This is a genomic window from Streptomyces sp. NPDC104309 (assembly GCF_055584025.1).
The window spans coordinates 1-57,490 of record NZ_JBVJMV010000026.1 but is presented as its reverse complement, the minus strand read 5'-3'; the positions used below and the strand labels follow the sequence as shown (position 1 = coordinate 57,490).

Annotated in this window: 48 protein-coding genes and 7 pseudogenes (1 of these 55 cut by a window edge); 19 read left to right on the top strand and 36 right to left on the bottom strand. The window is 68.7% G+C overall.

Annotation, left to right across the window (positions count from 1 at the left end):
- The 4 genes from ACZ68L_RS30760 to ACZ68L_RS30745 form a co-directional block, all read right to left on the bottom strand.
- Positions 1-1,233 carry the 5' portion of a glycoside hydrolase family 95 protein gene (locus ACZ68L_RS30760; protein ID WP_469583333.1) on the bottom strand. It extends 1,002 nt beyond the left edge of the window, so the window shows 1,233 of its 2,235 coding nt (coding positions 1-1,233); its start codon is at positions 1,231-1,233; its stop codon lies off the left edge, out of view.
- Between the two features lie 318 nt (positions 1,234-1,551).
- Positions 1,552-2,052, bottom strand: coding sequence for a hypothetical protein (locus ACZ68L_RS30755; protein ID WP_018550733.1), 501 nt, complete (start codon positions 2,050-2,052; stop codon positions 1,552-1,554).
- Positions 2,053-2,180: 128 nt separating this feature from the next.
- Positions 2,181-2,582, bottom strand: a complete 402-nt coding sequence (locus ACZ68L_RS30750) for an ACT domain-containing protein (protein WP_469583215.1) — start codon at positions 2,580-2,582, stop codon at positions 2,181-2,183.
- Between the two features lie 10 nt (positions 2,583-2,592).
- Positions 2,593-3,192: a CGNR zinc finger domain-containing protein gene (locus ACZ68L_RS30745; protein ID WP_469583331.1), complete on the bottom strand. Its 600-nt coding sequence runs from the start codon at positions 3,190-3,192 to the stop codon at positions 2,593-2,595.
- A 54-nt stretch (positions 3,193-3,246) separates the two neighbouring features.
- Between ACZ68L_RS30745 and ACZ68L_RS30740 the strand changes: the two genes are divergently transcribed.
- Positions 3,247-3,900 (top strand): pyridoxine/pyridoxamine 5'-phosphate oxidase, encoded by a 654-nt coding sequence (locus ACZ68L_RS30740; protein ID WP_469583211.1) that lies wholly within the window; start codon positions 3,247-3,249, stop codon positions 3,898-3,900.
- 60 nt (positions 3,901-3,960) lie between these two features.
- Here ACZ68L_RS30740 and ACZ68L_RS30735 read toward each other — a convergent pair.
- The 4 genes and pseudogenes from ACZ68L_RS30735 to ACZ68L_RS30720 form a co-directional block, all read right to left on the bottom strand.
- Positions 3,961-4,101, bottom strand: a pseudogene (locus tag ACZ68L_RS30735) (DUF397 domain-containing protein); the annotation flags it as partial.
- A 74-nt stretch (positions 4,102-4,175) separates the two neighbouring features.
- On the bottom strand, positions 4,176-4,736 hold the full coding sequence (locus tag ACZ68L_RS30730; RefSeq protein WP_469583207.1) for a hypothetical protein: 561 nt from the start codon (positions 4,734-4,736) through the stop codon (positions 4,176-4,178).
- Positions 4,737-4,738: 2 nt separating this feature from the next.
- Positions 4,739-6,538, bottom strand: a complete 1,800-nt coding sequence (locus ACZ68L_RS30725) for a DEAD/DEAH box helicase (RefSeq protein ID WP_469583204.1) — start codon at positions 6,536-6,538, stop codon at positions 4,739-4,741.
- 4 nt (positions 6,539-6,542) lie between these two features.
- On the bottom strand, positions 6,543-8,174 hold the full coding sequence (locus tag ACZ68L_RS30720; protein WP_469583201.1) for an MFS transporter: 1,632 nt from the start codon (positions 8,172-8,174) through the stop codon (positions 6,543-6,545).
- Positions 8,175-8,973: 799 nt separating this feature from the next.
- On the opposite strand from ACZ68L_RS30720, the gene ACZ68L_RS30715 reads away from it, so the two are divergent.
- Positions 8,974-9,408, top strand: coding sequence for a hypothetical protein (locus ACZ68L_RS30715; RefSeq protein ID WP_469583198.1), 435 nt, complete (start codon positions 8,974-8,976; stop codon positions 9,406-9,408).
- Positions 9,405-10,004, top strand: coding sequence for an ISAs1 family transposase (locus ACZ68L_RS30710; RefSeq protein ID WP_469583197.1), 600 nt, complete (start codon positions 9,405-9,407; stop codon positions 10,002-10,004). The genes ACZ68L_RS30715 and ACZ68L_RS30710 overlap by 4 nt, the downstream gene beginning before the upstream one ends.
- Before the next feature lie 121 nt (positions 10,005-10,125).
- On the opposite strand, the gene ACZ68L_RS30705 is transcribed toward ACZ68L_RS30710, so the two are convergent.
- Genes ACZ68L_RS30705 through ACZ68L_RS30690 form a run of 4 tightly spaced genes read right to left on the bottom strand, consistent with a single transcriptional unit; the run spans position 10,126 to position 14,095 of the window.
- Positions 10,126-11,292: a thiolase domain-containing protein gene (locus ACZ68L_RS30705; RefSeq protein WP_469583195.1), complete on the bottom strand. Its 1,167-nt coding sequence runs from the start codon at positions 11,290-11,292 to the stop codon at positions 10,126-10,128.
- Positions 11,285-12,337 (bottom strand): thiolase domain-containing protein, encoded by a 1,053-nt coding sequence (locus tag ACZ68L_RS30700; RefSeq protein ID WP_469583192.1) that lies wholly within the window; start codon positions 12,335-12,337, stop codon positions 11,285-11,287. Before ACZ68L_RS30700 ends, ACZ68L_RS30705 begins: the two co-directional genes overlap by 8 nt.
- Complete coding sequence (locus ACZ68L_RS30695; protein ID WP_469583189.1) at positions 12,338-13,279, bottom strand: Zn-ribbon domain-containing OB-fold protein; 942 nt, start codon at positions 13,277-13,279, stop codon at positions 12,338-12,340.
- 15 nt (positions 13,280-13,294) lie between these two features.
- Complete coding sequence (locus ACZ68L_RS30690) at positions 13,295-14,095, bottom strand: crotonase/enoyl-CoA hydratase family protein (RefSeq protein WP_469583186.1); 801 nt, start codon at positions 14,093-14,095, stop codon at positions 13,295-13,297.
- A gap of 166 nt (positions 14,096-14,261) precedes the next feature.
- Between ACZ68L_RS30690 and ACZ68L_RS30685 the strand changes: the two genes are divergently transcribed.
- The 3 genes from ACZ68L_RS30685 to ACZ68L_RS30675 all read left to right on the top strand — a co-directional run bounded on the left by ACZ68L_RS30685 (position 14,262) and on the right by ACZ68L_RS30675 (position 18,489).
- Complete coding sequence (locus ACZ68L_RS30685; protein ID WP_469583183.1) at positions 14,262-15,890, top strand: acyl-CoA synthetase; 1,629 nt, start codon at positions 14,262-14,264, stop codon at positions 15,888-15,890.
- 407 nt (positions 15,891-16,297) lie between these two features.
- Positions 16,298-17,365: a right-handed parallel beta-helix repeat-containing protein gene (locus tag ACZ68L_RS30680; protein ID WP_469583181.1), complete on the top strand. Its 1,068-nt coding sequence runs from the start codon at positions 16,298-16,300 to the stop codon at positions 17,363-17,365.
- Positions 17,366-17,400: 35 nt separating this feature from the next.
- The gene (locus tag ACZ68L_RS30675) at positions 17,401-18,489 is read left to right on the top strand and encodes a methyltransferase (RefSeq protein WP_469583179.1); all 1,089 of its coding nucleotides are present in this window, start codon (positions 17,401-17,403) and stop codon (positions 18,487-18,489) included.
- 89 nt (positions 18,490-18,578) lie between these two features.
- Here ACZ68L_RS30675 and ACZ68L_RS30670 read toward each other — a convergent pair whose 3' ends face one another.
- From ACZ68L_RS30670 to ACZ68L_RS30640, 7 genes are all read right to left on the bottom strand, one after another.
- The gene (locus tag ACZ68L_RS30670) at positions 18,579-18,911 is read right to left on the bottom strand and encodes a TcmI family type II polyketide cyclase (RefSeq protein ID WP_469583176.1); all 333 of its coding nucleotides are present in this window, start codon (positions 18,909-18,911) and stop codon (positions 18,579-18,581) included.
- 76 nt (positions 18,912-18,987) lie between these two features.
- Positions 18,988-19,467: an SRPBCC family protein gene (locus ACZ68L_RS30665; protein ID WP_469583173.1), complete on the bottom strand. Its 480-nt coding sequence runs from the start codon at positions 19,465-19,467 to the stop codon at positions 18,988-18,990.
- A 1-nt stretch (position 19,468) separates the two neighbouring features.
- Positions 19,469-19,726 (bottom strand): acyl carrier protein, encoded by a 258-nt coding sequence (locus ACZ68L_RS30660; RefSeq protein ID WP_361451372.1) that lies wholly within the window; start codon positions 19,724-19,726, stop codon positions 19,469-19,471.
- Between the two features lie 15 nt (positions 19,727-19,741).
- The gene (locus ACZ68L_RS30655; RefSeq protein WP_469583170.1) at positions 19,742-20,992 is read right to left on the bottom strand and encodes a ketosynthase chain-length factor; all 1,251 of its coding nucleotides are present in this window, start codon (positions 20,990-20,992) and stop codon (positions 19,742-19,744) included.
- The gene (locus ACZ68L_RS30650) at positions 20,989-22,257 is read right to left on the bottom strand and encodes a beta-ketoacyl-[acyl-carrier-protein] synthase family protein (protein ID WP_361451378.1); all 1,269 of its coding nucleotides are present in this window, start codon (positions 22,255-22,257) and stop codon (positions 20,989-20,991) included. Before ACZ68L_RS30650 ends, ACZ68L_RS30655 begins: the two co-directional genes overlap by 4 nt.
- Positions 22,254-22,688, bottom strand: a complete 435-nt coding sequence (locus ACZ68L_RS30645; RefSeq protein WP_351085870.1) for a cupin domain-containing protein — start codon at positions 22,686-22,688, stop codon at positions 22,254-22,256. The genes ACZ68L_RS30650 and ACZ68L_RS30645 overlap by 4 nt, the downstream gene beginning before the upstream one ends.
- A 74-nt stretch (positions 22,689-22,762) precedes the next feature.
- The gene (locus tag ACZ68L_RS30640) at positions 22,763-23,884 is read right to left on the bottom strand and encodes a SchA/CurD-like domain-containing protein (protein ID WP_469583166.1); all 1,122 of its coding nucleotides are present in this window, start codon (positions 23,882-23,884) and stop codon (positions 22,763-22,765) included.
- Positions 23,885-24,153: 269 nt separating this feature from the next.
- On the opposite strand from ACZ68L_RS30640, the gene ACZ68L_RS30635 reads away from it, so the two are divergent.
- Both ACZ68L_RS30635 and paaK read left to right on the top strand, forming a co-directional pair.
- Entirely contained in the window at positions 24,154-25,782 is a 1,629-nt protein-coding gene (locus ACZ68L_RS30635) for an FAD-dependent oxidoreductase (RefSeq protein WP_469583328.1), read from the top strand.
- A gap of 255 nt (positions 25,783-26,037) precedes the next feature.
- On the top strand, positions 26,038-27,327 hold the full coding sequence (gene paaK, locus ACZ68L_RS30630) for a phenylacetate--CoA ligase PaaK (protein ID WP_469583161.1): 1,290 nt from the start codon (positions 26,038-26,040) through the stop codon (positions 27,325-27,327).
- 314 nt (positions 27,328-27,641) lie between these two features.
- Here paaK and ACZ68L_RS30625 read toward each other — a convergent pair whose 3' ends face one another.
- On the bottom strand, positions 27,642-29,141 hold the full coding sequence (locus ACZ68L_RS30625) for an acyl-CoA synthetase (RefSeq protein WP_469583158.1): 1,500 nt from the start codon (positions 29,139-29,141) through the stop codon (positions 27,642-27,644).
- Between the two features lie 150 nt (positions 29,142-29,291).
- On the opposite strand from ACZ68L_RS30625, the pseudogene ACZ68L_RS30620 reads away from it, so the two are divergent.
- Both ACZ68L_RS30620 and ACZ68L_RS30615 read left to right on the top strand, forming a co-directional pair.
- Positions 29,292-30,821 (top strand): annotated as a pseudogene (locus ACZ68L_RS30620) (penicillin acylase family protein); the annotation flags it as partial.
- A gap of 17 nt (positions 30,822-30,838) precedes the next feature.
- Complete coding sequence (locus ACZ68L_RS30615) at positions 30,839-31,285, top strand: helix-turn-helix domain-containing protein (RefSeq protein ID WP_469583155.1); 447 nt, start codon at positions 30,839-30,841, stop codon at positions 31,283-31,285.
- Here the strand turns inward: ACZ68L_RS30615 and ACZ68L_RS30610 are convergent, their stop codons facing one another.
- Positions 31,286-31,429, bottom strand: a complete 144-nt coding sequence (locus ACZ68L_RS30610; protein ID WP_469583152.1) for a hypothetical protein — start codon at positions 31,427-31,429, stop codon at positions 31,286-31,288.
- 110 nt (positions 31,430-31,539) lie between these two features.
- Here ACZ68L_RS30610 and ACZ68L_RS30605 point away from each other — a divergent pair.
- Positions 31,540-32,744 (top strand): IS3 family transposase gene (locus tag ACZ68L_RS30605; protein ID WP_469583149.1). Its coding sequence is split into 2 segments (ribosomal slippage): positions 31,540-31,780 and positions 31,780-32,744, totalling 1,206 coding nucleotides; the frame shifts between segments, so codons are not numbered across the junction.
- A 6-nt stretch (positions 32,745-32,750) separates the two neighbouring features.
- Positions 32,751-33,194, top strand: coding sequence for a hypothetical protein (locus tag ACZ68L_RS30600; protein WP_469583146.1), 444 nt, complete (start codon positions 32,751-32,753; stop codon positions 33,192-33,194).
- A gap of 68 nt (positions 33,195-33,262) precedes the next feature.
- Here the strand turns inward: ACZ68L_RS30600 and ACZ68L_RS30595 are convergent, their stop codons facing one another.
- Both ACZ68L_RS30595 and ACZ68L_RS30590 read right to left on the bottom strand, forming a co-directional pair.
- Positions 33,263-33,412, bottom strand: a complete 150-nt coding sequence (locus ACZ68L_RS30595) for a hypothetical protein (protein ID WP_469583145.1) — start codon at positions 33,410-33,412, stop codon at positions 33,263-33,265.
- Between the two features lie 478 nt (positions 33,413-33,890).
- A complete protein-coding gene (locus tag ACZ68L_RS30590) occupies positions 33,891-34,718 on the bottom strand; it encodes a class I SAM-dependent methyltransferase (RefSeq protein ID WP_469583142.1) in 828 nt (275 codons plus the stop codon).
- Between the two features lie 73 nt (positions 34,719-34,791).
- Here ACZ68L_RS30590 and ACZ68L_RS30585 point away from each other — a divergent pair, with 73 nt between their 5' ends.
- Positions 34,792-35,394, top strand: coding sequence for a TetR/AcrR family transcriptional regulator (locus ACZ68L_RS30585; RefSeq protein ID WP_469583140.1), 603 nt, complete (start codon positions 34,792-34,794; stop codon positions 35,392-35,394).
- 132 nt (positions 35,395-35,526) lie between these two features.
- Positions 35,527-36,129, top strand: a complete 603-nt coding sequence (locus ACZ68L_RS30580; protein WP_469583139.1) for a recombinase family protein — start codon at positions 35,527-35,529, stop codon at positions 36,127-36,129.
- 203 nt (positions 36,130-36,332) lie between these two features.
- On the opposite strand, the gene ACZ68L_RS30575 is transcribed toward ACZ68L_RS30580, so the two are convergent.
- Positions 36,333-37,043, bottom strand: coding sequence for a response regulator (locus ACZ68L_RS30575; protein ID WP_469583136.1), 711 nt, complete (start codon positions 37,041-37,043; stop codon positions 36,333-36,335).
- On the bottom strand, positions 37,040-37,879 hold the full coding sequence (locus ACZ68L_RS30570) for a sensor histidine kinase (RefSeq protein ID WP_469583130.1): 840 nt from the start codon (positions 37,877-37,879) through the stop codon (positions 37,040-37,042). Before ACZ68L_RS30570 ends, ACZ68L_RS30575 begins: the two co-directional genes overlap by 4 nt.
- Positions 37,880-38,017: 138 nt before the next feature.
- Between ACZ68L_RS30570 and ACZ68L_RS30565 the strand changes: the two genes are divergently transcribed.
- Both ACZ68L_RS30565 and ACZ68L_RS30560 read left to right on the top strand, forming a co-directional pair.
- Complete coding sequence (locus tag ACZ68L_RS30565; RefSeq protein ID WP_469583127.1) at positions 38,018-38,728, top strand: ABC transporter ATP-binding protein; 711 nt, start codon at positions 38,018-38,020, stop codon at positions 38,726-38,728.
- On the top strand, positions 38,725-41,034 hold the full coding sequence (locus ACZ68L_RS30560) for an FtsX-like permease family protein (RefSeq protein WP_469583124.1): 2,310 nt from the start codon (positions 38,725-38,727) through the stop codon (positions 41,032-41,034). Before ACZ68L_RS30565 ends, ACZ68L_RS30560 begins: the two co-directional genes overlap by 4 nt.
- Before the next feature lie 88 nt (positions 41,035-41,122).
- Here ACZ68L_RS30560 and ACZ68L_RS30555 read toward each other — a convergent pair.
- Together ACZ68L_RS30555 and ACZ68L_RS30550 are read right to left on the bottom strand one after the other, a co-directional pair.
- Positions 41,123-44,144: pseudogene (locus ACZ68L_RS30555) on the bottom strand (Tn3 family transposase).
- A 781-nt stretch (positions 44,145-44,925) separates the two neighbouring features.
- Positions 44,926-45,759: a PIG-L family deacetylase gene (locus ACZ68L_RS30550; RefSeq protein WP_469583121.1), complete on the bottom strand. Its 834-nt coding sequence runs from the start codon at positions 45,757-45,759 to the stop codon at positions 44,926-44,928.
- A gap of 162 nt (positions 45,760-45,921) precedes the next feature.
- On the opposite strand from ACZ68L_RS30550, the gene ACZ68L_RS30545 reads away from it, so the two are divergent.
- Positions 45,922-46,497, top strand: coding sequence for a hypothetical protein (locus tag ACZ68L_RS30545; RefSeq protein ID WP_469583118.1), 576 nt, complete (start codon positions 45,922-45,924; stop codon positions 46,495-46,497).
- A 19-nt stretch (positions 46,498-46,516) separates the two neighbouring features.
- On the opposite strand, the pseudogene ACZ68L_RS30540 reads toward ACZ68L_RS30545, so the two are convergent.
- From ACZ68L_RS30540 to ACZ68L_RS30530, 3 genes and pseudogenes are all read right to left on the bottom strand, one after another.
- Positions 46,517-46,928 (bottom strand): annotated as a pseudogene (locus ACZ68L_RS30540) (transposase); the annotation flags it as partial.
- A gap of 189 nt (positions 46,929-47,117) precedes the next feature.
- Complete coding sequence (locus ACZ68L_RS30535) at positions 47,118-47,933, bottom strand: MFS transporter (protein ID WP_469583325.1); 816 nt, start codon at positions 47,931-47,933, stop codon at positions 47,118-47,120.
- 70 nt (positions 47,934-48,003) lie between these two features.
- A protein-coding gene (locus tag ACZ68L_RS30530; RefSeq protein ID WP_469583115.1) for an IS3 family transposase occupies positions 48,004-49,172 on the bottom strand; the annotation gives its coding sequence in 2 pieces (ribosomal slippage) (positions 48,004-48,920 and positions 48,920-49,172; 1,170 coding nt in all).
- Between the two features lie 223 nt (positions 49,173-49,395).
- Between ACZ68L_RS30530 and ACZ68L_RS30525 the strand changes: the two genes are divergently transcribed.
- On the top strand, positions 49,396-49,941 hold the full coding sequence (locus ACZ68L_RS30525; RefSeq protein ID WP_469583114.1) for a hypothetical protein: 546 nt from the start codon (positions 49,396-49,398) through the stop codon (positions 49,939-49,941).
- A gap of 616 nt (positions 49,942-50,557) precedes the next feature.
- Here ACZ68L_RS30525 and ACZ68L_RS30520 read toward each other — a convergent pair.
- From ACZ68L_RS30520 to ACZ68L_RS30505, 4 genes and pseudogenes are all read right to left on the bottom strand, one after another.
- Positions 50,558-51,211, bottom strand: a complete 654-nt coding sequence (locus ACZ68L_RS30520) for a Mu transposase domain-containing protein (protein WP_469583111.1) — start codon at positions 51,209-51,211, stop codon at positions 50,558-50,560.
- Positions 51,212-51,452: 241 nt separating this feature from the next.
- Positions 51,453-52,436, bottom strand: a complete 984-nt coding sequence (locus ACZ68L_RS30515; protein WP_469583109.1) for a group II intron maturase-specific domain-containing protein — start codon at positions 52,434-52,436, stop codon at positions 51,453-51,455.
- Positions 52,433-53,557 carry a group II intron reverse transcriptase/maturase gene (ltrA, locus tag ACZ68L_RS30510; protein WP_469583107.1) on the bottom strand — a complete coding sequence of 375 codons (1,125 nt, stop codon included), beginning with the start codon at positions 53,555-53,557 and terminating at the stop codon, positions 52,433-52,435. The genes ACZ68L_RS30515 and ltrA overlap by 4 nt, the downstream gene beginning before the upstream one ends.
- 767 nt (positions 53,558-54,324) lie before the next feature.
- A pseudogene (locus tag ACZ68L_RS30505) lies at positions 54,325-54,963 on the bottom strand (reverse transcriptase domain-containing protein); the annotation flags it as partial.
- Between the two features lie 42 nt (positions 54,964-55,005).
- Here ACZ68L_RS30505 and ACZ68L_RS30500 point away from each other — a divergent pair.
- A pseudogene (locus ACZ68L_RS30500) lies at positions 55,006-55,700 on the top strand (IS3 family transposase); the annotation flags it as partial.
- Positions 55,701-56,582: 882 nt separating this feature from the next.
- On the opposite strand, the gene ACZ68L_RS30495 reads toward ACZ68L_RS30500, so the two are convergent.
- Complete coding sequence (locus tag ACZ68L_RS30495; RefSeq protein WP_469583105.1) at positions 56,583-57,158, bottom strand: phosphoribosyltransferase family protein; 576 nt, start codon at positions 57,156-57,158, stop codon at positions 56,583-56,585.
- A 47-nt stretch (positions 57,159-57,205) separates the two neighbouring features.
- A pseudogene (locus ACZ68L_RS30490) lies at positions 57,206-57,490 on the bottom strand (hypothetical protein); the annotation flags it as partial.

Here is a 57,490-nt window from a genome sequence, read left to right as displayed (position 1 = left end):
GTGCACGACCCAGCCGGCCGTCCCGAACATCTCCTTCGCCGTCTTCCGGCCCGGGGCGCGCATCGCCTCGATGTAGCGGTCGTACGGCGCCGTGGTCTCGGCGAGGTTGGTGACCTCGGCGAGCCAGTAGTTCATCTGCAGATTGATGTTGCTGTGGTAGTCGGCGGACCACGGCGGGGTGGTGGAGTTGTTCCAGACGCCCTGGAGGTTGGCGGGCAGCGAGCCTGCCCGCGAGGAGGCGATCAGCAGATAGCGGCCGTACTGGAAGAAGAGCGCCTCCAGGGCCCGGTCGGCGGGGCTCGTGCCGTCCGTGTACCGGGCGAGCAGTTGATCGGTGGGCAGGTCTGGCAGTTCCTGGCCGATGTCGAGGGTGACCCGGTCGAAGAGGGCGCGATGGTCGCGCACATGGGCGTCGCGGACCTTTTCGTACGAGGTCCGGACGGCGGAGTCCACCGCGGCGGCGACCGCCCGGTGCGGGTCGTCGCCGCGGTAGGCCGGGTAGCGGTCGGCGTAGTCGGTGGCGGCGGCGAGGACGAACCAGGCGCTGTCGGCTCCGGTGACGGTGAGGGTGCCGTCCGCGCCGGCGGTGACGGTGCCGCCGCTGGTCCGGACCCGGATCTGAGCCTCGAAGCGCAGGCCGTTGTCCTTCAGCGCACCACGTACGGTGAGCCGATCCTTGTCGGCGATAGCGGTGTAGTCACTGCGGGGCGAGCTGTATCGCAGGGTGAACGACACCTGTCCCGGACGGTCTGCGGCGAGGCGCCCCGTGATGACCCGGCCCGGATGGGAGACGAAGAACTCCCTTGTGTGTAGGGCCCCTTGGTGGGTGTAGGTGACGGCGGCAAGGGCGTTTCGCAGATCGAGAGTACGCCGGTAGGAGGTGTCGGGGGCGGCCGGGGCGTTGCGCAGATCCAGCCACAGGTCACCGAAGACCTGGTAGGCGCCGTAGCCGCGGCGTGCCTGGCCGAGCTCGGCGGCGACGGCGTCCGGGTCGAGAGCGCCCTGACTGTCGAGCCGCTGCTGGACGCCGGTGAGGGCGTCGGGTCTGGGGGTGGTCCAGTTCCCGAAGTCGTAGCCCTCGGCGGAACCGGGGCCGCCGGTCCACAGCGTCTTCTCGTTGAAGGTGAGCCGCTCGGATGCGAGCGTCCCGTACACGCTCGCGCCGAGAGCGCCACCGCCGATCGGCAGGGACTCACGCTCCCAGCCGGCGGCGGGGGCGTGGTACCGGAGTATCGGTTCCACCGATGTCCTTGGGTGGGCGGCGCTCTTCGCTCCCTTCGATTCATCGGAGGTACTGGCAGCCACTGCCGTGCCGGAGGCAGTAGGGATACCGAGCGCCAGAGCGCCGGTTGCGCCTATCACTGTCTTCACCGTGGTGCGTCGCGTCATCCCGGATGTCATGCCGCCGACGGTAAAGGTCCGACGATTGCTCCGGCAAGGCACATGACAAAGCGGCCTCATGGACAGAGGCCGCGAACACTTGGACAGATGGACGGGGCGAGTGTTCCGCAGCCGCCCGTCGAGTACGGGCGGCCAAGGCGCAGGGCGGAATCAGCCCTGCTGGAACAGCTCGGCCGGCAGGGGCTTCAGCAGGGTGTACAGATCGTCGGTGATCGGCCGGTCCCAGCTGGCGATGGTGACGAGCACCCCGTCGCTGCGGTCGAACTGGACGCAGGAGATCCGGCTCTCGGAGAGCTTGACGCGGCGCACGATCAGCAGGTTGTCGCCCTGCATCACGGGCATGTCCTCGGTACCGGTGACCTCGACCGGTTCGTCGTTCTCCAGCGCGAGAAGAAGCTGGGCGACCTCGAACGGAACCTGGCCCTCCTCGGTCTCGCGGGCGGGCGAGCCCTCCGGGAGATTGCCGATGATCATCGCGGGGCCGCGGCCACCGAACAGGTCGTACCGCAGAAAGACACCCTGACAGCTCCCGTCGGGGGCGGGCAGCAGGCCGGCGCCGAGATTTCCGGGCCAGTCCCCCGGGTCCATGGCCAGGACGTCGAAGTCGGGGCCCGCGGGTGTGGCGGCGCTACGGCGGCGGAGGAAGGACATGCAGACATGTTACGTGTCCGGGCTCACGTTGCGGAGCCGGGTCCGAGCAGACCTGGGCGCGGCCGGGTCCGCGGCCCGGCGTGCCGCGGCCCGGCGGAACCGGCTGCGCAGACTCCGCGTCCCCGCCGTCAGCCGGACTCTGCGGCCAGCGCCTCCAGGACCTCGACGGCCTCGGTGGCCCGGTCGTACGGAACGAACAGGTGATCGTGATGGAAGCCGGCCACCACATTGCAGCTCAGCCCCACGTCGGTGAGCGCCAGGGACACGGCGGCGGTGAGCCCCACCGCGTCCAGCGCCGAGTGGACACGGAGCGTGATCCAACCTGCCACGTAGTCGTGACGCAGACCTGCCGAGACGGCCTGTTCCTCGGACAGCACCAGGGTGAGCCCTTCGGGCTCGGCGACCGTGACAACCGGGTCGACGCCCTCGGGCACCGTGTCGCGGGGCGTGGTGGTGAAGACATAGCGGCCGGGGTTCAGCTCCGGCCGCATGCCGCTCAGCAGGGTTCGAAGATCGCGCTCGCCTGTCACGCCCACCACGCTACGTGGCGCGGTGGCGCTCATGATGGCGTGCGACCCGGGCGCGGTTGCCGCAGGACGGCTTGCACCACTCCTGGCGGGGGTGCTCCTTGATGAAGTAGCGCACGCACCGTGGGGCGTGGCAGGCGCGCAGCGCCGCGCGGTCCGGTCCGGCGAGGAATCCGATGGCCGCGCGGGCGAGGGCGGCGGGCAGAGCGTTCCGTTCCGCGATTGCGTCGGTCGGGTGGTCACGGGCGACGGGATCGCGGTCCGGCGCCCAGTCCAGACGCGGCACGGTCGGGACCGCGCCGGCGGCGGCATTGAGCCGGCGCAGCGCCTCGTCGAAGGAAAGGAGCCTCGCGGCGTCGGCAGGGCTCGGCTCGCCGGGGCGGACGGCGTACGCGAAGAGCGCCCGGACGGCGGCGCGCAGCGCCCGTACGGCTTCCAGGGCTGCCTCGTCGGCCGCCCATCCGTCGCCGACCGCCACGTCATCGAGCCGGGCGCACCGCTCGCGCACCCACCGGCTCAGCCCAGCCGGACTGTCGAGGTCGTCGGTCACGCCGCCCCGGCCGTCGTGGCGGATGGTGAGGGCCAGGTCGAGCGCGAGTCGGGGATCGGACATGGTGCTAATGGTAACTTCCACTCCAACCATTAGTTCTCGAAGAGGGAGAGTGGCGTGACCGAGCTGCGTCAGTTGCTGCGCGACATCGAGGTGTTCCGGGGCGAGCTCCCCGGATTCGACCCGCGGACCGCGCCGGAGACCCCTGCCGAGCTCTTCATCGAATGGCTGCTCCATGCCCTGGAGGCCGAGGTGCGGGAGCCGCACGCCATGGTCCTGTCGACGGCGGGTGCGGACGGGAATCCGACCGCCCGCACTCTGATCCTCAAGAACGTCACCGCGCACGGCTGGCAGTTCGCCTCGGACACGGGCGGCCGGAAGGGCGGCGATCTCACTCAACGCCCTTTCGTCGCGCTCACCTTCTACTGGTCTTCCCTGGCCCGGCAGATCCGGGTGCGCGGGCCCGTGGTCGCCGAGAGCGCCGAGCAGAGCGCGGCGGACTTCCTCGCCCGGGGCGCCGCGGCCCGGGCGGAGTCGTTGCTCGGACGGCAGAGCACCCCTCTCACCGACCTCGCGGAGCGCGACGCCGCGGTGCGCGAGTCGCTGGCGCGCCTGGAGCGGGAGCCGGATCTCGTACCGCCGGGCTGGACGCTGTACACGGTGCGTCCACGGAGTGTGGAGTTCCGGCAGGGCGACAAGCAGCGCAGGCACACACGCCTCAACTACCGTGCCGACGGGGATGGTTGGCTGCGCGAGCTGCTGTGGCCCTGAGGCGCGCCGGGCGTCCGGCGCTCGGGTGAGGTCGCATTCGTCGTCGCGGGCGTTCACCACGAAGGCGCGCCATTCGGCCGGGGTGAAGATCAGTGATGGGCTGCCGGGTTTGCCGGCGTTGCGCATCGCGATGAATCCCTCGACGAAGGCGATCTGGACATCCGCGAGCGGGGCCGTCGCGGCCGGAGGATGCGGGGGCATCAGCGGGCTCAGCGGGTGGTGAGGGTGCGTGCCCGCCGGGCGGGCACGCACCGCTCCCCCTCAGGCCGGCCGGGTCAATCGGCCGCCGTGAAGTAGGCGGCCGGATCAAGGGAGTTGAGTGCGATCCAGCGCTGTGCCGTCGCTTCGGCGGGCGCCTGGCCGCCGCCCGCCGAAGCGCGGAAGAAGCCCTGCACGTCAAGAGCGATGCGGGGATCGTCGTCGATGCGCCGCGCCATGTCGTAGTAGACGGACAGCTCATGGATGCACCGCAGGGTGGCGGTCGGGCAGGAGCAGTCGACGCTGTCGAGGGCCGGCGCGGGCGGATGGCCCGCGTCGGCGATCGCGCGGTACAGGTCGTCGGTGAGCAGGGGCTGGATGCCGCTCAGCTGACGGGAGATCTCGGCCGTCGCCCCCGGGGACATCGGCGCGACCTCGATCGTGACCACCGAGGTGCCGCGACCTCGGTGCACGACGGCACGCACGGTCCGGTCGTCGAACGTGATCTGGACCTTCCCGTCGCGTGCCGTGCGGCGTGCGCTCGGCAGCTGGGGATCAGGACGGGTCTGGCGCAACGACTCGGCGAACCGGACCCAGTCCTTGCCCCACTTCGTGTAACCGTAGTCGTGGTCGGCCATGGTCAGTTGACTCGCTTCCGGCGCAGGACCTCGATGAGACGGTCGTCGTCCAGTCGGGTCAGCTCGGCGACGCTGGACGTGTCGGCGATGTCCGACAGCGCGGACTTACGGTTGTGCATGGCCGCGATGTGCTCCTCGACAGTGGTACCGGTGGTCAGGGTGGTGACGGTGACCGTGCGGGTCTGACCGATCCGGTGGACCCGGTCGGACGCCTGGGCCTCCACGGCCGGGTTCCACCACCGGTCGAAGTGGATGACGTCGGCCGCGCGCGTGAGCGTGAGCCCGGTGCCCCCTGCTTTCAGGCTGAGGACGAGCACCTTCGGGCCGTCGTCGGACTGGAACCGGCGGACGATGTCGGCCCGCTGCTCCTGGTTCAGGCCACCGTGGAAGAACGGCGTACTCACCCCGAACTGTTCGGCGAAGTGCCGGACCAGCAGCTCACCGGTCTGCCGGTACTGGGTGAAGACGAGGGTCGGAGAGTCGTTCTCCAAGTTGTCGGCCACGATGTCGGCGCACAGGTCGAGCTTGCCCGACCTGCCCGACAGCTCACCGAGGTCGTCCGTGATCAGGCCCGGATGGTTGCAGACCTGCTTGAGCGACGTCAGGACCGCGAGCACCTTGGTCTGCCGCTGGGCGCCGCTGCCAAAGCCGTCGTCGATGACCTGGTCCAGCAGCCGGTCGTACAGCTGCTCCTGCTCCTCGCTGAGGTCGCAGATGAGATCGGCGTGGATCTTGGGTGGGAGTGACCCTGCGACCTGGGACTTCTTCCGCATCAGCACGACCGGCTCAATGGCCCCGCGCAACCGGGCGGAAGCGGCCGGGGAGCCGTCCGCGATCGGCCGCACGAAGCGACGGCGGAACTGCGTCCGGTTCGCGAACAGGTGCGGTGCGACCAGATTGAGCAGGGCCCACAGCTCGTCGAGGTGATTCTCGACGGGCGTTCCGGTCAGGGCGATCCGCGCGTCGGCCGCGATGGTGCGCGCGGCCTTCGACACCTGCGTACGGGGGTTCTTCAGGACCTGCGCCTCGTCGAAGACCGCGGTGCTCCACTGGATCCCCGCCAGGGCCGGGGTGTGCGTGCGCAGCGTGGGATAGCCGGTGAGCACCACCGTGCCGCTGTCCACCTCGGGCAGCGGCCCACCGCGCCAGATCGTGGTCCGCAGTCCGGGTGCGAACCGCGCGATCTCGTGCGCCCAGTTCCCCACCAACGACGTGGGGCAGACCACCAGTTGCGGCGCCTTCTCGGCGCGTCCGGCGACACAACCGATGGTCTGCAAGGTCTTGCCGAGTCCCATTTCGTCGGCCAGCACCGCGCCGCCGTGCGTCTCGATGGTCTCGCGCAGCCAGCTCACCCCGCGCACCTGGTAAGGCCGCAGCTTGGCGGTGAGCGCCGTGCGCATCTCGGCCCCCACCGAGGTGGTGCGGCGGAAGGCGCCGCCCGCGTGCTCTGCCGTCGTCACGGCGACACCTGTGGCGTCGGGGACCGCGTGCGCGGCGATCGGCAGAGCCGACTCGTCGCCCGCGATCCACGACCGCCAGACCTTCACCGACCGGCCGGGCGAGTCGAGGGGCACGGCCACGAGCCGGTCCGGCTCGATCAGCACGCAGTCGACGTCGGACACCTTGAGCCTGCCGAGGTCCGGCGTCGGCACGACCAGGGGAACGGTCTCGACGTCGCCGACCGGCGGGGCCGCCCCCACGGCGCCGTCGGCCCAGGTCCACAGGGCGAATATGTGCCGGTCGGGCAGGTAAGTGGCCTGACTGTCCGACCGCGCCTCGGGGAGTTTCTGCCTGGTTCCCATGGCGTCAGCGGGTGCCCACGTCGTCGCCCTCGCGGACGGGCCGGGCATCGGCCCCGGCCCGGGGGGCCGCCTCGTCCGTGGTCGGGCCGTCTTCCTGCGCGGGCTCCGGCTCGCCCCCGGCAGCCGCGGGCTTGCGGACCGCGCGCAGGGCCATCAGTAGTACAGCCGCGCCGAAGAGCGCGATGAGCATGATCCAGATTGCACCGACGTGCATGGCGTGGACGAACGCGTCATCGGCGGCGTACCCGAGCGCGGGCAAGTGGGACGTGGTGGCGACGTGCCGGGCCTGTTCGGCGGAGACCCGCGCCTGGTCCCGCACCGGTCCGGGGACACCGTGCAGCGAGGGTTCGATCGCGCGCCGGTACACGATCGACATGATCGTGCCGCCGACGGCGATCCCGATCACGCTGCCGGTCTGGCGCACGGTGTTGGTGACGGCCGATCCGGCGCCGGCGCGTTCCAACGGCAGGGTGCTGATCAGCGCCGCGGTCACCGGGCCGAGCACCATGCCGATGGACAGGCCCTGGACCAGCAGCAGGACCTCGATCCAGACGAGGGGAGTGCTCAGCCCGAAGAGCCCGTACGCGCCCATGGTCAGCGCCGCGACGGTGAGGGCCGGCACGGCGACGAGCCGCAGCGACCAGCGATGCACCAGGCGCGCGCCCACGGGTGCCCCCAGGGTCGCGCCGAGCGCGGTCGGGAGGCTGGCCAGGCCCGCCTCGATCGGCGAGTAGCCGCGGGCGCCCTGCAGGTAGAACGCGTTGTAGAAGGTGACGGCGGAAATGGCGAACAGAAGCAGTCCGAGGGCTACGTTGCCGCCACCGAACGCGCGCTGGGCGAGAAGCCGGGGGTCGAAGCTCGGCATCTTGCTGCGCAGTTCGACGCGGACGAACACGGCCAGCAGGATCAGTCCGACGACGATCGGCGCCCAGACGTCCGTACGGCCCCAGGCCGCTACCTGCCCCGTGCGGATCAGTCCGTAGGCGAGCGCCGCGAGGCCGCTGATCGACAGCAGCATTCCGGCCGGGTCCAGCGGTCGCACGACGGGGCTGCGGAAGTTCGGGACCAGCAGGGCGATGCCGATCAGCGCGAGGACCACGACCGGGACGTTGACCAGGAAGACCGAGCCCCACCAGAAGTGGTCGAGCAGCACGCCGGCGAGCACCGGGCCCACGGCCATGCCGACACCGGCGGAGGTCGAGGAGATGGCGATCGCGGTCGACCGCGCCGGGCCGGTGAATGTCCACATGAGGATGGCCAGGTTGCCGGGCATGATCAGCGCGCTGCCGACGCCCATCGCGGCCCGCGCGGCGACCAGCTGCCCCGCGTCGCCCGCGAACGCCGCCCACACCGAGGACGCGGCGAAGACCACCAGGCCTGTTGCGAGCACGGTCCGGTGACCGAAGCGGTCGCCCAGTGCGCCCGCGGTGAACATCAAGGTGGCGAAGGCCAGCGTGTACGAGCCGGTGGCCCACTGCAGCTCGGCCGGGCTGGCGTTCAGCCCACGGACCGGGTCCGCGAGGGTCTCCAGGGTGGTACTCAGGACGGTGTTGTCCAGCCAGATCAGCAGTGAACACACCATGAGAACGGCAAGAATCAACTGCTGCCTGGACTTCGGCAACGTGGATGTAGTCATGAATACCTTCGGATGCGGTCTGGAAAACCTGACGAACGGACCGTAAGCAACCATCAGGCGGGTGTCAATTCCCTGGCGACCGATAACAGTCGGCGATTTTCCGGCGTACCCGAGGGCATGCCGCCCAGCGTTCTGTCAATTCTTGAAGATGTGACCGGGCCGGCGATTTAGTACGCTCCCGGGGGCATGCCGCCAAGTGCTCTGTCAATTTCTGAACTTGATGTTTGACCTCGCGGGAATTCCGTGCCCCACCTCGCGTTCTGCCTCTGTCCCGCCCCGTGCTCCGTTCCGGGCACGGGGGCGGGCGCCCCCGCCGGTGCGCCTGCTCCCGGAGCCCGTCCTGGTGGGTGTCCTGGGGCCATCGGGAGCGGCAGAGTACCCAGACGGCTACCCCGTGCGGGCGGCCCTTTCGGACTGCCGATTAAGCGGGCCGAACGTCCTTCCCTGCATATCTTCCGAATGGGAGGATCGGAATTCACCCGGGTCAGTGGAACGGAAGTCGGCGGGGTTTCCATGGAGAGGCAGGGGATGACTCTACAGGGCTAATGATGGAGCGAAAGCGACAGTTAGGTCTCGGACATTCTCTCGGTGTGCTCATTGGATTCGGACCGTCCGGTTCTTCGCTGGCGCGGTCAGGTGATATCAGGTGCCGAACTGAACCGTTCCGTCCTCGGGATATTTCATACGCTGCGTGACAACGGCGTATGGAAAGGGGATGTCGTAGCCGTTCTGGTCGCCCCCCAACAGCAGGGAGATTTCAAAGTCGTGGTGCTCTCATGAGTGTGCAGGTCACGGCGGTGTGACAATGCCGGTCGGGTGCGCGACCGAACGCATAGTGGCGAGTGGGGCGAGGAGCCTCGCAGCGATCAAGAAGTGGGCGGCCGACGCCCCGCAGGATGTTCTGGCCCGCCTCGGTGCCCGCACCGCAACCGCTCTGGCCGTACGGGTGGCGCCCAGCGGTACGACGATCCGCCGGATCATCAAGGACACCTGTCCCGGCGGCCTGGCCGACCTCCTGGGTCACGACCCGGCCGACATCGACACCCTCGCCCTCGCCCTCGACGGCAAGAGCGCCCGCGGCACGCGCCACGACACCACCCCGGCCGCCCACCTGCCGGCCGCGACGACCGGCACCGGCATGACCGTCACCCAGCTGAGAGTCCCGGCCAAGACGAACGAAATCACGTGCTTCGCCGCCCTGCTGACCCCTATGAACTGCGAGGAGTCACCGTGACCGGCGACGCTTTGCATACCCGGCGCGGCCATGCCCGCTTCCTCGCCGAGACCAAGAAGGCCCAGTACGCCTTCACCGTGAAGCGCAACCAGAAGAACCTCTACGAACAGCTGCGAACCCTGCCCTGGGGCGAGGCGACGGCGAAGTTCTACGACCGCACCACCGGCCACGGCCGCAAGGAGACTCGTGTCGTGCAGGCCCTGACCGTCACCGACCTCGGTGTCGATTTCCCCCACGCCGCCCAGGTCGCCAGAGACCTACGCCACCGCACCGATACCAAGACCGGCCAGCAGAGCCGCGAAACCGTGTACGTCATCACCATCACCGACCTGACCAGCCGCCAGGCAACCCCGGAACGCATCGCAAAAATCCTGAGAGCGCACTGGGCGACCGAAAACCGGCTCCACCTCGTCAGAGACACGGCCTTCCGCGAAGACGCCTCAAAGATCCGCACCGGACACAGCCCGGAGAACATGGCCACTCAGCGCAGCTTCGCCATCAACCGACTCCGCACCGCCGGGCACACCAACATCGCCGCAGGACTCCGCACCACTGCCCTCCGCCCTCCGCCCTCCGCCCCTACGAACGCCCCCTGACCATCCTCGGACTCAACTGACCCGCAACGATCCGAGATCACGCGACTTTGCAATCGCCCTGCCGCCGACGGCCCGGGACAGGCCGCCGGGGAGGCTTCCTCCGGTCCGGGACGGCCTGCGGTCAGCGGGTGGGGGGCTCGGCTCCGACCAGCCACATGGAGAAGAACTGCGCCCCGCCGCCGTAAGCGTGGCCGAGCGCCTTCCGTGCCCACGCCACCTGGTGCTCACCCGCCTGCCCCCGTACCTGCAACGCGGCCTCCGCGAAGCGGATCATGCCGGAGGCGCCGATGGGATTGGTGGACAGCACCCCGCCCGACGGGTTCACCGGGAGGTCTCCGTCGAGCGCGGTGGCGCCGGACTCGGTGAGCTTCCAGCCCTCCCCCTCGGCGGCGAAGCCGAGGTTCTCCAGCCACATCGGCTCGTACCAGGAGAACGGCACGTACATCTCGACGGCGTCGATCTCCCGTCGCGGGTCGCTGATCCCGGCCTGCCGGTACACGTCGGCGGCGCAGTCCTTGCCCGCCTGCGGCGAGACGAAGTCCTTGCCGGCGAAGAGCGTCGGTTCGCTGCGCATCGCGCCGCCGTGCACCCAGGCGGGCGGATGCGGCGAACGGTCCGCTCCGGCACGGTCGGTGAGGATCATCGCGCAGGCCCCGTCGGAGGACGGGCAGGTCTCCGAGTAGCGGATCGGATCCCAGAGCATCGGTGCGGACCGGATCTTCTCCAGGGTGATGTCCGGGTCGTGGATGTGCGCGTACGGATTCTTCAGCGCGTTGCGGCGGTCCTTGTAGGCGACGAGAGAACCGACCGTGTCGGGCGCCCCGGTGCGGCGCATGTACGCCCGGACGTGCGGGGCGAAGAAGCCGCCCGCTCCCGCCAGCAGCGGCTGCTGGAAGGGGATCGGCAGCGAGAGGCCCCACATGGCATTGGACTCGGACTGTTTCTCGAAGGCGAGTGTGAGGACCGTGCGGTGCACCCGTGCGGAGACCAGGTTGGCGGCGACCAGTGCGGTGGAGCCACCGACCGAGCCCGCGGTGTGCACCCGCAGCATCGGCTTGCCGACCGCGCCGAGCGCGTCGGCGAGATACAGCTCCGGCATCATCAGGCCCTCGAAGAAGTCCGGGGCTTTGCCGATGACGACGGCGTCGATGTCCGCCCAGGTCAGTCCGGCGTCCTGAAGCGCGCGGACGGCGGCCTCGCGGACGAGTCCGGCGATGGAGACGTCCCGGCGGGCCGAGACGTGCTTCGTCTGGCCGATGCCGACGACGGCCACGGGCTCCTTAGGCATGAGCGCTCTCCCCTTCGAGTACGGCGACCAGGTTCTGTTGCAGACAGGGCCCGGAGGTGGCGTGGGCGAGCGCCCGGTCGGACTCGCCGCGGTGGATGCGGGCCGCTGCCTCGCCGAGGCGGATCAGCCCGGCGGCCATGACGGGGTTGGCGGCGAGCGCGCCGCCGGACGGGTTCACGGTGACGCTGTCGTCCAGTCGGAGCGCCTTGCGCAGCACCACTTCCTGGGAGGTGAAGGGCGCGTGCAGTTCGGCGGTGTCCACGGGCCGTTCGAACACCCCGGCCCGCTCGGCGGCGAGCCGGGTGGAGGGTGATTCGGTCAGTGCGCGGACCCCGAGGCTGTGGGCCTCGATGCGGTGGTCGATGCCGCGGATCCAGGCGGGGCGGGGACACAGGGCCCGTGCGGTGTCACCGGCGGCGAGGACGACGGCTGCCGCGCCGTCGCCGACCGGTGGGCAGTCACCGGTCCGCAGCGGCTGTACGACGTACGCGCCGGCCGGGACCGGGCCTGCCATCTGGGCGTGCGGGTTGTCCGCGGCGGCGGCGCGGCTCCGGGTGGCGATCGCCGCGAGGGCGGCCTCGTCGGTGTCGCCCGCGTCGATCAGCGCCTGCGCCTGGAGCGCGGCGAGGGCGACGGAGTCCGGCCAGAGCGGGCCGACGTAGTACGGGTCGAGCTGACGGGTGAGGACATCGCGCACCTCACCGGGCGAGGACTTGCCGTAGGAGTACACGAGCGCGGTGTCGGCCTCGCCCGTCCGGATCTTCACCCAGGCCTCGTAGAGCGCCCACGCGCCGTCCATCTCCACATGGGACTCGGAGATCGGCGGGTAGGCGCCGACGCCGTCGAGCGCCATGGTGAAGGAGAAGGCGCGCCCCGCGAGATAGTCGCTCGACCCCGAGCAGGTGAAACCGATGTCGCTCGCCCTGAGACCGGTCGTGTCCAGGACCTGGTGGAGGACGGGCATCAGCATCTCGACTTCGGAGAGTTCGTCGGTGCGCCTGAGATGGTCCGTCTGCGCGAAGGCGACGATCGCTACGTCTCGCATCTACAGCAGCTCCTTGTACGCGTCGTAGTCGGCGTCCGGCTCTCCGGTCGGCCGGTAGTGCTCGGGGTGACGACCGCCCTCGGTCCAGACGGGTTCGACCCGCAGGCCCATGCGCACCTGGTCGTACGGGATGCCGCCGATCCGTGCGTGCAGTGCGAGGTCGGCCCCGTCGAGGGCGATGTGCGCGTAGACGTAGGGGACTTCGATGTCGAGGTTCCTGGCTTTGATGTTGACGATGCAGTACGTGGTCACGGTGCCGCGCGGGCCGACCTCGACCTGTTCCGTGGTGGCGACGCCACAGGTGGGGCAGGCGCCGCGGGGCGGCACGTACACCTTGGCGCAGGACGGGCAGCGCTCGCCGACGATGCGCCGCTCGGAGAGCGCGCTGATGTAGGCGCCCTGGGCGCGGCCCGGCGTGTAGCGGTAGTCGAGACGGGCCGGGGTGACGATGCCGTGGACGGGGTCGCTGAACTCGTCGCCGCGCGGCGCGGGTTGGCCGGCCTCCCCGTCGTACGGCTCGAAGCAGGCGATGTCCGTGATGGCACCGGTCCGCTCGGGCGCCCAGCGGATCCGCACCCGCATGCCGGTACGGACGGCTTCGGGGCCGGGCGCGGCCAAGGCGTGCAGCAGGGCGGTGTCGGCCCCGTCGAGCCGGACGAGGACCCAGGCGAAGGGGGTGTCGAGGGGCTGGCCGCGGCGCGGGGCGGGGTTCCAGGCCCAGGTGGTGACGGTGCCGGTGTCGGCGACGTCGGTCAGCTCGCGGATCTCCTCAGCGGTGACGGGGTCGTACTCGACCGGTGGGACGAGGACCTTTCCCGCGCTGGTCCGGACGCCGAGGACGGTGCGTTCGCGCAGCCCGGTGAGGAAGGCGCTCTGGACGGGACCGAGGGATCGGGTGAAGGGGAATTCGAGCACCAGCGGTGCGCTGAGGATCTCGGGCACGGTTGCCTCCTTGGCTCAGGCGCGCCGGTAGACGGGCGGGCGCTTCTCGGCGAAGGCGCGGGCGCCTTCCTTGGCGTCGGCGGTGGCGAAGACCGGCCACCCGCGCTTCAGTTCGGCGGCGAGGCCCTCGGCCTCGGTCATCTCCGCGGTCTCGTACACGGATGCCTTGACGGCTTCGACGGCGAGCGGGCCGCAGCCATTGATCCGCTCGGCGACTTCGAGGGCCTGCTCCAATGCGGTGCCGTCGGGGACGACCCGTCCGATCAGCCCGATGCCGGCCGCCTCCTCGGCGCTGTACGGACGTCCGGTGAGGAGCATTTCGAGGGCGTGGGTCCGGGGGATCTGGCGCGGCAGCCGTACCGTCGACCCCCCGATGGGGAAGAGGCCGCGCCTGACCTCGAAGAGCCCGAAGGTGGCGCTCGCCCCGGCGATACGGATGTCGGTGCCCTGCAGGATCTCGGTGCCGCCCGCCACGCAGTGGCCCTCGACGGCGGCGATGACCGGCTTGCGCGGTCGGTGGTGGCGCAGCATCGCCTTCCAGTGCAGATCGGGGTCGGCGGTCATCCGGTCGCGGTACTGCTCGCCCTCCATCCCCTTGCCCGCCAGGGCTTTGAGGTCCATGCCCGCGCAGAAGCAGCCGCCCGCGCCGGTGAGGACGACCGAGCGGACGTTGTCGTCCTCGTCGGCCGCCAGCCAGCCGTCGTACAGCCCGACCAGCATCGGCAGCGAGAGGGCGTTCTTCGCCTCCGGCCTGTTCAAGGTGAGCACCAGCGTGGCGCCCTCGCGCCGCACGGTGAGGTGTTCCGTACCACCCATTGTCTGCCTCCCGTCTCAAGACCTAGAACAGGTTGCAGTAGGCGGGGGTCCAGTTCAATAGTTTGCTGACAGTCAGTCAGATTTCTTCGGTGGCCCCCTTCCCACTTGCGCCTCCCGGCGCTGTAATGACCGCCGAGCCAGTCAGCATCCGGGGTCAGGAGGAACGGTGGAGTACAACCTTGCCGACCTGTTCGAGTCGGTCGTCGACGCGGTCCCGGAACGCGAGGCGCTCGTCCACCTCGACCATCCCGGGACGGGTGCGGAGCGCAGGCTGACGTACGCGGAGCTGGACGCGGCCGCCAATCGCCTCGCCCACCATCTGATCGAGGCGGGCATCACCCCGGGCGAGCATCTGGGGCTGCACCTCTACAACGGAGTCGAGTACCTCCAGACAGTGCTGGCCTGCCTCAAGGCCCGCATCGTTCCGGTCAACGTCAACTACCGCTACGTGGAAGAGGAGTTGGTCTATCTCTACCGTGACGCGGATCTGGCGGCACTGGTCTTCGATGCCGAGTTCGACGCGCGGGTCTCGGCCGCCGCACCCAAGGCCCCGACCCTTCGTCACCTGGTCCGGGTGGGGGCTCCGGTGGCGGGCGTCCGCGGTCCGGACGCGGTGGCGTTCACCGACGCCGAGGCGTCGGGGAGCCCGGAGCGCGGCTTCCCGCCGCGCTCGGCGGACGACCAGTTCATCATCTACACCGGGGGCACCACCGGAATGCCCAAGGGTGTGATGTGGCGCCAGGAGGACCTCTTCTTCTCCGGCCTCGGCGGCGGCGCGCCGACCGGTGAGCCGGTGAAGTCCCCGCCGGAACTGGCCGAGCGGGTGGCCGCGGGCGGTGACGGGATCACCTTCTTCCCCACTCCCCCGCTGATGCACGGCACCTCGACGCTCACCGCGTTCATCGGATTCAACTTCGGGCAACGGGTCGTGATCCACCGCAAGTTCGTTCCGGAAGAGGTGCTCCGCACGATCGAGAAGGAGAAGGTCACCAGCGTGTCCCTGGTGGGCGACGCGATGCTGCGGCCGCTGATCGACGCACTGAAGGGCCCACTGAAAGGCACCGACTGTTCGTCGATGTTCTCCATCTCCAGCTCGGGTGCGATCATGTCGGACTCGGTGCGTGCCGAGTTCCAGGCCTTGGTGCCGACGGTGATGCTGCTGAACAACTTCGGCTCGTCGGAGTCCGGGTTCAACGGCACGGCGACGGCCGACTCGGGCCCGGAGAACGGGTTCCGGCTCCAGGTCAACTCCCGTACGGCTGTGGTCGATCCGGTGACGTACGAGCCGGTCGCCCCGGGCGAGCAGGGGAGGATCGCCCAGCGCGGCCATGTGCCGCTCGGGTACTACAACGACCCGCGCAAGACCGCGGAGACGTTCTTCCGCCGGGGCGACGAGCGCTGGGTCCTGCTCGGCGACATGGCGACCGTCGACGCGGAGGGCATCGTCACGGTCCTCGGCCGGGGCTCGCAGTGCATCAACACCGGGGGCGAGAAGGTGTATCCCGAGGAGGTCGAGCAGGCACTGAAGGCCCATCCGGATGTGTACGACGCGCTCGTCGCCGGCGTGCCCGACGAGCGGTGGGGGAACCACGTCGCGGCGGTGGTGCAGCTGAAGGAGGGGGCGGACGAGCCTTCGCTCGACGATGTCCAGGCGCACTGCAGGACCCGTCTGGCCGGCTACAAGATCCCTCGCAGGCTGGTGATCGCCCGGCAGATCCAACGCTCCCCGAGCGGCAAGGCCGACTACCGGTGGGCCCGCTCGGTCGTGGCGCCCCGGCGCGGGGACGAGGGCTGAGGACCGGGCCCCGGGGCCGAGAGCCGGGGCCCGGTCGACGACCGAGGCGGAAACGGGGGGCCCGGACGGCGGCCGAGGACCGGGGCCGGGGGTCACGAGCGGGAACGGGCCGGGGGGCACGAGCGGGAACGGGCCGGGGGCGGAGCCTGGACCTGGGGCCGGGTCAGCGGCGAGTCAGTGGCCGGCTCGGTGGCGGGCGGGACACCCGAACGGCGGTCGGCGCGGTTCACCCGCGGGCCGACCGCCCGGCTCCGGCCTGATCACCCGACTGCGCCGTCGTACGTCCGGGCCGACCAGGGGGCACCGGACGCCGGGCACCGAGCCCGGCGTAAGCCATTCGGGCACGTACTGTCTCCAACCGCTCACCCTATGTGGCAACAGGGCGAAATCGCCCATAACTTCGGTTCATGAGGAAACGACACATCAAGAGCCTCGTCCCGGTCGTGGTCGCCTCGGCCGCGGGACTCGGCGCGGCCATTCCGTCCGCCTCAGCCGCCAACCCCCACGTGGTGCGGCCCGGCCAGTCGATCCAGAAGGCGGTGGACGCCGCGCAGCCGGGTGACACCGTCGTCGTCCTGCCCGGCACGTACCGGGAGAGCGTCCTGGTCACCAAGCCGGGCCTCACCCTGCGCGGCTCCGGCGACCGCACCGTCATCCGGCCCGCCGCGAAGAGCGCGCCGTCCGCGGACGCGTGCGTGAAGACCGGCAGCGGCATCTGCGTCCTGGGCCGATCGGGCCGGACCGTCGACGGCGTGACCATCGATTCGCTCACCGTCTCCGGATTCAAGAAGAACGGCGTCTGGGCCTCCCGGACGGACAAGCTGTCCGTCCGGCGGGTGACCTCCGAACACAATGGTGTCTGGGGCATCGCCCAGGAGCGCTCCACCCGCGGCGTGTTCACGGGCAACACCGCCCGCGCCAACGGCGACGCGGGCATCTTCGTCGCGAACACCGTCGACGAGGAGGGTGGTGCCACCGACACGCGCGGCACCGAACTCCAGGACAACACGCTCACGGACAACCGCATCGGCTTCACCGCCAGGCGCGTCAGGAACCTGTCGGTCCACGACAACACCTTCACCGGCAACTGCACCGGTGTGTTCGTCGTGGGCGACGAGGGCAGGCCGCAGGCCGGAGCCATGACGATCCGGGCGAACCAGATCACCGGCAACAACAAGTTCTGCGCCGCCACCAAACGGCTGCCCGCCCTGCAGGGTTCCGGTGTCGTGCTCACCGGAGCGGCGGACACCCAGGTCCGTTCGAACACCATCAGCGGCAACGTGGGCGCCACGCCGCTCTCCGGCGGCGTCGTGCTGTTCAAGAGCTTCGTGGGCACGAAGAACACCGGCAACACCGTCAGCGGCAACGTCGCGCTCGGCAACAAGCCGTCCGACCTGGCCAACGGGGACACCGGCAAGGGCAACACCTTCGTCGCCAACGTCTGCACGAAGTCCACGCCGGCCGGGATGTGCTGACCGGCGCACCACCGTACGAGGAGAAGCGAACCAGCATGACCACTGTGAGTCCCACCCCCGCACCCACCCCCGCCTCGACCGCCGTCCACGCCGCCGTCCCGCACCCCGTCACACCCCCTCAGCCGGCCATGCAACTGCGCGAGATCGTCTTCGGGGCGGCGCGCGCCGCCGCCGTGCGCGCCGCGGCCCGGCTGGGCGTCGCCGACGCGCTGGGCGAGACGCCCGCGTCCGCACAGGAACTCGCAGCACTGGCGAAGACCGAGCCGGCGCCGCTGCGCAGGCTGCTCCGCGCCCTGTCCTGCTACGGGATCTTCACCGAGACCCCGGACGGGTACTTCGCCCACACCGAGATGTCCCGTCTGCTGCGCGAGGACGACCCGAACAGCCTGCGCTACATCTCGCTGTGGTGCACCGAGCCCTGGACCTGGGAGGTCTGGCCGCACCTCGACGACGCGGTGCGCACCGGCAGGAGCGTCTTCTCGGACGTGCACGGCAAGGGGTTCTTCGACTACCTCCATCAGGACGCCCACGAGTCGGCCCAGGTCTTCAACCGGGCCATGACCACCTCCAGCATGCAGTCCGCGCTGGATGTCGCCGAACTCCTCGACCTCACCGGGGTGTCCACGGTCGCCGACATCGGCGGCGGCCAGGGGCACGTACTGGCGAGCCTGCTGGAGAAGCACCCGTCGCTGCACGGCACCCTGATGGACCTGCCGGGTGTGGTGGCGCGTGCCGATGCCCGGCTGCGGGACGAGGGGCCGCTCGTCGGCCGGACTCGTATCGTGGCCGGGGACTGCCGCGAGGCCATCCCGGTCGCGGCCGATCTCTACATCATCAAGAACATCCTGGAGTGGGACGACGACAGCACCCGCAGGACACTGCGCAATGTCGTCGCCGCGGCCCGCCCGGGAGCCAGGGTCGTCGTCATCGAGAACCTCGTCGACGACACCCCCTCGATGCGGTTCACCACCGCGATGGACCTGTTGCTGCTCCTCAATGTCGGCGGAGCGAAGCACACCAGGGAGAGCCTGGTCGGCAGGATCTCGGATGCCGGCCTGCTGATCGGCAGGGTCGTTCCGGTCAACCCCTACCTCCACGCCTTCGAATGCGTGGTCCCCGGCTGATTCCCCCGCCCGGGTCGTCCCTCCCCGGGAACGACGGAAATCGCCCCGGGTCCGGCCTCACGGCCGGACCCGGGGCGATTTCCGTCGCCTCAGGCGGTGGAACCGCGTTCCCAGTGGTAGAACTCCTGGGCCATGGCGTCCTTGGGCCCGCGCCAGGTCTGCGGATCGTACGCGCTGACATAGGCGGTGAGCTTCTCGCTGATGTCCTTGAACGCCGGATGCCCGGTCACCTTGGCGATCTCGGGGCCCGGCGGGCGCTCCGATTCGATCAGGTGCAGATAGACGTCGCCGAACTGGAAGAGCTTGCGCCTGGTGACACCGACGAGGTGCGGAAGTTCACTGCTGTCGGACTCGGCGAACAGATCGGCGATGTCCGGCGCGGAACCCGGCACCATCCGGGCGACGATCAGAGCGTGGTGCATCGTGGGATGCCTTTCTGGTTGCGGCCCGGCACCCGGCCGATCTGCCGGGTGCCGGGCCGTGGGGCCGGACGGCGGGTCAGCTGGCCGAGACCGAGGCGGTACGGCGCTCCCGGGCGCGCTGTTCGATCTTGTCCCGGATGAGTTCCATCTGGACCTTGGAGTTGCGGTTGATGTTGTCGGTCATCCACGCGTCGTCGACGGGTGCGTCGGGCCGCATCGCGAAGTCCTGCGCCCAGCGCATCTTCGTACCGCCGGGTACCTCCGAGTACTCCCACCGGATGTCCATGTGCTGGAACGGGCCCGGCTCGACACGGCGGGCCCGGACCGTGCGGCCGGCCCGGTCGACGGTCCGCTCGGAGACCCAGCTCCAGACCTTGTCGTTCTCGTCGGGGTGCATCGTCAGACGGAACTGCGTCCTGTCGCCGTCCCGTTCGATCACCTCGACCGAGGCGTACTCGCTGAACAGCCGCGGCCAGTTCTCAAGATCGTTCGTCACGTCCCAGACGAGGTCCAGGGGGGCGGCGATGGTGATCTCGTTCTCGGTGTGTCCGGACACGTCAGGCTCCTTGCATGAGGGTGTTGTTGACGAGGTCGAGAAATTCCTGCGGGGTCTTGCAGCGGTCGGCGTCGGTCGGCAACGCCCGGCCGTGCCGGTTCTCCAGCACGCCCACGATGCCGAGGAGACCCAGCGAGTCGAGGCCGAACTCGTCGAAGGCGGACCCGGGGCGCTTCTCCATGTCGCGCGGGTCCACGGTGAGTCCGGCGCCCTTCTTCATCAGGACGGCCAGTTCCGCGTAGGTAAGTCGTTCGGTCATGAGGACTTCTCCTTCTTACGATTGGGTGTCGGTGGAGCGCCGCAGCACCATGGCCGCGTTCGAGCCCATGAGCCCGCGGCTGAGCACCAGCGCCGTCCGGAGCTCGGCGGGGCGCGCACTGCCGGTGACGACGTCGAGGTCATGGCATACCTCGAACACGTTCGGCGTGGGCGGTATCAGCGCGTTCTCCATGGAGAGCACGGCGGCGGCCGCGTCCAGCACCGGCGCCCCGCAGTACGCGCGCCCGATGCCGGTCTTGGGCGCCGTCACCGGTACCCGCCGGCCGTGCGCGCCGAGCGCGTCGGCGATCGCGAGTGCCTCGGCGCGGTCGGCCGCCGGTACACCGAGGGCGTCCGCGAAGACGACGTCGATCTCGTCCGGCGCGCAGTCGGCCTCCCGCAGGGCACCGATGATCGCCTGGGCGAGCCCCTCCCGGGACTCCTCCCACCGGGACGCACCGGTGAACGTGGCGGCGTGCCCGGCGAGTTCGGCCCGGACCCGTGCGCCGCGCCGACGTGCCGACTGCTCCTCCTCGACGACCAGCATGGCGCCGCCCTCGGCGGGGACGAAACCACAGGCGTCCGAGGTGAACGGCCGGTACGCGCGGGCGGGGTCGTCGCTGCGGCTCAGGTCCTCGTACCCGAGCTGACAGACGACCGAGTAGGGCGCCAGCGGTGCCTCGGCGGCGCCGACCACCACGGCTTCGGTGCCCCGGCGGATCGACCGGGCGGCATGCGCCAGCGCGTCCAGACCGCCGGCCTCGTCGCTGGCCACGACCGCGCACGGCCCCTTGAAGCCGCCGCGGATCGAGATCTGGCCGGTGCTGGCGGCATAGAACCAGGCGATGGACTGGTACGGGCCCACATAGGTGGAACCCTGCCCCCACAGCCGCTGGAGTTCACGCTGGCCGAACTCGCCGCCGCCGGACCCGGCCGCGGTCACCACGCCGACGTCGTACGGAGCGTTCTCGTAGTCGGCACGGCCCAGCCGGGCGTCGTCCAGGGCGATGTCCGCGGCGGACATCGCGAAGTGCGTGAACCGGTCGGTCTGGACGACGAACCGCTCCTCGATCAGCTCGACCGCCTCGAAGCCGCGCACCTCGCCCGCGACCCGCAGCGGCAGATGTTCGCACCCCTCGCGGGTGACCCGGTCGAGGGCGCTGAAGCCTTCGTGCGTCCTCTTCCAGAAGGCCTCGGTGTTGGTGCCGTTGGGAGCGACGACACCGATGCCGGTGACGACGGTGCGCCGGGCTTTTCGGGTTCTCATGGTGTCCTCCCACCTGTTCGTGTCAGGGCCACCGCGGACTGGAAGCCACCGAAGCCGCTGCCGACCGACAGGACGCTGCGCAGCTTCAGGGGGCGCGCGGTGCGCGGCACGTAGTCGAGGTCGCACTCCGGGTCCGGGCTCTCGTAGTTCGCCGTCGGCGGCACTGTCTGGTGGACCAGCGCGAGTACGCAGGCGGCGATCTCTATGGCCCCGATCGCCCCCAGCGAGTGGCCGACCATCGACTTGATCGAACTCATCGGTACGTCATGGGCGTGCGCGCCCAGCGCCCTCTTCACGGCGGCCGTCTCGTGCCGGTCGTTCTGCTTGGTGCCCGAGCCGTGCGCGTTGACGTAGTCGATCTGCGAGCCGTCCATCCGGGCGTGGTCGAGGGCCCGGTTGATCGCCTCGGCCATCTCCAGTCCTTCGGGGGTCAGCCCGGTCATGTGGTAGGCGTTGCCGAAGGTGGCGTAACCCGAGATCTCGCAGTACACGGTCGCGCCACGGGCGCGGGCGTGCTCCAGTTCCTCCAGGACGAGCACCGCTCCGCCCTCGCCCATGACGAAGCCGTCGCGGCGGGCGTCGAACGGCCGGGAGGCGTGCTCCGGGTCGTCGTTGTTCGCCGAGGTGGCCTTGATCGCGTCGAAGCAGGCCACCGTGATCGGGGTGATCGGTGAGTCGGACGCCCCGGCGACGCAGACGTCGACGCGGCCTTCCTCGATGGAGTGGAAGGCGTAGCCGATCGCGTCGAGACCGGAGGTGCAGCCCGTGGAGACGGTCTGCACCGGACCGTGCGCGCCGACCTGTTCGGCCACCGCCGAGGCGAGGGAGCTGGGTGAGAAGGCCCGTTCCAGATGCGGGCCGGCCGGCCGGTGGTCGACGTCCCATCGGGCACCGCGGCCGCTGACGGCGACGTAGTCGTGCTCCAGCCGGGTGGTGCCGCCGACCGCGGTGCCCAGCGACACCCCCATCCGCCAGGGGTCCACCTTCTCCGGGTCGAGGCCCGCGTCACCGAGGGCCTCCCTGGCGGCCACCATCGCGAACTGGACGTACCGGTCCGACCTGGCGATCTGGTCCGCGTCCAGCCCGTGCGCCGCCGGGTCGAAGTCGCACTCGGCGGCGATGCGGGAGCGGAAGCCGGCCGGGTCGAAGAGCGTGATGCCCCTGGTCGCGGTGCGCCCGTTCGCGAGGAGGTCCCAGAAGGCCGGTACGCCGATACCGCCGGGGGCCACGACGCCCACGCCGGTGACCCCCACGCGGCGCGTCATGAGGCGGCCTCCGTTCGTTCCGGCGGCGCGACGCGCTCGGCGGACTCCGTGTGCTCCGTGTCGACGTGGCCGAGTTCGGGGCGCGGGGCGAGCGGGCCGAGGTGGAAGACCATGCGTGCCTCGACGTCGCCGACGTTCCGGAATCGGTGGCGTACATGGGGAGGGATCAGCAGGCCCTGGTCGGGCCGCATCCGGTGCGGTTCACCGTCGAGATCCACCTCCAGGAGACCGTTCACGACGTACACGAACTCCTCGGAGTACGGGTGGTAGTGCTCGCCGATGCGGTCACCGGGCTGGACGATGGCCAGCCCCATGAAGCCGCTGGTGGCTCCCACCGCTGTCGGCGTGAGCATGGCGCGAAGGTCGCCCCCGCGCCTGCGGTTGGGCTGCGTCTCACTGAGGTCCACGATGCGTGGCCGGTGCGTGGTCATGACTGCTTTCCTCCTGGCACATTGCGCGTTGTATTGACGGGTTGAGCGAGAACCCCCCAGGGCGGATGCGCGGTTCAGGACTCCATGGCGCACCGATCGGTGATCAGGGTCATCTCGGACTGCGCGAGGAAGTGCGAGATCCCCTGGTCGTTCGTGGGCACGGCGTTCGCATCGCCGTCGAGGAGACGTCCGAGTCTGGCCACCTTGCCGGGGCCGTCGATGCCGGCCGCCTGAGCGGGCTGCGCGTCGATCGGTTCGGCCGCTTCGAGGAGGCGGACGACAACGTCGTCGCGCTGGAAGATGGTGCTGCTGTCGATGATGCTCGCCGGGTCGTCGGCCGCTTCCTCGTCGTGGCCTGCGAGGAGCCGGGCGAGTGCCATGCCGCAGCCCTCCTTGGCCTGGTAGAAGAGCGCGTGACGGCGGACGTCCTCGGCCTTGTGTCGGCCCGCGGTCACGTGGTGGACCGTCGGCAGGGCCGCTCGGGTGAAGAACATCCTGGCGGAGTCCGGGTCGCTGAGGTCCCGGTCCTGCTCCAGATACGGATTGATGGCCTCTTCGACGGCCCTGACCTCGGGCTGCCGGGCGACGTGGCGGAGGGCCGCGAGAAGGTCGCCCTCCACCTCGACCGCCCGCACGACGCGGTTTCCATGCATGAAGAGCGAGGTGCGGCGCAAACGGGTGTCTTCGTCGACACGTGCGTTCGGGGAGTCGTAGTCGGCCAGGATCTTCGCCACGATGTCCTCGGTGCCGGGCTTGACGGTGAAGGTGAGCGCATGGCGTACCACTCCGTCGCCCAGTCGGGGTGACGCCTGCAGCCCGCCCTTGACCGCCTCCGGTGCCAGCTCGAACGCCTTCCCGGTCTCCCGCAGGACGCTGAAGCGCAGCGAACGGGTGTCACGCACGCAACTGTGCAACGGCTGAACCGTCGCGACGTGCTCCTCGCTGTTCACCCAGGCGAGAAACGGGGGTGCACTCTCCCATTCGCTGGTGATCAGCCATTGGGAGGGGTTCTCGATGGACTGGCACAGCTGGTCGCTGACGTGCCCGGGGACGGATGCCACCTGGTTGCGCAGGTGTTCATACGCCTCCAGGAACTGCTTCTGGGCGCCGTCGTACAGGTCCAGCAGCAGTACGACCCGCAGCCTGGAACCGTCGAAGGCGGACTGGGAGATCCGTTCCGAGAGGGTGGTGGTCATCTTTCGGTCTCCTTCGAGACGGTGTCGTGGACAGGCCGGATGCCGTGCCGTCAACCGTCGGTTGGCGAGTGGGTGCGGAGCGGGGACTCTCCCGGCGGATGCGAGCGGCCCGCCCCCGCTTACCGCGCGCATCGTCTCCGTGACCGATCGTGAAACGCTGGTCCGGGTGGCGCGAGATTTATGAACCGTTCAGGTGAGCGACCGTCCGAACCGCTCCGAACAAGGGCATGGAACAAAGCATCCGAACGGTGTCCGAGCTGGAGCAACTGATGAACGAGAACGTCGACATCCGCGTGCCGGTCCTCATCGTGGGCGGCTCCCTGGTGGGCCTGTCCGCCTCACTCTTCCTCGGCCGGCTCGGTATCGAGCACCTGCTGGTCGAGAAGCACCGGTCCACCTCGACGCATCCTCGCGGACGCGGCAACAACGTGCGCACGATGGAGTTGTTCCGTACGGCGGGCGCCGAGCCGGGCATCCGGGAGGCCGCCTCGGTCCTCGCCGACAACCACGGCATTCTGCAAGCCGGTTCGCTCACCGGGGACGATCAGGAGTGGCTGTTCAAAGAGATCGACCCGGGGGGCGGACTGGCCCGTTTCAGCCCGTCCGGCTGGTGCCTGTGCAGCCAGAACGATCTGGAACCCGTGCTGGTGAGGCTTGCCCGCGAACAGCGCGGTGACCTGCGTTTCTCCACCGAGATGCAGAGTTTCGACCAGGACGGTTCGGGGGTGGACGCGGCGCTGAAGAACCGGGAGACCGGAGAGCACATCAGCGTGCGTGCGGACTACCTCGTCGCGGCCGACGGGCCGCGCAGCCCCATTCGGGAGCAGCTGCGCATCGACCGGACGGGGCCCGGCGATCTGTTCCACAACGTGAGCATCACCTTCCGCTCCCGGCAGCTCGCCGATGTGCTGGGTGACCGGCGCTTCATCGTCTGCTATCTGACCAACCCCGCTGCGGACGGTGCCCTGTTGCCGGTGGACAACAAGAAGGAGTGGGTCTTCCACGCGCCGTGGCAGCCCCAACTGGGCGAGACCCTGGAGGACTTCACGGACGAACGGTGCGCCGAGCACATCCGCACGGCGGTCGGCGCACCGGACATCGACGTCGAGATCACCGGAAGGGCGCCGTGGCACGCTGCGGAGCGGGTCGCGCAACGGTACGCGTCCGGCAGGGTCTTCCTCGCCGGGGACTCGGCCCACGAGATGTCACCCACCGGGGCGTTCGGCTCCAACACCGGCATTCAGGACGCCCACAACCTGGCCTGGAAGCTCGCCGCCGTCCTGAAGGGCGAGGCGGGTCCGGGGCTGCTGGACACCTATGAGACGGAGCGGCTGCCGGTGGCGCGGGCGACGAGCGCACGGGCCTCGGCCCGCTCCAGCGAGCACAGCCACCCGGGATACGCCGCGGCGCCGGGTGTGGGCGGCGGAAGGCAGGGCGGCATGCTCACCGTGGCCCTGGGCTACCGCTATGTCCGCGGCGCCGTGCTCGGAGCCGACCCGGAACAGCCGGTGGTGCCGCAGGGAATGCAGCTGAACGGCGAACCCGGCAGCCGCGCACCGCATCTGTGGGTCCGTCAGGCCGGTGAGCGCAAGTCCACTCTCGATCTGTACGAACAGACCCTCGTGCTGCTCACCGACGGCGCGGACGTGGTGTGGCGAGGGGCCGCGGCACGGGTCGCCGACCGGCTGTCGGTGCGGCTCCGGACGTACGGCATCGGCTCGGGCGCCGATCTGGAGCCGGAGAACGGGGCCGACTGGGCGGAACTCCACGGCACGACATCCGAAGGTGCCGTCCTGGTGCGTCCCGACGGCTTCGTGGCCTGGCGGTCGCCGGGCGCGGTGGCCGACGCCGAGGCCACACTCCAGGAGGTCCTGACCTCGCTGCTGCACCGCCCCTGACCCCCCGGCCATGCGAGTCGGCTCGTCCCGGGCGATCCGGCCGGCAGACCCGTCGGCACGGGGGTGGATCCCCGTCGTGCCACCCCGTGAGAACGCGGGCGCGGTCGTGTTCGGCACGGCCGATCAGGACCGCTGGTCGCCGCTTGATCACATGGGGCACGTCATCCCTCTTGCCATCGGGCGGAACATCCTGAATTACTGCTTCCGAACGATCGACCGAATGATCGGTCGCCTGCTCGGAAGAGGGAGATCCGGATGACGGCTCTGCTGGACGACGCGGAACGAATGAGCCGGGACGAGCTGGAGGCGCTCCAGCTGGAGCGGTTGCGGTCGACCCTGCGCCATGCGTACGAGAACGTCGCCCACTACCGGGCCGCGTTCGACCGGGCCGGGGTGCGTCCGGACGACTGCCGTACCCTCGCCGACCTGGCCCGTTTCCCCTTCACGACCAAGGCGGACCTGCGGGACAACTACCCCTTCGGCATGTTCGCCGTCCCCGAGGAGCGCGTCCGGCGGATCCATGCGTCCAGCGGGACGACGGGCCGTCCCACCGTCGTCGGGTACACCCAGCGTGATCTCGACACCTGGGCGGACGTGGTCGCCCGCTCGATCCGGGCCGCCGGCGGCCGTCCGGGGCAGAAGGTCCATGTGGCGTACGGGTACGGCCTGTTCACCGGCGGCCTCGGCGCCCATTACGGAGCGGAACGGCTCGGCTGCACGGTCATCCCCGCCTCCGGCGGCATGACGGCCCGCCAGGTCCAGCTGATCCAGGACTTCCGGCCCGAGATCATCATGGTGACGCCGTCCTACATGCTGACGCTCCTCGACGAGTTCGAGCGGCAGGGTGTCGATCCTCGTACGACCTCCCTGAAGGTCGGGATCTTCGGCGCCGAGCCGTGGACGGAGGAGATGCGGCGCGAGATCGAGGAGCGGTTCGCGATCGACGCGGTCGACATCTACGGTCTGTCAGAGGTGATGGGACCCGGGGTGGCCCAGGAGTGCGTGGAGACCAAGGACGGGCTGCACATCTGGGAGGACCACTTCTACCCGGAGGTCGTCGACCCGTTCACCGGCGAGGTGCTGCCCGAGGGCGAGGAGGGCGAGCTGGTCTTCACCTCGCTCACCAAGGAGGCCATGCCGGTGATCCGTTACCGCACGAGGGACCTGACCCGGCTGCTGCCGGGCACGGCCCGGGTGTTCCGGCGGATGGAGAAGGTCACCGGACGCAGCGACGACCTGGTGATCCTGCGCGGGGTGAACCTCTTCCCCACCCAGATCGAGGAGATCGTGCTGCGCACACCGGGCGTGGCACCGCACTTCCAGCTGCGGCTGACCCGGGAGGGCCGCCTCGACGCGCTGACGGTACGGGCCGAGGCCCGCGCGGGGGCCACGCCCGAGCAGCGGACGGCCGCCGCGGAGTCGATCACGGCGGCGGTCAAGGACGGGATCGGGGTGTCGGTCGGTGTCGAGATCGTCGATCCCGGGACGCTGGAGAGGTCGGTGGGCAAGTTCAAGCGGATCGTGGACGAGCGCGGCCGGAACTAGGCCCTGTCCTGCCGGTCTTCGCGGGCCCGGGGCGTCTGGTACGGCACCTCGCCGCGTTGTCGGTGTCGGTGTCGGTGTCGCCCAAGTACGTCCAGTACGAGGACGATCCTCCGCCTTGCGATGCACCGCACCAGACGCCCCGGGCTGATCCACGAAGGTCGACAGGACAGGACCCAGGCCCTTCGTCCGGGAGGGGCGGTTCGCTCCGATCGTGTGCTGGCCGAGCGTCGGGGCGGCGGGCCACCGGGGTCTGTGTGCGCGGGAGCGCGGGGGTTCCTGGGCCCCCACGCCCGGCAGGACAGCCGTCGATTCCTCTATGCGAAGCGGTCACGCAGTTCCCGCTTGAGGATCTTGCCGCTCGCGTTGCGCGGCAGTTCGTCCACGAAGAGGACCCTTTTCGGGGCCTTGAAGTGGGCGAGCCGCTCGCGGGCGTGGTCGATGAGTTCGCCCTCCGTCACTTCCCCGCACAGGACGACGACGGCGGTGACGGCCTCGATCCAGCGGTCGTCGGGCAGCCCGACGACGGCGGCCTCGGCGACGGCGGGGTGGGTGTAGAGGGCGTCTTCGACCTGCCGGGAGGCGACCAGGACACCACCGGAGTTGATGACGTCCTTCACCCGGTCGACCACGGTGAAGAAGCCCTCCGTGTCGCGCACGGCGAGGTCGCCCGAGTGGAACCAGCCGTCACGGAAGGCCTCCGCGGTCTCCTCGGGCTTGTCCCAGTAGCCCTCGCACAACTGGGGCGAGCGGTAGACCACTTCACCGGCCGTGCCGTCGGGGACCTCTTTGCCGTCCTCGTCGACGACCCTGGCCTCGACGAAGAGGACGGGCCGGCCGCAGGAATCCATCCGGCCCTCGTGCTCCTCCGGTCCGAGGACGGTGGCGAGCGGGCCGATCTCGCTCTGCCCGAAGCAGTTGTAGAAGCCGAGCGCGGGCAGCCGTTCGCGGAGCCGTTCCAGTACGGGCACCGGCATGATCGACGCCCCGTAGTAGGCCTTGCGCAGACCGCCGAGTTCCCGCGTGGTGAAGCCTGGGTGCTGGGAGATGCCGATCCAGACGGTCGGCGGGGCGAAGACACTGTCGGCCTGCCCCGTCTCGACGAGGTCGAAGATCCGGTCCACATCGGGCGCGTCGAGGATGATGTTTGGCGCCCCCACCGCCAGATAGGGCAGCAGGAAGACATGCATCTGCGCGGAGTGGTAGAGCGGCAGTGAGTGCACCGGCCGGTCGGTGGCGCGCAGATCGAGCGCCGTGATGGCGCTGACGTACTCGTGGACGAGTGCGCCGTGGGTCATCATCGCGCCCTTGGGGAGTGCGGTGGTGCCCGAGGTGTAGAGCAGTTGGACAAGGTCTCCCGCGGCCGGCGCGCGTTCCGGGGTGAAGGGGCGCGGGGCGACGATGGCGTCGAGGAGGGAGTCCGGTGCGTCGCGCAGTGGGCATACGGAGAATGCGCCCGGAATCCGGTCGGCGAGGTCCGGGTCGGTGAGGACGAGGGCACTGCCGGACTGTTCGAGGATGTATATGAGGTCGTCGCCGGTCAGGTTCTGGTTGACCGGCACATGGACCAGTCCCGCGCGGGCACAGGCGAGGTAACCGATCAGATACGCGTCGGAGTTGTGCGCGTAGGAGGCGACCCGGTCGCCGGGGCGCAACCCGTGCTCGCCGGTGAGGACCGCCGCCGCGGTGCTGACGGCCGTGTCCAGCTCCGCGTACGTCCAGGACCTCTTCGCGTACCGCAGGGCGGTGCGCCCGGGGGTGCGGCGGGCGCTGCGGGCCACGACGCCGTCGACTGTGCTGCTCCGTACACCTGTCATGGCGTGATCCTGTGCGGCCTGAACCCGGCGGTCAAGGGGTCGGATGCCGGCCGGCATGTTGACAGGGGTGCGGGCGTGCTGGCTGAGTGACGCGTGGTGACTCGAACCCTCGGGCAACCGCCTTTCTCATGCGCACAGTTGGGAGGACCGTTGCACCTCCGTAACCGTCTCAGACTTCTTGCGATATCCGGACTCGCGCTGTTCACCGTGTCGGCTTCGCTGCCGCCCGCCCCGGCCGACGGCTCGCGCACGCACGCTCCGTCGGGCGGAGGGCTGTCCGCCGTCATCCGGTACACCGAGTACGGCATCCCGCACATCGTGGCGAAGGACTACGCGAACCTGGGCTTCGGCACTGGCTGGGCCCAGGCGGCGGACCAGGTGTGCACGCTCGCCGACGGCTTCGTGACCCTGCGCGGTGAGCGGTCCCGGTACTTCGGTCCGCAAGCGGCACCGGACGGTTCGCTCTCGTCCGCGACGAAGAACCTCTCCAGCGATCTCTACTTCCGCGGGGTCCGTGGAAGTCACACCGTGGAGAAGCTCCTGGCTCTGCCCGCACCGGCGGGGCAGAGCCACGACGTCAAGGAGCTGGAGCGTGGCTGGGCGGCCGGATACAACGCGTGGCTGGCGCAGAACCGGATCACCGATCCGGCCTGCCGGGGCGCCGACTGGGTGCGGCCGGTGACGACGCTGGATGTCGCGGTGCGTGGCTTCGCGCTCTCCGTGCTCGGCGGTCAGGGTCGCGGCATCGACGGCATCACGGCCGCGGAGCCGCCCACGGGGGCATCGGGTGCGTCCGGCGTTCCGTCGCCGGGCGACGCGGCGGACGCGGCACGGCGGCTGCTGTCGACGCAGAACGCGGACATGGGATCCAACGCGGTCGCCTTCCGCGGCAGTACGACGGCGAACGGGCGCGGTCTGCTGCTCGGCAATCCGCACTACCCGTGGCAGGGCGGTCGGCGGTTCTGGCAGTCGCAGCAGACGATTCCGGGCGAGCTGAACGTGGCGGGCGGCTCGCTGCTCGGCTCGCCGACGGTGTCGATCGGCCACAACGCGAACAGCGCGTGGAGCCACACCGTGGCCACCGGCGTCACGCTCAACCTCCATCAGCTCACCCTCGATCCGGCGGATCCGACCGCGTATCTGGTGGACGGCAGGCCCGAGCGCATGACGAAGCGCACGGTGTCGGTGGCGGTCAAGGAGGGCGCTTTCGTGACCCGCGTCCAGTGGTGGACCCGGTACGGTCCCGTCGTCACCTCACTCGGTGCCGGGCTGCCGCTGCCGTGGACGGCGACGACCGCGTACGCGCTCAACGACCCCAACGCCTCGAATCTGCGCTCCTGGGACACCGCTCTCGGATTCAGCAGGGCGCGCGGCACCGCGGACATCCAGGCCGCGCTGCGCCGCACCCAGGGGCTGCCGTGGGTGAACACCATCGCCGCCGATTCGTCCGGGCATTCCTTCTTCTCGCAGTCACAGGTGCTGCCCAGGATCACGGACGAACTCGCGGCACGGTGCTCGACCCCGCTGGGCAGGGCGACCTATCCGTCCTCCGGGCTTGCCGTGCTCGACGGTTCGAGGAGCGACTGCGCGCCGGGATCGGACCCCGACGCGGTGCAGCCGGGCATCTTCGGGCCGGACCGGATGCCCACCGTCAAGAACGCCCCGTACGTGGAGAACTCCAAGACCATGATCAAGGCATGATTGAGCTGCGTCGTGAGCTGGGCGAACGCATCGGCGACCTGCGCGCAGCTGCCCACCACACCCAGGAGACCCTCTGCGTGGCCACCGGCATAAGCCGAAGCCACCTCCAGCACATCGAGACTGGCAAGACCGCCCCGCGCTACGGCGACCTACTCAGGACCGCCGCGGTCCTGAACCAGAAGATCTCCGTGCTCGTCGACCTCCCGAACAAAGGCGCATTCGTTCGACGGCCCCGCAGCAGGCAAGCAGTAGACGGGCCAGCCACCATGGACGCTTCGACGCGCACACGATCGTGTTGCGTTGGCGCCCACAGGGCGCGAGCACCTGCCGGTCGCGCGCCGTGCGCCGGAAGGCTCCGGGGCGGAAAGCACCCCGAAGCCCTTACGACTCGGGGAGCGATTGAGGTCGGGGCGTCGCGGCCCGGCGTTTCGGCCCTGGCGTGATCAGCAGGCCGTCGGGCGGGCCAGCACCAGTTCGGTGCTGGTCTCGCGGCGGGTGGCTCGGCGGGCCGAGCGGTCGGAGACCAGACCGGCGATCGCGGCCTGGGTCCCGGCAAAGTTCTCGCGGCTGCCAGTGTAGCGCTGCATTGGCCGCCACTGCTTGTACTCGGCATTGGCGTGTTCCACGCTGAGGTGACCCCGGTGGTGTGGACACACCTGACAATGGATCTTGTTGATCCTGGAAGGTGTAGATCTACGTGGCACGGCCCTCGAAGTACAGTGCGGAATTCCGGTCCGACGCGATCGCGTTGTGGCGGGCTTCGGCCGGCAGGCGGACGTTCAAGGACGTCGCGGCTGATCTGAACGTCAACCCCGGGACGCTGCGGACCTGGGTGCGTGATGCCGACGGTCGTCCAGTCGCCCCCGGCGCGTCGCAGGACACCGAGGCCGAGTTGGCCCGGCTGCGGGCGGAGAACGCGCGGCTGGCCAAGGCGGAGAAGGAATGGCAGCTGGAGCGAGAGATCCTGCGTCGGGCAGCGGCCTATTTCGCCCGGGAGATGAAGTGAAGACCTCCGCTTGGGACTTCGTCTCCACCCATGCCGAGATGTTCGGCATCAAGCGGATATGCCGGGTGCTGGAGGTCTCCCGCTCGGGCTACTACCGGTGGATTGCCGGCGCCGAGGCGCGGGCGGGGCGGCAGCTCGAGGAGGACGCCCTGGTCGAGGAGATCCGCGAAATCCATGCCGAACACCGCGGGAACTACGGCGCGCTTCGAGTCCATGCCGAACTGCGCGGCTTCGGCCACACGGTCAACCGCAAGCGCGTGGCCAGGCTGATGCGCAAGCACGGCATCGTCGGCCGTCACTTGCGGAAGAAGAAGCGCACCACGATCCCGGACCGTCTCGCGCCGCCGGTGGCGGACCTGGTCCAGCGGGACTTCACCGCCAGCACGCTGGACGAGAAGTGGTGCGGCGACATCACATACGTGCAGGTCGGAGCCGCGTGGCTCTACCTCGCTTGCGTCATCGATATCCGGTCGCGCCGAGTGCTCGGCTGGTCGATGGCCCCGCACATGCGGGCCGAGCTCGTCATCGATGCACTCCAGGCCGCGGTCGCGACCCGCGGCGGCGACATCACCGGAGTGATCTTCCACGCGGATCGCGGATCGCAATACACCTCGGCCGCGTTCGCCCAGGTCTGCGACCTGCACGGCATCCGCAGAAGCATGGGCAGGGTCGGCTCCAGCTACGACAACGCCCTGGCCGAGAGTTTCTGGCAGGGACTGAAGCGAGAAACGATGCACAGGAGAGAGTTCATGACGATGTCTCAGGCGCGGCTCGAGATATTCCGGTGGCTCACCTACTACAACGCCCGACGCCGACACAGCGCGCTCTCCTACCTCTCCCCGATGGAGTTCGAACAGCACCACCACAGGACAGCTAAACTCTCACTCGCAGCATGAACCCCTGTGTCCACACTCCGGGGGTCACCTCACAAGGCCTTCTATGCCCATGATGCCCACGAGCCTCACCAGTTCAACCGCATCGACGGTCAGGTGCGGGACGACGTCGAGAAGTCCTTGACGTGGGGGTCGGCCACCATGGGTGAGGTGTTCTCTGTGGTGCTGCTGCCGGAGTTACGCGTCGTCAACACGCGGCTTTTCCCCCACCAGATCATGAGGAAGATCGAAAACAAAGTCGAGTACTACGACCTCCTGCGCAGCGCTGGCAGGATCCCCGACGGGAAACCGGTGCAGGAAGTCTCCTCTAGGCTTGCCCTGCTCGGTCCGGTGCCCCATGGGGTGATCGACGCGGGAACTGAGGACGGAGTCCACGTCACTGTCCCGTACGTGATCCTCGGCCCGGTACCTGTCGAGACGTTCGAGAACATGCCCCCGCCCCGACAGGCGTAACGTCGCTTCTTCTGAAGAGGCCCCGCCAGCCTCAGGCTTCAGTGTCGTACGCTCGCGTTCGGCATGTCTCATGAGACATGCCGAACGCGAAGAACACTTCTCGCCCAACAGCGCCACCGCCAAAGTGGATACCTGGATTCTCGAAGGCCCGGCGGCGACGACCACCGCTCCCCCAGTTCCGCGACCGCGGCCAGGGCGGTCTCCTCGTCGCCGGCCACCACTTCTCTGAACTAACGACCTCGGGGGCAATTGAGGTCGGGGCAGGTTGGCCTGGGGGTTCGGCTGATGGATGAGTCAGCAGGTGGTGGTGCGGACGGGCACGAGGGCGGTGCTGGTCTTGCACTGACTGGGGCGCCTGGCGGAGCGGTCGGAGAACGGCACTTTTCGCCTCGACATGGACAAGCGGCTCGAGCTGTTGCCCGTGGCCATGCCCGGACCCCGCCGAACGGCCGACACCCCGTCACGGTCGTTGCGCTCAACACCGTGAGGCGGCCTCGGCACGCCTATGACCGTCTGCGCGCACTGCGCCGAAGAAGCACCCAACTCCATCGGCACCCTCGTCGTCACCGGAAAGCTGCCCGTCGGCGACTCCTGGCCGAGATGGCCACCCGTGCCGCTGGCCGCCACTCTGCCTGCGCCCGACCGAGCATCGAACGGGCGCAGATTCCTAGATCGGCAGCGACTTGGCGGACGGACTCAGGGGGTGCCGACGCGCACGGCGGTCGCGGCCAGGGTCGTGTAGTTCATCGTGAAGCGCCCGCCCAAGGAGTCGATGGCGTCCCCCACCGCGTCCAGTATTTCGGCCAGCTGATCGGGACGGAGTTGGGTGAGGCCGCCGGTGGTGGGTAGCAGGTCCAGCCATTGGTCGCGCGTGTAGGACTGCTCCCAGTCGAATCGCCACTGTTCGGGATCGTTGAACTGTTCGGTCCCCCGGATCTTGTCGGCGAACTTCGCGTATCCCGCCTGGTAGAGGTCAAGCGGACGTCGGGCCGGTTGACTGCTAAGCGGGGAGTCGGGCGCCACCCGCCGGAAGGCAGCGGCAAACGGTTCGGCCACCTCGACAGGCGGCTCGTACACGTGCCCGAAGATCGCCAGCCGTCCCCCTGGACGCAACACACGTGACGCATTCACGGTGCCGGCGACAGGATCCACCCAGTGCCACGACTGGGCGGCGATGACCGTGTCAAACGTCCGGCCAGCTGGCTGCCAGGCTTCGAAGGCCGCCACCTCGACCTCCAGGCCACGGGCTCGCGCGAAGTCGGCCATCCGCACATCGGGCTCGACGCCGAGCACGGCGCACCCGGCGGCTTGGAACTGTCGGGCTGCGATGCCGGTGCCGCAGCCGATGTCGAGCACGTCAGGCCCGGGGCTCCCTGCGACGATCCGCGCCACCAGCGCATCGGGGTAGGCAGGCCGGGCTTGGTCGTAGCGTTGGGCATCCACGCCGAACGACTCGGCCGTCCGCCGGGCCTTATGCGGCTTTGCTGGGGATGGTTCTGGTTGTTCTCGCGGTAAGGTGGGCATGCGCCCACCTTAGTGGGCGCATGCCCACTAAGCAACGGATGCCATCGGGCTGACCGCACGAGAGGATCTGCGAGTGCCAACTGGGGTGCACCTCCGCGACGCGCGGCAGCAACTGTTCGACGCTGCCGAACGCGTGCTTCTGCGGGACGGGCCGAACGGGCTGACCAGCCGGGCCGTCACCGACGAGGCAGGCTGCGCCAAAGGCGTCCTGCATCGGCACTTCACCGACTTCGACGCGTTCCTCGCCGACCTCGTGCTCGACCGGGCCGCGCAGCTTGAGACACAGGCGGGGGTGCTGCGCGAGTCCGCCGGAACTGGCACGGTGGCCGACAACCTCACCACCGCACTGACCACCCTGTTCGGACCGATTCCGGTGGCAATCATCCCGCTCATCACCTTCCGGGACGAGCTGCGCACACGGCTGCGGCAAGCCAGGCCAGGAGGGGGCATCGCGATCCTGGCCCAGGCCACGACTGCGATCTCCGCTTATCTGGCCGACGAGCGTGAACTTGGCCGCATCGCGGTCGACGCCGATATCGACTCACTCGCCCTCTCCCTGGTCGGCGGTGGGCACCTGCTGTTCGCAGAGCGCGACGCCGGCCCGCCTACCACGTCAGTCGTCAACAAGTTCGTGACAGCGGTCGTCGCCGACGCCGTGCAACGACGACCAACCTAGAGAACCCTCACTGTCGGCAAACGATCGTCTGCCGACACTTCCGCCTGCGATCGTGAACCCACAGGTGGGCACTGTCGGCAACTCGCGTCGGAAATCAACGTCGAAGAACGGTCCTTCGGGTAGTTTCCGACAATGCTCATCGGCTACTGCCGCACCTCGACGGCCGACCAGAACCCCGATCATCAGATCGACGCACTTCTCCGCCACGGCGTGGACCGCGACAACATCCATGTCGACGTCGCCAGCGGCGCGAAGGCGTCCCGCCCGAAACTCGACCTCGTCATGCAGTTGCTGCGCGAGGGCGACACCTTGAAGGTCACCCGGCTCGACCGGCTCTCCCGCTCCGTGCTGCACCTGGTGACGCTCGGTGCCCAGCTGCGCGAGCGCGGCATCGGACTGCACGTCATCGAGCAGGGCATCGACACTGCTACCATGGAAGGGAGGGCGATATTCGGAATGCTGTCGGTACTTGCTGAGCTCCAGCGCGAGCTGATCGTGGCGAACACGAACGACGGGCTCGCCTCAGCGCGAGCCCGCGGCCGAGTCGGCGGGCGCCGACCGCGGCTCACGGCGGACCAGGCCGCGCTCGCCCAACGGCTCTACGACGAGCGGGAGAAGACCGTCCAGCAGATCGCCGACATGTTCGGCGTGCCGAGGTCGACGGTGTACGGGCACCTCAACAAGGCCAAGGCCGTCCCCCGCCAGCCGAAGAAGACCAAGGTCACGAAGCTCTGACCGCTACTTTGCACCGTGGGTCAGGGATAGGAGACCAGGGCCAGGTCAGCGCGCCGTCGCTCGCCGAGCCTCGGCGGTGGGAACGCACCTCGCCGACAACATCTAGTCTCTCCTCAGGTCAGGACGCCGCCCGATGGCAAGATCGAATGAGACGGGACAAGACCAAACTGCACACTCTGGATGATTCATACTTGACCTCCAGATTATGGGCTATCGGCAGCGGATTCGCCCGGCGAGACGAGTCCTGTCTCGTAGGCGAGAACGACGGCCTGGGCCCGGTCGCGCAGGGTCAGTTTGCCGAAGATCCGGGCCACGTGGGTCTTCACAGTCGCCTCACTGAGCGTCAGCTCCTGCGCCAGTTCGGAATTGGAAAGACCCCGGCCCATGAGCGTCAGCACCTCGCGCTCGCGCGGCGTCAGTGCGGCCAGGTCTCGGTGGACGGCCGGGGTTGCGAGACCCGAACCGGTTCTGGGAGCGCTGGGGGCGAAGCGCTCCACCAGGCGGCGGGTGATCGAGGGTGCGAGCAGGGCGTCACCGGTGTCGACCAGGCGTACGGCGGCGGCCAGATGCGCGGGGGTGACGTCCTTGAGCAGGAATCCGCTGGCTCCGGCGGCGAGAGCGGCGTAGACGTAGTGGTCGAGGTCGAAGGTGGTCAGCATGATCACCCGGCAGTCCGGGGCCTGCGCGAGTATGCGGCGGGCGGCTTCCAGGCCGTCCATGGCGGGCATCCGGATGTCCATCAGTACGACGTCGGGCCGCAGCCTCCGCACGGTGGCCACGGCCTCGGCTCCGTCGCCGGCTTCGCCCACCACGTCGATGCCGCGGGCGGTCAGGATCAGGCGGAAGCCGGTGCGGACCAGCTCCTGGTCGTCGGCGATCACGACGCGAGGGGCGGATTCGGTGTGCGTCGTCATGGCCGGTCCAGCGGGATCCGGGCGCGGACGCGGTAGCCGCCGCCGAGGCGGCGGCGGGCGTCAAGGTCGCCGCCGTAGAGGGCGACCCGCTCCCGCAGGCCGAGCAGCCCGCGTCCCGTTCCGTCCGCCTGGCCCGGGACCGGCTCTCTCCGCGCGGGCCGGCTGTCCGACAGGATGCTCGGTCCGCTGTTCAGCACCTCGACTCGCAGGTAGTGGTCCGCGTATCGCACCGTCACCTCAGCTTTCGCCCCGTGCCCGTGTTTAAGGGCATTGGTCAGGGCCTCCTGGACGATCCGGTAGGCGGTGACATCGATCCCGGTCGGCAGCGGACGCGGCTCACCCGAGATCCGCATCTCCACGGGCAGGCCGGCAAAGGCGATCCGGTCGATCAGCGGGCTGAGTCGGCTCAAGCTCGGCTGCGGTGACAGGTCCACACCGTAGGGCTCGTCCTCGCCGTTCTGCGCGGGTGCAAGCAGGCCGAGCAAGTGCCGCAGCTCGGTCATCGTGTTCCGCCCGGCGGTCTCGACGGCGCTCAAGGCCGCCGCGGCCTCGTCCGGCATCGTGGCCAGCACCTCGCGGGCAGCCCCGGCCTGGACCACCATGAGGCTCACGTTGTGGCTGACGATGTCGTGGAGCTCGGTGGCGATCCTGGCCCGCTCGGCGTCAACCGCGATCCGCGTCGCGCTCTCACGCTCCCGCTCCAGCAGCCAGCCGCGCTCCTCGATGGCCGCCTGGTACAGCCGCCGCACCCGGACCACCGCCACGCACAGACACCCGACGGCGCCAACTGCCGCCGCCAGGGCGATGACCAGCCAGATCGTCCCAGATCCCCACACCGGATCATCTTCGCAGCTGCACGACACGCCCCACATCAACCCCCGGATGCAGCTCCATACATCCCTGGGATGACCTGCCCGGACGGATACATCCCGGGGGCGACGCCCCGTCCGCGGACTCCGTCCTAAGTTCGAGCCATGACAACTGATCACGACAGTGCCCGGCAAGTGGTGGTGCGGCTGGACGGCGTGCACAAGGAGTACGGCGACGCGAAGGCCCTGGACGGCCTGTCGCTGGAGATCAGGGCGGGCGACGCGGTCGCCGTGATGGGCCCCTCCGGCTGCGGCAAGTCCACCTTGCTCAACATGGTGGCCGGCCTGGACCGGCCGACCTCGGGCACAGTCGAGGTGCATGGTCATGACCTCGGGAAACTGAACGAGACCGGCTTGGCGCTGTTCCGGCGACGGAACGTCGGCATGATCTTCCAATTCTTCAACCTCATCGACGATCTGTCCGTCCTGGACAATGTGGCGCTGGCCGCGCAGCTGACCGGCACCCCGGCCCGGCAGGCGCGCCGCCGTGCCCTGGAGCTCCTGGACGAACTCGGTGTCGCCGAGCGCCGGAACAACTATCCGGCGACGCTCAGCGGCGGCGAGCGCCAACGCGTCGCCGTCGCACGGGCGTTGATGAACCGCCCGGCACTGCTGCTTGCCGACGAGCCGACCGGCGCCCTCGACAGCCGGTCGGGCGAACAGGTGATGGATCTGCTGATCGACCTCAACCAGATCGGCCAGACCCTGTTGATCGTCACCCACGACCCGCAGCTGGCCACCCGCTGCGCCAGCCGGCTGATCGAAGTCGCCGACGGCCGGGTCGCCCGCGAGAGCACGCTGGAGGCGACAGCGTGAGCGCCGTATGGAGGGCCTCGCGCGCGGCCGTGAAGCGCCGTCGGCTGCAGACCTTCGTCATCGGGCTCGTCGTGCTCTGCTCCACCACGACCGTCCTGCTCGCGCTGGCGCTGCTGAGCGCCGCCTCGGGCCCCTTCGACAAGGCCTACGCCGCACAGCGCGGTGCCCATACGGTGGCGACCTTCGACACCACGAAGGTCTCGCAGGAGCAGTTGGCGCGGACCGCCCGGCAGCCCGGGGTGGAGGCCGCGGCCGGACCGTTCGGGCAGGCCGTTGTCGACATCCCCCAGGACTGGCTCTGGATGGCGGGCGGCACCCTCACCGTGGTGGGCCGGGCCGATCCAGCAGGCCCCGTGGACCGGATCGAACTCCTTGAGGGCCACTGGGCCACCGCACCCGGCGAGATTGTCGTCAACTGGCCCCCCCAGGGCTCCCCCGGCACCGCGCTCCTCGGCACCAAGCTGGAGACCCCCGGCGGAGCGACGCTGACCGTCGTCGGATTCGCCACCAGCATGAGCAAGTCAGCGAGCGCCTGGGTCTCGCCCGAGCAGATGGCCGCACTGCACCCGACCTCCGCCCAAATGCTGTACCGCTTCACGGACTCCTCCACGGAGGACCAGCTGAGCGCCTCGCTGGCACGGGCCACCACGGGACTGCCCAAGGAATCGCTGACCGGCGCACAGACCTACCTCACCCTCAAGCAGGCATTCTCCGCGCTGGCCGACTCCTACCTCCCGTTCATGACGCTCTTCGGCATCCTCGGCCTGCTCGTCTCCACCCTGATCGTCGGCAACGTGGTCAGCGGGGCGGTCGTCTCGGGATACCGGCACATCGGGGTGCTCAAGGCCCTGGGCTTCACCCCGAACCAGGTCGTCGCCGTCTACCTGACGATGCTCTCCGTGCCGGCGGTGGTGGGCTGCGTGCTGGGAACGCTGGCCGGCAACGCGCTGGCCCGGCCGATCCTGAAGGTCGCGTTCACCGGCATCGACGTGGGCCGGGCCTCGGTCGGCCACATCAGCCCGTGGATGTCCGTGGCCTGCCTCGTGTGCATGCCCGCCCTCGTCCTGCTGGCCGCGCTGGTCCCCGCCCTGCGCGCCCACCGGCTGCCCGCCGCACGGGCGATCAGCGCGGGCGGCGCGCCGCGGGCCGGGCGCGGGCTGTGCGTCCAGCGGATACTCGGCGCCACCCGGCTGCCGCGCCCGGTCAGTCTGGGCCTCGGCCAGCCGTTCGCCCGCCCCAGCCGCACCCTGCTGACCATGGCGGCCATCGTCCTCGGGGTCACCACGGTGACCCTGTCGACCGGACTGACCAGCACCATGGTGGCGTACGGCAAGGTCGGGCGGGAGGACGGAGGCGCCAGGGTCCACGTGACGACCGGGGGGTCGGGCAACGACCGGACCCCGCCCCGGCTCAGTGACCTGCAGATCGAGAAACGGCTGCGGTCTCTGCCGGGTGCGGAGGGGGTACGGGCCCGCGCGCTGTCCCAGGTGAACATGACCGGGCAGACCCAGCCCGTCTTCGCCGACTTCTACCGCGGCGACGATTCCTTGTACGACCACACCATCGTCAAGGGCCGGGCGCCAGCCGCGGCGGGCGAGATCGTGGCCGGGCCGGCGTTCCTGAGCCAGCGCGGGCTGAAGCTCGGTGACCGAGTCACGCTGGAGCTGAACGGCAGGAAGATCACCGCGACCGTCGTGGGGCAGCTCATGCAGGGCAACGCCCGGGCCCTGGAGGCCACTTGGCAGGCCCTCACCCCACTCGCACCGGACGCCCTCGCCACCGAGTACATGGTGCGGCTCGCCCCCGGCGCCGACGCGCGCGCCTACGCCGAGGCGGTCGAGGCAATGGACCCGGGCCTGCGCGCGTCGGTGCTGGACTCGGGGAACGCCGGCACCGCCACCGTCGTCACCTTCTCTACGGTGTTCACGGTGCTGCTTACCCTCGTCGCATCGCTCGGTGTCTTCAACACCGTCCTGCTGAACACCCGTGAGCGGCGCCGGGACCTGGGCATGCTCAAGTCGATCGGGATGACCCCCCGGCAGGTGGTGGTGATGACGGTGACCTCGGTCGCCGGGCTGGGCGCGGTCGGCGGGTTGCTCGGCATCCCGCTCGGGATCGTGGCGCACCGCATCGTCGTGGACAACGTCGGGGTGGTCGATTTCCCCTCGTATATGAAGGACGTGTGGCACGCACCGCAGCTGGCCGCGATGCTCCTGGCGGGTGTCGCGATCGCAGTCCTCGGCGCCCTGGTCCCGGCCCGGTCGGCGGCCCGGATGACCATCGCCTCGGTGCTGCACTCCGAGTAGATCACCCGTCAGCACCAGCCTCTGGATCCGGCCCATGGCAGCCGACGGCGGTCAGTCGTCGGTTCCCACGGCCGGCTGCTGGCACGGGCTACAGAGCGGTTCCGGGCTCGTCCGTGGCCACCACCCGCAACGGCCTGTGCCCACGTTCGTCGAGCTGGGCGAGCTCGCGTTCGTAGTCGACGGTGATGGAGCCGTAGTAGTTGACCGCCTGGCTGCGGGCCGGGGAGATGTGTGCCAGTACCTCGGCGTCCACCTCACGGCCGGCGGTCCGCAGTTGGTCGACGGCCAGGCCCATGTACTCGGTGTGCCAGCAGACCACTGCGTTCGTCACCACGGTCAGACACCACGCCTGCTCGTTCTGCTGCTCGGGCTGGCGCCTGGTGACCTTGCCCTCGCGGGCGTAGTGCAGCTGGCGGCGCAAGGTGTGGAGGGATTCGCCCTTGTTCAGCTGCCGGGCGATCTTCCGCCGGTAGCCCTCGTCCGACAGATATTTCGCCGCGTAGATGGTGCGCCGGATCGCCCCGTACTCCTTCAGCGCCGCCGCGAGCGCGTTCTGCCGGCAGGACGCGGAGATCTTGCCGACGATGAGGGAGTCGGTGGCGTGCCCGTACTTCAGCGACCCCGCCAGCCGCAGCAGGTCGTCCCAGTGGTCCGCCACCAGGTCCAGGTTCGCCTTCTTCGTCAGCAGCGGCCCGGCCTTCGGGAACCGTTCCTCGTAATCGGCCTTCGCGCCCATCCGGTAGAGGGTGATCTTGCCCAGGTCGCGGATGCGCGGGGAGAGCTGCTTGCCAACCAGGTCGAACAGGCCGAAGTTGACCAGGGTCACCCCATGTGTGTCGGTGGCGTGCTCGGTGATCGGCAGGTCGGTGGCGTTGCCGAGGATCTCGTCCAGCACGTAGTGGGCCTCGCGATGGGTGGCCACGATCACCTTGGTGCCGAAGGTGGAGTGCTTCACTCACGTGGGTGTAGGTGGAAATACCCTCGGACACGAAGTACTTGTTCAAATGCCGGGCGTTGATCGACTTGCCCCTCGTTGGAAACCGCTGCCCGTCGGAGGACGACAGCGTGCCCGACCCGAACATGGCCGTCATCGGCAGCCTGTGGTGGTAGTTGACCAGCACGATGTTCGCCTCGCGCAGCGTCTCCTCCCGGATGTACCACTCCGCCGTCCACGCCAGCACGTCGTACGGGATACCGCAGGACGCGGCCATCCCGTGCAGCCCCAGATTCGTGGAGAGCCCGATCAGGCAGGCGATCAAATTCCTCTTGAGCTGCGGGGAACGGGCCTGCTTCCCGCCGACGTGGACGAAGCAGTCCAGAAAACCGGTGTGCCGGTCCATCTCCACCAACAGCGAGGCGATCGGCACGTTCGGCAGCATCCGTTCCAGCTCCGCATGCAGTTCCTCGGCCTCACTGGGGATGTCCTCCGCGGTCAGCGGCGAGATCACCAGCTCGCCGTCGTCGTTCAGCCGGACCGGGCCGTCACCGCGCCCCAGGACCTCCTCCAGATTGCGGAGAGCCTCGTCCAGCTCGTCCATCACCAGCGGCAGCGCCTCGGAGAAGTCGGGGCTCTTGCCGACCAGGCAGCAGAACTCCACCCGGTGCTCCTCCCACTGGGCGGGCTTGAACAGGTAGGCGGCCGGGTTGTCGTACCGGCGCGAGCCCGGCACATACACGTCCCCTGAGCGCAGGCCGTCGCGCAGCGCGAGCAGCGTGCACAGTTCCCAGTAGTGCCGGTAGGCGGTGGCGTCCCCCTTCGCCGCGGCTTCATCGAGGTAGCCCTGCCAGCGGGTCGGCACGAACAGGGTCGGGGTACCGTCCGGGACGTTGCGGGCCCCGGTGGCGTTCAGCTCCCGCAGGATCGTGAGCGCCTCGATCAGCGGCTTCGCCTCGGTGCCGCCGGCGAAACGCACCGTCTCCAGGACCTTCGGCGCGAACTGCCGGATGTAGGTGTAGGAGCCCTCCAGCAGCCGCAGATGCCCGTGGTCGCGTGGCAGCCGCACGGTCGCCCCAGCGTGGGCGGCCCGCAGGCGACTCATGCCGATCTTTCCGCGCAGCAGTGTCCCAACGGCCTCGTCCGGGATACCGGCATCCGCCAGCACGGGCAGGAGCTCGTCCAGCAGCGTGAGCCGGTCCTCCGAGAGCTTGGCCCGCTCCGCGAGCTCGTCGCGCAGCTTGATCCTCGCTCTCGACTCCGAACCCGAAAGGGTCTGGTCGAACAGCTGCACCACAGAGTCGAGGACGTCGACCGAGGACTGCGCCAGCAGGGTCAGCAGGATCGGGTGGCGCCGGTTCGGCTCGCGCCGCACCAGAGCCTGCGAGGTCAGACGGCGCCCGATCTGGGCGAGGAAACGGTGCCGCTCGGCAGGCAGGGACGACATATCCAGAGTGTCGGCGCCAAGCCCCCGCAGGAACTTCAGCTTCTCGACCTCGCCTCCCACGCTCGTCGGTGACGACTGAACCGGACCGGTGACCAACCAGTTGAGCCGTGAGGACCGCAGTTTCGGATCGAAGACCAGCAGCCCGTCCAACCCCTGCGCCCGCCCGGCGTCCAACAGGTGGGCCACGCGGGCGTGGGTCTCCCGCTCAGCCGCCGCACGGGCAGCGCCGACCTTCTCCAACAGCGTGACCACACCGGGCCGGATCACCTTCGCCGAGCGCAGGTACTCACAGCCCAGCCGGAACAACAGACTCGGCGAATCGTGCTCCATCGCGCGAGCCAACAGGAACTCGTCCAACTCCTTCAACTCCAGCGACTTCGCCGCACGCCATCCCAGGTACTGCGCGACCTGCCGCAGATGATCCGTACGCGTCTGCTCCCGGGACGCCCCATAGCCGCGAAGCACCTCCACGGGTAACCCGAGCTGCCGGGCCAGCCGTCCCACAGCAGCCGGCGGGGCCGCCTGCACCACGTCCGGTACGAACCCCAGCCACGGCAGCGCGCACAACTGCACCGCAGCACCCAGAACCGTCTGAGGACGCAGGAACTTCCGAAGGAACGCCACATCGGCCGGGGTGAGTGTGAAATAGCGGATCAGCTCGTCCTTGCCGATCGCCGGGAACGACCGCAGAGCCTCCAACTCATCATCGGAAAACACTCGCGTTGCCATACGCCCACCCCTCCCGTCGCCGGCGCCACTCGTTTAGCCCAACGAGCCGACGACTCAACGGCAACGGTCCAGGTCAGGGGCTACTCCGTTGTTTTCTCGGCGAGTACTACTGGAACCCCAAGTGGCCTTGATTCATGGGTGCCGCTGTTCCGGGATGCGGAGAAATTTTGCCAGTGGATCTTGCTGGAACGTCGGGACGGTCGGCGAGTACTGCTGCGGCGAAGTCCTCGGACCGCGCCGGACCCCACCAGGCCGCTCTGTCACCGAACCACTCGGGCCGCGTCAGCTCCGGTCCCGGCTGCCTGCGACGGCTCCGGCAGCTTCAGCCGGGCCCGCGAAAATGTGCCGGCTCCGCCCCGGCATGACGATCGGAACTGTAGGATCTCGCGGCTGGTGTCGGAGACCGCCCTCGTGACCTGCTGCTTCTTCCGCTGTCTCACGGCGTGTCGGACATCTGAGTCTCAGCTTCGTGTCGCTTCCTCGGCGGTCTGTCTTGATCGGAGCAGACCGCCGGGCTTGTGATCTGGGCTGTCGCGCACCTTCCGAGTCAGCAGCCCGCAGGTCTCCCACCTGTACGGTTGCTAGGTGGTTTGGGGACGAGCGCGGTGTCGGGCCAGTAGTGCGGGCACGCGTCGACGGCGCCGGTGAGTGCCTGGACGCGGGCTGCCGGAGCGGAACTCGCGTGGACAAGCCCCCGGGTGTGTGACCCGCTCGATCGCGCCGTGCAGCCGATGAGCTTTCGCCGGGGCCCGGGCGGACGGGCCCCGGTCGGACGGGCGGATCAGCGCAGTCCGGCGAAGAGATCGTTCTCGGGTACGGCAGCGCCGGTGGCGTCCTTGACACGTACGAAGGTCTCGATGCCCATCAACTCGCCGAACCTCTCCTTGCCCATCTTGAGGAAGAAGATGTTCTCGCCCTGACTGGCGTGCGCAGCCAACGCATCGAACTTCTGACCGCTGAATGCGATGGTGTCCACCCACGTGGTGATCTCATCGTCGGGGAGGCCGATCTCGGCCATCGTGGCGGCCTCGGCAGGATCCGGCTCCGGCATGTCCTCATGAAACTCGCGCACCGTCTCCCCGAACCGCTGCATCATCGAGCGGGGCATCGTCGTCCAGTACACCTTCGGTGTCAGCGCGGTCATCTCCAGCGCCGCCATCGTGATGCGGTGGGCCTGGATGTGGTCGGGGTGGCCGTAGAAGCCGTTCTCGTCGTAGGTGACGACCACATCGGGCCGGTAGTGCCGCATGAGGTCCGCAAGTCGGTTGGCGCCTTCCTCCACGGGGGTCTGCCAGAAGGATTTGGGGGCGTCGTTGCTCGGCCAGCCCATCATCCCGGAGTCGGCATAATCCAGCATCTCCAGATCGCTGACCTTCAGGACGTCACAGCTCGCCTCAAGTTCTTGACGGCGCATCAAGGCGACGGCCGCCGGATCGTGCCCGGGAGCGCCCGGCTTGACACCCCCCGGTCCGTCACCGCAACCGCCGTCGGTACACGTCACGAGAATGGTGCGGATGCCTTCCGCCGCGTACCGCGCGAGGACCCCTCCGGTTCCGGTGGCCTCGTCGTCGGGGTGGGCGTGCACTGCCATGAGCGTCAAGGGCCGGTCAGTCATGAAACTTTCCTCCACAGAAATACGTCTTGGTCCGAGCGCGCGGCGGGCGTACCGCAATCCCGGGGGCCCGGATCCTGGTGGGGCGGACGACCTTGTGGTCTCCGTGTCCCCGCCCGTGCGGCGCCGGTCCCTCGGTCGATGCAACCGTGCCGACCGGACCGATTGTTCCCGCCGCAGCCGTGGCCTCCAGGCTTCGAGTTTCAACGCGAACGAGGTACAGGCGCGACCTGCTGTCCTGTCGCACTGCAGCGCGTCCTGCTGGGCGACGCCAACCAGTGCATCTACGCGGGCTTCAAGCACATCGACACCGACGCCCGGATCGCCACAGCAATGCGGCTGCCCGGCGCCGACAAGATCCGTTTGCCACCGCTCAGCTACCGCGACCCGAGCGGAACGCTGCCGGCCGCCGCCGAAGCCGCCCTGCAACGCGACTTCTCCCACCCCGCCATCCGCACGGCCGCCGCGGGTCGCATCTCGGTCACCGACTACGCCGACGGCCACGGACACGCCGAGGTCATCGGCCTCGCGCGTCGAGTTCGCAAGGCCGGCCACACCGTCAGCATCTTCACCAACTTGGCGACCTTCAGCCTGTCCGACGCATTCTTGGCCGACGGCCTCGTACACGAGCAGGTCGGCCTTGCCGAGGCATGTGGTGAAGCCCTCGCCGCACAAATCGCCCTGGTGAAGCACGCAGTGAACGTCACCAAGCCTGGTGTTCCCAGAGAGCGATCGATGTGACCGAGTTGCCACTTATGTTCTAACAGGTTCCTCGCCAGGTTGGCGCAGTTTCGTCCGTTATGCGCTTGGTGAGGTTGTCGATCGAAGCGAGGTGGATCACGGCTTCGGAGCTGGCCGTGAGGGTCTCGTAGTCACGGGAAGGGCTCTGTGCATCATGATCCAACCAATACTACGCTCGACCACCCAGCGCCTTTTCACGACGTGAAACCCACGGGTGTCCGGGTTTCTGTTGACGACTTCAACGTCGATTCCGAGGCGGGCGCCGTGCTCGACGACGGCGTTCTTGAAGCCGGTGTCGGCCCAACTCTTGCACAGGGTCGGGCACTTCTCTTTGGCCTGTTCGAGGAGGCGTATTCCCAGGGCGTTCTCCGAGAGGCCGGCGGCGGTCACGTCACGGCGAGGATGAGGCCGATGGTGTCGGTGAGGACATCGAGCCTGACCAGGCGTTTCAGCTTGGCGCGGGTGCCCTCGATGTTCTTCGGCAGCAGTTCGTGGTCGAGGGCCTCGCAGACATCACAGGCGAGCTGTGGGTACGGCCTGCTCACGTAGGAGGCGCGGGGAATTGCGCGACAGGCCGCAGACGGCCCGCGGCCAGCGTTCCGAACCATCCTGATGCGGCATCAACTCACCGTGACAGGAACCGTCTTCCGGGCTCGTGGCAACAACAGCGCCGGCACAAGGGTCAGCGCCGTGAACCCGAGAATCCACCAGAACGTGGCGCCGAACGCCGAGGTCAAATTCTCCGCGGTTCGCCCCCCGTCCGCGGTGTGGGTGATGGTCTCGCGCTGCAGGATCACCGCGAGAATGGCGGTGCCGAACGAGCCGCCGAGCCGCTGGATGACCGAGATCGCGCTGGTCGCCCGGGGGATCGAGTCGGGCGCCAGCCCCTGGTAGGCGGCGCTCATGATCGGCACCATCGAGGCCGCGATACCGATGCCCCAGATCAGCAACGACCCGCTGAGCAGCCAGACGCTGGTGTCGACCTGGACCTGGGTGTACGCGAGGGTGCCGACCACACCGATCCCGACACCGGTGAGCACGATGGGCCGGGCCCCGATCTTGTCGGTGAGCTTGCCGACGTACAACAAGGCGATGATCGTGCCGACCGACTGGGGGGCGAGCAGCATGCCGGCCGAGAACGCGGTCTCGCCCCGGACCTGTTGGTAGTACAGCGGCAGCAGCAGCATCGCTCCGAAGACCGACATCCCGCCCAGGAACATCAACATGGTGGCGATGGAGAACGACCGGTTCCCGAACAGCCGCAGATCGATGATCGGCGTGATCTTGGTGCGCAGCGCGTGCCATCCGAAGGCGAGCAGCAGGAGCACGCCCAAGGTGAGGGCGATGACGACCGGGGTCGCCGCGAACCCGTCGGCGGTGCCGGTCTGCGACAGCCCGTAGATGATGGCCGCGAGACCGGGAGAGAGAAGGGCCAGGCCGAGGACGTCAAGGCGGGCCCGTTTGAGGGGCCCTGCGCTTCTCGGACAGCGGTGTTGAGGGTTCTCGTTATGCCGCTGCCTGCAACTCCTCGTACTCAGCGTGAACTTCAGCGGGAGTCCTGTAGCCGAGTCCGGAGTGGAGGCGTTTTCGATTGTAGAACATCTCGATGTAGCGGACGATCGCCCGGCGGGCATGCGCGCGTGTTGGGAACATAGTTCGGTGCACGAGCTCGTTTTTGAGGGCGCCGAAAAATGATTCAGCCATCGCGTTGTCCCAACAGACACCGGTGCGGCCGACCGACGCTCGCAGGCCCAACGATCGGAGCTTGCAACGAAGTTCCCGAGACGTGTATTGACTGCCGCGATCGGAATGAAATATGCAGCCTTCGGCGAGGTCGATGTTCCGGGCCGCCATATCGAGTGCATCCGATATGAGAGAGGTCTTCATATGGTCGGCCATCGCCCAGCCGACCACAGCTTTGGTGTGGCAGTCGATGACGGTCGCGAGATAGAGGAACCCGGCCCAGGTGTGAACGTAGGTGATATCGTTGACCAGTTTGCGCCCGGGAGCGTCAGCGGTGAAGTCACGGGCCAGCAGGTCGGGCGTGGCCAGCGCCGCATCATCGGCGATCGTAGTCGCCCGCCAGGGCCGCGGCTGGCATGGCACCAGGCCGAGCTCGCGCATCAGCGCGCGGACCAGTTCTGCTCCGGCCTGCACGTTCATCCGCTGGAGCACGGCGTGGACACGCCGGTAACCGTAGGTCTCCCGCGAGTCAGAGAAGACCTGGAGGATCACGGCCCTCAGTTCCGCACGGCGCTTCGCAGTGGCCGACACTGGCCTCGATCTCCAGTGGTAGAAGCCCGACGTAGATACTCCCGCCCAGGTGCACATCCGCTGCACGGGAAAGTTGTCGGCCTCGCCATCGATGAACTCATACTTCTCCGTCACCGGTATTCCTGGGCGAAGAAGGCCGCCGCTTTTCCCAGGAACTCGGTCTTCATACGAAGTTCCCGGTTCTCGCGTTCCAGTTCGCGCAGGCGGGCGCGTTCGCTGATGTTCAGGGGAGGCTCCTCCCCAGCGTGCTCTTGCCGGTACCGGCTGACCCAGGTGCCCAGCGTTCCCTCGTTCACTTGTATCTCTCGGGCGACCTCGGCGATCGGGCGGGACTCCACGACCACCATCTTGACCGCCTCGTCCCGAAACTCAGGACTGAACTTCCTACGCTTCTGTGCCACGTGCTCTCTCCGCCGTTCTGGACTTCGATCCTATGGGGACCGCTGTCCGAGAACTTCGGGGCGCCTCATCCATGGGCAGCTCGGCAAGCTGGCACGGGGGCCTCGGCTGGCGGTTGCTGCGGCTCCCCTCCTCTTCACATCCTCCATCGTCGCGCTCGGAGCAGCGGCGAACACACCAACTGCTCACCAGGGCCAGCCAGCGAGCCGGCCGCGCACTACTGAGGTGGACACGAACAGCGGTAGCACCGACGGCCGTCCCCGAGGTGCCCGGGGCGCGGGCGAGCTGCTGCCCCGTCACTCACGGCCGCGCGCCGCACCCACGCAGCGCGGCGGGAACCGCCAGTGGTGGCCGGACCGCCTCAACCTGAGGATCCACGCCAAGAACCCCGCCGTGGCGAACCCGCTCGGCGAGGACTTCGACTACGCAGCCGCGTTCGAGGCGCTCGACCTGCACGCCGTGACGCGGGACATCGCCGAGGTGCTCACCACCTCGCAGGACAGGTGGCCGGCCGACTTCGGCAACTACGGACCGCTGATGATCCGGGCGGACTGGCACAGCGCCCGCCTGGGCGAGGATCTGCCAGGTGTCGGCCGTGAACCGCGCCAGGATCACCGTGGCGAACAGCTCGTGGGCCGCTACTTCGTGGGCGCGTGGTCGGGTCAGCGCCGTCGTCCAGGAGGTGCCGCTCGATGCGGTCGGCGTCCGGGTGCCGGGCCTGCCCGAAGACGAGCTCCATCGGCCGCTCGGACACCTCCGCGCCCACGGTGAGCCCGAGCGCGGGCAGACCTCGCCCCCACTACCTCCCCGGCGGAAGGCCGGCCATCTCCTGGGCGGCTTTGAGGCGCGACACTCAGCATCCCCGCAGGAGACACCGACCCTGACCTGCGAAAAAGCACGATTCTTTCGGGCGGGAGAACTCACCGGGAGTTCACGGCCGATCCCGTCGGGCGGGCACTCGCGGCGGCACCGTGACCCCTTCGACCCGAGGACGAGCCCCTCAAAACGTCGCCCAAGAGACGCACCATTCCCATGAGAACTCCAAGACCATGATCAAGGCATAGTTGTTACACGTCTTTGACGTCCAATAGCAGCAGGTCGTGCGTGTGTGAGCCGTTCCGGGCTGCCCGGGTAGGCGAACAAGGCGAGGGTACTGCTGCCCACCGTGCCGTCCGGGGCGACGTCCCTCGGCGTGAACGCAGCCAAGACCAGAACCTGTGTCGTCCTGATCCAGACTCACCCCCGCGCGACCCTGCGCAACCACGACATGGAGCAGGCGTGGAGAGGCTTCGAACCCATGACGGTGGTGCCGAAACTGCCCGGCCGCTGGAGTGACCGGTCACCCGCTCAAGACCAAGGTCCCTCGCCCACGCCAGGACCGCCTCGATCAGTTCGCCGTCCAGGCCACGTCGCGCTCCTCGGGCACGACGTCCGTCCACTGCACGTCACCCGACATCCGCTCGAACGTGCGCGGATGCGGCACAGGCTCTGCGCCCGTCCCGGCGCGGCGCGGCGGCGACTGCGGGCTGCGGGGCCGGGCGCCCCGGCCGATCGCCCGTGAATGGGTTGCCAGCAGGGTCACGCCGCTGTGCCTGGGGACGGTGGAATGCAGCATGATCCGGGACTTCGTGGCCCTGACCTCGCTCGGCTGACGAGGACGAGCCCTGCGGGCCGGCACCGAGTAGAGATTCGCGTCGAACGCAACCAGGCAGTCCTTGCCCACGTAGCGAAGATGCCGCTGGCTGACCACATAGGGCGTCTGCGGCAGCGGCCGCAGGGCCACGTGGTCGCGGACCGCCCGCAGACCGATGACCTCGCCGTGGGTGCCGTGGACCTTCGCCCGCCGCAGAGGCACCCAGGCGGTGAACGCGGCATTTATCTCATCGATGGAGGAGAAGGCGCGTCCGGCCAGAACATGATCGCGGACGATCAGCACCTGCCGATCGACCCGTCCTTTCCCCGTGGGCCGGTAGGTGCCCAGCACGTTGGGATCGAAGTCGTAACGCCCGGCGAACGCGACCACCTCGGGATGCAGAGGCACCGCCTCACCCGGTGCGACGTGCCGGCGGACCACCGTTTTCGTGCGGTCGGGTGGTGAAACAGCAGAACGGACAACGCGAGTAGGACAGCGTCATGTGGAACGAGTAGTCCTGCGGGATGCCGACATGGGCGAGGATCTTTCCCTCGTGTCGGGTAGCGGGGACGCATTGCTGCGTCCCCGCCCCCTCAGAACCGGGCGAGCGGGTTTCCCCGCACCTCGGCTCAAGCAAGCCCCAGGGGCTTCACGAGAGTGCAGCAACTGCTGGTCTCCTGCGGCTGCGAGGCCGAAGCCTGCGGTGACAGGAGGCGTGCACGAGGCGTGTTCGGTCCGTGCTCGGCGCGTCGGGCCGTCCGTGGTGAGTGAGATAGTCGGCGGCTATCGCTCTCTTGACGACGTTCAGCCACCATCGTTCCCATTCCTGGGGCGATTGCGGGGGCTGATCGGCGGTGAGAAGGTGTTCCCCGCAGAGCGGACAGCGCCCGTCCTGCTTGGCAAGCAGGCGCAAGTTGTAGCTGTCCAGCGGGGGTTTGACCTTCCGTCGCCGCTTGACCCAGTAGTCCGTCAGGTCGGGGTCATCGGGTGACGCCCCGCCTGCGATTAGCTGGTGCCGAACGATGTTCGTCCAGGCTAACTTGAGGAGAATCGGGATCTCACCGCGGTCGTTGAGCACGTTGGCACGATCTCCGAACACCCACCGGTCGTTCCTGAACTTGTTGAACCTGCCGAAGTAGCGTCGAACGATCCACTTCTTCGACTTGTTGGGGTGCATGCGTCTGGCCCACCGGTAGGTGAGCCACCACACGTAGTGATCCAGCGCCGTGAAGATCCTGCTGGACACCACCCCCCGGTAGTAGGCAGCCCAGCCCCGCACGATCGGGTTGAGCTTGGCGATGACCGCCGTCGCGTTCAAGCCGCGCAGAGCGCGCACCTCGTCCGCGAGCCTCTTCCGGATACGCCTGACCGCCTCCGCACTCGGCTTGATCAGCAGCTTGCCGCGTCGATGGCGGCGGACGTTGAACCCGAGGAAGTTGAAGCCCTCTTCGAGGTGGACGATGCGCGTCTTGTCCTCGTTGAAGACCAGCCCCCGGGGCGCCAGCCACTCCGCAAGCTGTGCCTTGACCTGCTCGGCCTGCTGTCTGGAATGACAGCAGGCGACCAGGAGAGTCGGCGGCGGGAATCGCACCCGCCGCCGCTCGCAGAACCGTGCGGGAGCCTCTCGGCTCACACGGCTCCCATTGCCCAGCCGTCAGGCTTGAGGCCGAACCGCCAGTGGGCGAACATGTTGGGATACCGGCGGGCCGCGCCCGCCAATAGTTCTCCCGCTCGCTTCTCCCGGCGGCGCAGTCGTTTGTACTTCTGGCAAGCCCAGCCCACCAACATTCTGTTGATGCGCCGAAGGAGGGGATACAACATGGACTTGTAGAAGCGTCCGTAATAGTTGATCCATCCCTGCACGACGCTATTGAACATGCGTGCAAGGTCCATCAGCGACTTGTCACTGCGTTGGGCGATACGCCAGGAACGCATTACCTTGCCCATCGCCTTGATCGCCTCCTTGCTGACCGCGGGCAGGAAATTCACGAAGTGCTTCCCGTACCGGTTCTTGGCCAGCCTGGGCCGGAACGTGTATCCAAGGAACGTGAACTCCGTGTGCTCGTACGAGCCCCGCCGATCAGCGTCCTTGCAATAGACGATGCGCGTCTTGTCCGGATGTAACTCCAGACCGACCTGCGCCAATCGCAATGCGAGAGCATCCCGCACACGGCGGGCCTGCCTCTCACTGCCGCAGTGAATCACCGCATCATCGCAGTACCGTTCGAATGTGACCTGCGGGAACTCCCGAGCCAGCCACACATCGAACGCGTAGTGGAGATACAGGTTCGCCAGCACGGGCGAAATCGCCGACCCCTGTGGAGTTCCGCGATCCCGTTGCTGCACCGATCCGTTTGCCTTCGCCAGCGGCGCGACCAGCCACCGCTTGACGTAGAGCAGGACCCATTTCCCGTCCTCGTCGATATGCCGCTCGACCGCCTTGAGCATCAGCTCGTGTTCCACGCTGTCGAAGAACGCCCGGATGTCGAGATCAACCACCCAGTCACTCCGCCAACAGCGCTGCCGGCACTGCTCCACCGCAACCAACGCCGACCGCCTGGGCCGATAGCCGTAGGAGTCCGGGTGAAACACAGGCTCCACCCGACGCTCCAGATACATCGCGGCCACCGTCTGGGCGATCCGGTCGTCCACGGTGGGCACCCCGAGCACGCGGATACCCTTCCCGCCTGCTTTGGGGATCTCCACGGCCTCACCGCCGGAGGAAAATACGAGCCGGACGACATCCGATTCCACAGCTTGAACAGATTCTTCGAGAGATTCTGCTCGTACTGCTCGATCGTCACGCCGCCCACCCCAGGTGCACCCTTATTGGCCCTGACTCGCTGAAATTTCTCCCACACCATCACTTTGGAGATGTAAAACGACTTGACCTCGGCCTGCGGCCTTGATCCGTTCACCTGGCTCCTCCCGGGAACTCCGGTTGGCCACCAAACAAGATCGGGACAACTCGCCCCCTTCGCTCCACCCCCGTTACAGGGGCTTCATCACTACTACGAGGCGATCCGTCCCCCTGCCACGCATCGGTACTCTGCCCCTCACAGTTTCAGCTGCTTGGGGGTCTCCCTTGTCGCTGACCGGCCTCAACTTGACCGGTGGCAGCATCGTGGCGAGGGGTTCCCACGTTCCGCACCAGCGCCAGAACCGAGCTCGCGCCACCTTTATGCCGGGCACCACCTGGCCAGGAATACAGGAACCCGCCAGATTCATCCCGGGGCAACAACTGGACCCCGGTTTCGGTAACCATCCATACGCTTTCGACACTTCATCAGTGGTTCACTCGCGTTCGCCTTCTCGGTTCACACCTGACGCATCTTGTGCGCCTTTTCCGCAGTGCTCATCACCCCGACTCATTCACCGGAGCAACCTGCGGCGGTTTGAGACCTCCCCCTGCGTGGGCGGTCCCGGAGGGCCTGCCTCCATCACCAGTGCAGCATCACGTCGGAAGCTTTCGTCTACACCGAAACCTCCCGTTGTGTTCGTGGCGCACTATCGTCGGCTTATCTCACCAAGATCGGAGAGCCCGCCACCACATCCCCGGCGTGTGTGCCGGTGGTGAGATAGCGGACCCCTGCGGCCTCCTCCAACCCATGGAGGGCCACGTTCATCAACAACGGACTGATCACACCGCCTTGAGGAGAGCCCTCCTCGGTCGGAATGAACTGCCCTTTGTCGACCACTCCGGCCTTCAACCACCGCTCGATCAGTTGCCTGGCCGGGAACGAACCGAGCGAGTCGAGCAGCCGAGCGTGGCCGATCTTGTCGAACGCAGCTGACAGATCAGCGTCCAGAATCCACAACCGGCGAGCGCGTGGCCCGCTGAGCGTGGAGAACAGGGAACCGATCGCGTCAGCGCAGCTTCGCCCGGGGCGGAACCCGTAGGAACGGGGCTCAAACCGGGCTTCCCACTCGGGTTCCAGTGCGCTGCGGACCCGTGCCTGATGACACCGGTCCAAGATCACGGGAATGCCGAGCGGTCTCTGCTTGCCATTGGCCTTCGGAATGTACACACGGCGGACCGGCATGGGGTCCCAGGACGAGCGCGTGCGGTGCACCCGCATCGCCACCGCCGCCCTGGCCTCAGGGGACAGGGCAGTTTCCCCGTCGATCCCGGCCGTCCGACGCCCAGCGTTGTGAACCGTTCCGGGTTCGGTAGGGACTCGATCATTTGAGAGGATCGAGTCATGGCACGTCCTTCCCCTTACCCCTTTGAGCTGCGCAAGCGCGCGGTCCGCATGGTCGCCGAGGTGCGGCCCGAGTACGACACCGAGTGGTCCGCGATGAAGGCAGTCGCGGCGAAACTGGGAATCGGGACGACCGAAACGCTGCGCAAGTGGGTCCGCCAGAACCAGATCGACAGTGGTGCCCGGCCGGGCACCACGACGGAGGAGTCGGCAGAACTGAAGCGCCTACGCAAGGAGAACGCCGAGCTCAAGCGGGCGAACGAGATCTTGAAGGCCGCGTCGGCTTTCTTTGCGGCCGAGCTCGACCGGCCACACACACGCTCGTGACGTTCATCGACGAGTACCGGGACCGCTTCGGCGGCGTCGAGCCGATCTGCACCGTGCTCACCGAGCACGGCCTCAGCATCGCCCCCTCCACCTACTACGCGGCCAAGAGCCGCCCGCCCTCGCAACGAGCGAGCCGGGACGCGGAGTTGAAGGTGCTGATCCAGGCGGTGTTCGACGCCAATTACCGCGTCTACGGGGCCCGCAAGATCTGGCGTCACCTGCAGCGGCAGGGTCATCAGGTGGCCCGCTGCACCGTCGAGCGCCTGATGCGGGACTTGGGTATCACCGGGGCGGTCCGCGGCAAGAAGGTCATCACGACGATCCAGGACCAGGCGGCCGATCGTCTGCCTCCTGCGAACTGTGTCCGTTGTCACCGAAGCCAGCCGCTCTGCCATCCAACCCCGTTGGCATAGCGGTGGCTCCTCGGCGTCCCTGCAATGGACATTGAGACCATCCCGTTGCGCGTGAGCTGCCCACTCTCAGGTGGGACACTTGTTCATATGAACGAGGTGCGCTGCGAGCGATGCGACAACATCATCGGCATGGGGTGCGCCTGTCCCCCTGATGGCAGCGTGCCCAAGGCGCATCCGGAGGAAAGGCGTGTTCGACAGGAGTGGCGGCGGTTCCCCGGCAACGCCATCTTGATCAAACAGAATGGTAAGGCGCACGTTCCAGGCGCCTGCGACCACATGGCAGAGGACGAGGTGCGGCCCCCGAGGTGGGGTTGGATTCTCGATTCGTCCCCCGGAGATTGGGACCGCATCAGCGAAGGCAGCCCTGCCGTCGCCACTGAGGGGAACACGCAGCTGCGGGCGACCAGCCGTTGCATGACGTGCATGGGGACTCTCGGCGGCTGACGATCTGCACTGTGGGGTGGACCAGATGGCCAACGGCTTGCCGTCGGCCGTCTTTCCTTTCGTGGTTCTGGGCACGTCAGATGCGGCACGGATCGGTTCGATGGCCAAACGACTGGGTTCGGTGTCAACGGACAAACTGACACACCAGAGGGGCTCGGCCGCGGCCGAGCCCCTCTGGTCCGGCGGCACAGCCGTTCTCCATGCCTTTCGGACGCGGGTGTGATGATCCCTCGCATGGCTACCTGGCTCGACGGCACCGATTTCGCCCGCTACGCGCTCATCCCCGAGGAACTGCTTCCGGTGTGGGAAGGAACCGAGGCGGAGTGTGGACGGCCTCGGCAGGGACGACCAGGGAACCGGGGTGGAACCGGATCCCCGCCGGGGCGACCGTGGTCATGCCGGGCCCTCGATCGTGGTGAGCGAGACCAGCGGCAGACCGAGGTCGGTGAGCAGGTCGCGGGCTCCGCGGATGGTGTCCTCCACCAGGCAGGCCGCCGCCAGCGGGACGGCGCCGGCCTCGCGGAGGCGGCAGGTGAGGTCGGCCAGGGTCCGGCCGGTGGTGATCTCGTCGTCGACGATGACGATCCGCTGGCCAGGGGCGATGCCGTACGCGAAGACGTCGGTGCGCATCGCGTGGGGCTCGCTGAAGCGGACCGCGCCGTCGAGGGGAAGGTGGAGCTTCCAGGCGATCTTGTACGGGAGGTGGGCGGCGCCGGCGAGAGAGACGGTCGGCAGGATGCCGCCAGCGTCCAGGCCGAGGAGGAAGTCCACGGAGTCAAGTCCCTCCGGCACCTGCTCCTGGAGCAGACCCCACAGGTCGGCCCCGGTGTGGGCCAGGGTGTCGGGGTGGACCGGGTACTCCAGGCCGTCGAGGGAGTGGACGACGCGCTCGCGGCGGCTCGTGGCTCCGACGCTGAGATGTTCCACGATCCGGGCGGAGAAGGACGGCACGGCGATGGTTTCGGGCATGGCGAAGCTCCTGTCGGATGAAGAAGGAGAGAGGAGAGGGAGGCCGTTCAGGCGGCGAGCTGGGCGGCGTACCAGGTGAGAAGCTGATCGACGGCCGTGGTGACGGGCTTGAGGACGAGCTCGGTGTCGCCGTCGCGCCAGGCACTGGCGATCTCGGCCAGGGAGGGCACCGACACAGCGGGCAGGCCCGGCATGCGGGAGGCCGCTGCGAGGATCCGGTCGGGGCCGGACTCCCACTGAGCACTGTGCATCGTGAAGTTGCAGGTCACGGGTCTGGTGTGCGCGGGGTTCGGGATGCTCGTGCTGGTCGTGGGCGGATGGCTTCGGCGAAG

Bases quoted from the DNA above. Each gene is read 5' to 3' on its own strand.
- ACZ68L_RS30755 (WP_018550733.1), bottom strand. From the start codon at position 2,052: ATGTCCTTCCTCCGCCGCCGTAGCGCCGCCACACCCGCGGGCCCCGAC.
- ACZ68L_RS30745 (WP_469583331.1), bottom strand. From the start codon at position 3,192: ATGTCCGATCCCCGACTCGCGCTCGACCTGGCCCTCACCATCCGCCAC.
- ACZ68L_RS30730 (WP_469583207.1), bottom strand. From the start codon at position 4,736: ATGGCCGACCACGACTACGGTTACACGAAGTGGGGCAAGGACTGGGTC.
- ACZ68L_RS30725 (WP_469583204.1), bottom strand. From the start codon at position 6,538: ATGGGAACCAGGCAGAAACTCCCCGAGGCGCGGTCGGACAGTCAGGCC.
- ACZ68L_RS30720 (WP_469583201.1), bottom strand. From the start codon at position 8,174: ATGACTACATCCACGTTGCCGAAGTCCAGGCAGCAGTTGATTCTTGCC.
- ACZ68L_RS30705 (WP_469583195.1), bottom strand. From the start codon at position 11,292: ATGCCTAAGGAGCCCGTGGCCGTCGTCGGCATCGGCCAGACGAAGCAC.
- ACZ68L_RS30700 (WP_469583192.1), bottom strand. From the start codon at position 12,337: ATGCGAGACGTAGCGATCGTCGCCTTCGCGCAGACGGACCATCTCAGG.
- ACZ68L_RS30690 (WP_469583186.1), bottom strand. From the start codon at position 14,095: ATGGGTGGTACGGAACACCTCACCGTGCGGCGCGAGGGCGCCACGCTG.
- ACZ68L_RS30680 (WP_469583181.1), top strand. From the start codon at position 16,298: ATGAGGAAACGACACATCAAGAGCCTCGTCCCGGTCGTGGTCGCCTCG.
- ACZ68L_RS30675 (WP_469583179.1), top strand. From the start codon at position 17,401: ATGACCACTGTGAGTCCCACCCCCGCACCCACCCCCGCCTCGACCGCC.
- ACZ68L_RS30670 (WP_469583176.1), bottom strand. From the start codon at position 18,911: ATGCACCACGCTCTGATCGTCGCCCGGATGGTGCCGGGTTCCGCGCCG.
- ACZ68L_RS30660 (WP_361451372.1), bottom strand. From the start codon at position 19,726: ATGACCGAACGACTTACCTACGCGGAACTGGCCGTCCTGATGAAGAAG.
- ACZ68L_RS30655 (WP_469583170.1), bottom strand. From the start codon at position 20,992: ATGAGAACCCGAAAAGCCCGGCGCACCGTCGTCACCGGCATCGGTGTC.
- ACZ68L_RS30650 (WP_361451378.1), bottom strand. From the start codon at position 22,257: ATGACGCGCCGCGTGGGGGTCACCGGCGTGGGCGTCGTGGCCCCCGGC.
- ACZ68L_RS30645 (WP_351085870.1), bottom strand. From the start codon at position 22,688: ATGACCACGCACCGGCCACGCATCGTGGACCTCAGTGAGACGCAGCCC.
- ACZ68L_RS30640 (WP_469583166.1), bottom strand. From the start codon at position 23,884: ATGACCACCACCCTCTCGGAACGGATCTCCCAGTCCGCCTTCGACGGT.
- ACZ68L_RS30635 (WP_469583328.1), top strand. From the start codon at position 24,154: ATGAACGAGAACGTCGACATCCGCGTGCCGGTCCTCATCGTGGGCGGC.
- paaK (WP_469583161.1), top strand. From the start codon at position 26,038: ATGACGGCTCTGCTGGACGACGCGGAACGAATGAGCCGGGACGAGCTG.
- ACZ68L_RS30625 (WP_469583158.1), bottom strand. From the start codon at position 29,141: ATGACAGGTGTACGGAGCAGCACAGTCGACGGCGTCGTGGCCCGCAGC.
- ACZ68L_RS30615 (WP_469583155.1), top strand. From the start codon at position 30,839: ATGATTGAGCTGCGTCGTGAGCTGGGCGAACGCATCGGCGACCTGCGC.
- ACZ68L_RS30610 (WP_469583152.1), bottom strand. From the start codon at position 31,429: ATGCAGCGCTACACTGGCAGCCGCGAGAACTTTGCCGGGACCCAGGCC.
- ACZ68L_RS30590 (WP_469583142.1), bottom strand. From the start codon at position 34,718: ATGCCCACCTTACCGCGAGAACAACCAGAACCATCCCCAGCAAAGCCG.
- ACZ68L_RS30580 (WP_469583139.1), top strand. From the start codon at position 35,527: ATGCTCATCGGCTACTGCCGCACCTCGACGGCCGACCAGAACCCCGAT.
- ACZ68L_RS30575 (WP_469583136.1), bottom strand. From the start codon at position 37,043: ATGACGACGCACACCGAATCCGCCCCTCGCGTCGTGATCGCCGACGAC.
- ACZ68L_RS30565 (WP_469583127.1), top strand. From the start codon at position 38,018: ATGACAACTGATCACGACAGTGCCCGGCAAGTGGTGGTGCGGCTGGAC.
- ACZ68L_RS30550 (WP_469583121.1), bottom strand. From the start codon at position 45,759: ATGACTGACCGGCCCTTGACGCTCATGGCAGTGCACGCCCACCCCGAC.
- ACZ68L_RS30495 (WP_469583105.1), bottom strand. From the start codon at position 57,158: ATGCCCGAAACCATCGCCGTGCCGTCCTTCTCCGCCCGGATCGTGGAA.